This is a genomic window from Streptomyces caniscabiei (assembly GCF_014930365.1).
Lineage (GTDB): Bacteria > Actinomycetota > Actinomycetes > Streptomycetales > Streptomycetaceae > Streptomyces > Streptomyces caniscabiei.
In genome coordinates, this window is sequence record NZ_JABXWI010000018.1 from 57,672 (window position 1) to 114,152 (window position 56,481).

Sequence of the window (56,481 nt, forward strand, 5' to 3'; positions counted from 1 at the left end):
CGGACGTCAACAGGGGCTGGCGCGCTCCGGCCAACCGTGGGAAAGATTGACCACCAGGCAGGCCGTGGTCTTCTTCCTCGCCTTCACCACGGTCGTGGCCCTCATGGCCGGCCTTCTGTAGGAGAGGTGGACGTGGGGACTCTGTGGATCGCCGCCGCCGTGGCCGCCGTTGCCCTGGCCATGGTGTTCGCGTCCCTGTTCCCCAGTACGCGCAGGGGCAAGTGGGAGGCGGTTCTGCTCGTCCTGGCCTTGGCGGCCTACGCGGCCCTGCGGGGTCTGCCCGGGGACGAGAACGGGGAGCCCCGTATGGCTCTGCTGGTGTTCATCGCCGTGGCGATCAACTTCGCGCTCAACCACGCCGCCTTCGCCGGATGGTCCAGGCGCCAGGACGAGCTGATCCGCCTGGGCCGCCCCGTCGAGAAGCTGAAGGCCGGGCACTACGCCATCATCACCTTCTCCTTCGCGGTGAGCATGGCCGTCGTGATCCCCCTGCGGTAGGCCGCCTGGCTAGATTGGGTCTGTGAGTGACCACACCCACGGGCCCGGCGAGGGCCCGCCCACATCCGCCGCGATCCGGCGGCAGATCGAGCGGGACCAGCTCGACGAACTCATCGCCGCGAACGAGGAGATGCACGGCCCCCTCACCCAGGAGGAGATCGACGCCGCCGAGCGCGAGATGTTCGGCGGAGGCCGGGGCGACCGGGCGGTGACGTGAGCGGCACCTGGGTTCTCGACAGCGAGGCCCCCTCCCTGTACTGCGGGCAGACCGGACGATGACCACCCGGCTCGCCGCCGCCCGTAAGCGGGACGTCCGGGTGGTCACCAGCGCGGCGACGGCGCCCGCCTCTCCTGGGCTCTCTCCGGGCTCGTAGTGGAGCCGGTCACCAAGGAGACCGCCAGAGAGGCCGTCGCGCGGATGAAGGACAGCGGCAGGACCGGCGGGCACAAGTACGCCCTGGACGCGATCGTCGCCGCCACCGCCCGCGCGGCACAGCCCCCCGTGACCGTCCTGACCTCCGACCTCGACGATCTCAAGCCGCTCTGCGGCAAGCAGGTCGACGTCCGGCAGGTCTGACCCGGGCACCGGGCCTCTGCCCGCTCGTGGCGGGCGGGTCAGCGTCTCAGGTCCATGACCCCGACTCCGAGTCCGTCGTACACACCCGGTTCCACCGTGGCGATCAACGCCCCTGTCGGAAGGGTCTGGTTGGGTCTCGCGGCGTGGACGGCGGCCGAGGCGTCCTGGGCGATCCCCGCTCGCCCCAGCTCGGCGACCGTCAGGGCCATGGCGTAGTCGTCGTCGATCATGGACAGTACGTCCACCAGGACACCGACGTGGTCGACCATGCCCGCACGACGGCGTTCCGCTTCCAGAAGACACAGGACGGGCACCCACAGGCGCACGTCGTCGCTCGCCGCCGCGGCGTGGATGAGGCCGGAGACCTGCTTGTCGCCACCCAGCGCCACAAGGGTGGGTGCGTCGAGAACATAGTGCTCGGTCTGGCTCAAGGGGACGGCTCCGCCTCCGCGAGGGCGGCCCTGTGGGCAGCAGTGGCCTCCCGCATCTTGCGGCGCATCTCGGCGGACTCCTCCTCGGACACCTCGTGCCCGAAGCGTTCGGCGAGCACGGCCCGGGTGCGATCAGCCCGTTCCTTGATCTGCTCGGGAGTCAGTGTCTGAGCAGCTATGTCCTGCATGAGGGCACGAAGGCTCGTCCCCCGGGCCTCGGCCACGGCGGCGAGCTGGTCACGGACTTCGGCGGGCACGCGGATCATGACATCGGACATGGGGCGAGTATACGTGGCGTATACGCCCGTCGGCGGCGAGCCGGGCGCCGACCTCTCGCCCGGCTCGCCGCCGGAGGACTACGCCGCGTGCTCCACGAACCGCTGCGCCGTCTGCGTGAGCAGTTCGCGGCCGTCGCCCGACCACAGGTCGTCGTTGAAGAGTTCGACCTCGATGGGGCCCGTGTAGCCCGCCGCCTCGACGTAGGACTTCCACTCGCGCATGTCGATCGCGCCGTCGCCGATCTGGCCCCGGCCGGTCAGGACACCCTGCGGCAGCGGGGTGATCCAGTCGGCGAGCTGGAAGGTGTGGATGCGGCCGGTGGCGCCCGCGCGGGCGATCGCCGCCGGGGCCGTGTCGTCCCACCAGATGTGGTACGTGTCGACCGTCACGCCCACCTGGTCCGCCGGGAAGCGTTCCGCGATGTCCAGCGCCTGGGAGAGCGTCGACACCACGCAGCGGTCCGAGGCGAACATGGGGTGGAGGGGCTCGATCGCCAGACGGACGCCGTTCGAGGCCGCGTACGGGCCCAGCTCGGCGAGCGCGTCCGCGATGCGCTCCCGCGCGCCGTGCAGGTCCTTCGAGCCCGCCGGGAGGCCGCCCGAGACCAGGACGAGGGTGTCCGTGCCGAGCGTCGCCGCCTCGTCGATCGCCTTGCGGTTGTCGGCCAGCGCCGCCGCCCGCTCGGCCGGGTCGATCGCCGTGAAGAAGCCGCCCCGGCACAGGGTGGTGACCGTCAGGCCCGCGTCGCGAACCAGCTTGGCCGTCGCCTCCAGGCCGTACTCGGCCACCGGCTCACGCCACAGGCCCACCCCGGGGATGCCCAACTCGGTGCAGCCGTCGACCAGTTCGGGCATCGACAGCTGCTTGACCGTCATCTGGTTGATGGAGAAGCGCTCAAGTCCGCCGCCGGTGCTCACTGGTCCACTCCGTACAGGGAGAGCAGGTTCTTCATCCGGGCCTGGGCCAGCGCCGGGTCCGGGAACAGGCCCAGGCCGTCGGCGAGTTCGTAGGCCCGCGCGAAGTGCGGGAGGGAGCGGGCCGACTGGAGGCCGCCGACCATGGTGAAGTGCGACTGGTGGCCGGCCAGCCACGCCAGGAAGACCACGCCCGTCTTGTAGAAGCGGGTCGGGGTCTGGAAGAGGTGGCGGGACAGCTCGACGGTCGGGTCCAGGAGCTCCCGGAAGCCCTTCACGTCACCCGTGTCCAGGACGCGCACCGCCTGAGCCGCCAGCGGGCCCAGCGGGTCGAAGATGCCGAGCAGCGCGTGGCTGAAGCCCTTCTCGTCGCCCGCGATCAGCTCGGGGTAGTTGAAGTCGTCGCCGGTGTAGCAGCGGACGCCCTGCGGGAGCCGGCGACGGATGTCGATCTCGCGCTGGGCGTCCAGCAGGGAGACCTTGATGCCGTCGACCTTGTCGGGGTGGGCGGCGATCACGGCGAGGAAGGTCTCCGTGGCCGTGTCCAGGTCCGACGAGCCCCAGTAGCCCTCCAGCGCCGGGTCGAACATGGGGCCGAGCCAGTGCAGGACGACCGGCTCGGTGGCCTGGCGGAGCAGGTGGCCGTAGATCTCCAGGTAGTCCTCGGGGCCCGAGGCCGCCGCGGCCAGCGCCCGCGAGGCCATCAGGATCGCCTGGGCGCCCGACTCCTCGACGAGCGCCAGCTGCTCCTCGTACGCCTTGCGGATGTCCGCCAGGGAGGCCGACGCCGGGTCGGTGAGCTGGTCGGTGCCGACGCCGCAGGCGATCAGGCCGCCGACCGACTTCGCCTCGGCGGCGCTGCGGCGGATCAGCTCCGCCGCGCCCGCCCAGTCGAGGCCCATGCCGCGCTGCGCGGTGTCCATCGCCTCGGCGACGCCCAGGCCGTGCGACCACAGGTGGCGGCGGAAGGCGAGGGTGGCGTCCCAGTCGACGGCCGCGGGCGAGTCCGGGGACACGTCCGCGAAGGGGTCCGCGACGACGTGCGCCGCCGAGAAGACCGTACGGGAGGTGAGGGGGGTGCCCGGGGACACCGCCAGAGGTTCGGTACGCGGGGTGTAGGCCCGCAACTGCCCTTCTGGACCAGGGAGTTGGATCGTCACAGCTGGATCTCCGGTACGTCGAGACGGACGCCCTCGGCGGAGGACTTCAGGCCCAGTTCGGCGAGCTGGACGCCACGGGCGCCGGCCAGCAGGTCCCAGTGGTAGGGCGCGTCGGCGTAGACGTGCTTGAAGAACAGCTCCCACTGCGCCTTGAAGCCGTTGTCGAACTCGGCGTTGTCGGGCACCTCCTGCCACTGGTCGCGGAAGGAGTACGTGGCGGGGATGTCGGGGTTCCACACCGGCTTGGGCGTGGCGGAGCGGTGCTGGACGCGGCAGTTGCGCAGACCGGCTACCGCCGAGCCCTCGGTGCCGTCGACCTGGAACTCGACCAGCTCGTCGCGGTTGACGCGGACGGTCCAGGAGGAGTTGATCTGGGCGATCGCGCCGCCGTCCAGCTCGAAGATGCCGTACGCGGCGTCGTCGGCGGTGGCGTCGTAGGGCTTGTCCTGCTCGTCCCAGCGCTGCGGGACGTGCGTGGCGGTGAGGGCCTGGACGGACTTCACGCGGCCGAACAGCTCGTGCAGCACGTACTCCCAGTGCGGGAACATGTCAACGACGATGCCGCCGCCGTCCTCCGCGCGGTAGTTCCAGGAGGGGCGCTGGGCCTCCTGCCAGTCGCCCTCGAAGACCCAGTAGCCGAACTCGCCCCGGATGGAGAGGATCCGGCCGAAGAAGCCGCCGTCGATGAGGCGCTTGAGCTTCAGCAGGCCCGGCAGGAACAGCTTGTCCTGGACGACGCCGTGCTTGATGCCGGCGGCGTTCGCGAGCCGGGCCAGCTCCAGGGCGCCGTCGAGGCCGGTGGCGGTCGGCTTCTCGGTGTAGATGTGCTTGCCGGCGGCGATCGCCTTCTTGATCGCCTCCTCGCGGGCCGAGGTGACCTGGGCGTCGAAGTAGATCTCGACGGTCGGGTCCGCGAGGACCGCGTCGACGTCGGTGGAGACGTTCGCCGGGTCCAGGCCGTGCTGCTCGGCGAGCGCCTTGAGCGCGTGCTCGCGGCGGCCGACGAGGATCGGCTCCGGCCACAGCACGGTGCCGTCACCGAGGTCGAGACCGCCCTGCTCGCGGATGGCGAGGATCGAGCGGACGAGGTGCTGGCGGTAGCCCATGCGTCCCGTCACGCCGTTCATGGCGATCCGTACGGTTTTGCGTGTCACGGCCGGTTCCTTTCGTTGGTGTGCGTTCGTGTGTGCGTACGCGTCGGGCGCCGCGTACGCCCGACGAAAGGGTGAGCGTCACAGCAAGCGCTTTCTATTCGATAAGAAGCTAGCCTCTGAGCAGCGGTCTATACAAGACCGCGAGGGGGTCGAGTTGTTCGAGGGGGCGAACGGTGATCGCGGTCGTATGGTTCCCCGACAGCCCGAACTGGACGCGCACCCGGAGGACGAGAAAACGATGACTGTGACCCTGGCGGACGTGGCGGCCCGTGCGCAGGTGTCGCCGGCGACCGTCTCCCGGGTGCTCAACGGGAACTATCCGGTGGCCGCGTCCACGCGCGAACGGGTGTTGAAGGCCGTCGACGAGCTGGACTACGTCCTCAACGGCCCCGCGAGCGCGCTCGCCGCCGCCACCTCCGACCTGGTCGGCATCCTGGTGAACGACATCGCCGACCCCTTCTTCGGGATCATGGCCGCGGCGATCCAGTCCGAGATCGGCGGGCCCGGCGGGCGCGCGGGCGGGGAGCGGCTGGGTGTGGTGTGCAACACAGGCGGCTCCCCGGAGCGCGAGCTGACGTATCTCACGCTGCTCCAGCGGCAGCGGGCCGCCGCCGTGGTGCTGACCGGTGGGGCCATCGAGGATCCGGCGCATCTGGCCGCCGTCGGCAACAAGCTGCGGAAGCTGGCGGAGGCCGGGACGCGCGTGGTGCTGTGCGGGCGACCGCCCACGCCGGAGGCCATCGCGATCACGTTCGACAACCGGGGCGGCGGCCAGCTGCTCACCGAGCATCTGATCGGACTGGGTCACCGGCGGCTCGGGTACATCGCCGGGCCGGAGGAGCGGACGACGACCCGCCACCGGCTGGAGGGGCACCGGGCGGCGCTGGCGGCGGCCGGGATCGAGGACGATCCCCGGTGGACCGTGTACGGCCGCTACGACCGGCTCTCCGGGTACGAGGCGACGCTGGAGCTGTTGCGCCGGGACCCCTCGCTGACGGCCGTGGTCGCCGCCAACGACACGGTGGCGCTGGGCGCGTGCGCGGCGCTGCGGGACTCCGGGCTGCGGATCCCGGACGACGTGTCCGTGGCCGGCTTCGACGACCTGCCCTTCAGCATCGACGCGGTGCCGGCGTTGACGACGGTGCGGTTGCCGCTGTCGGACGCGGGGGCACGGGCCGGGCGGATCGCCATGGGCCGCGAGGAGCCGCCGCCGGGTGGGATCGCCACGGTGCGGGGGGAGTTGATGGTGCGGGGGTCCAGTGGGGTGCCTCGGAGGGACTGAGGGGGCGTCGGGGGGCGGGGGTGCGCCTCGGTGGGGGCGCGTGTGGGGTGGGGGGTTCGGGAGCGGGCGCGGGCTCGGTGGGGGCATTCGCGCAGTTCCCCGCGCCCCTGGAAAAGCAGGCCGCCGCACCACACGGTCGTGAGCGGGTGCGGGCTCGGTGGGGGTTTTCGCGCAGTTCCCCGCGCCCCTGGAAAAGCAGGCCGCCGCACCACACGGTCGTGAGCGAGGGCCGGTTTCTTGGGGGTTCTCGCGGCCCTGGGGGTCGGCGCGGTCGTGGTAGGTTCGCTCTCTTCTCCGGCGTGGCCGGACGGAGTCCCGTCAGGTGTGTCATCGTGACCGACCTCTCGGCCCATCTCCCGCAGCAGCGGCTCCAGGACGCGCTCGACACCTTGGACGCCGTCTTCGCGCCTCTCGCCAAGTCCTCGGTGCCCGTGGGCGGTTGCACCCACTGCTTCACCGAAGCCGAGCTCCACGTTCTTGCCGGTCCCGTGCGCGAGGTGCCGGACGAGTTGGTGTACTCCGTCGCGCACAAGGTGCCCGACCACTGGGATGACTTCCCCGCTCTGTACCGCCGGTTGACGCCCCGGATCGTCCGCCTCCTCGTCGCCGACCGGCTCGACCACGGCATGGTCGCCTCCCGGATGCTCAGCGCCAGGTGGCGCGACTGGCCCATGGTGGAGCGTCGGGCCTTGGAGGAGGTCTGGTACCCCTGGTGGCGGTCGGTCCTGCACGCCCACCCGGGCGTCGGACACGCCGCCGACGTACTGGAGACGCTCGCGGCCACGACGGGAACCCTCGGCCCCTGGCTCTCCATCTGGGCCCGGACCCGCACCGAGGCGGCGGACCTGCACCTCGGCGACGCACTCGACCGCTGGCTCGTCGAGGACGGGCTCGCCGACCTCCGCCTCGGCTTCTACGGCGAGACGCACGCCACGCCGGAACTGCTGCCGTGGCTGCTGTCGCTGGAGGAGGACCGCGTCGGGGCCGCCCGGCTGAGGGAGATCGAGCGGATCGCGTACGGCGGCTGAGCTCGGGCTTTCACGGACCGTGACGCTTCGACGCGCGAGCGTCACCGGTGCGCCGTACGTTGGGCGGGCAAGGCAGTACACCACCCACCAAGGAGTAACCATGGCCGCCAAGGACAAGGGCAGCATGGACAAGATCAAGGGCAAGGCCAAGGAGATGACCGGGAAGGTCACCGGCGACCGCACGCAGCAGGCCGAGGGCAAGATGCAGCAGGCACGCGGCGAGGCGAAGAAGATGAAGGGCAAGGCGCAGGAGCGCGTGCAGGAGCGTACGCAGCCGCAGCGGCCGGCGACGCGGCGCGCGGGCATCTGACGCCGACACGCGAGCATGCGGCGCCCGAGCGAGGGCGAGCGTGCGACGCCGCCGACGCGCGTGCTGAGCGCGTGACGCCGACGCGTGAGCGCGGCTGACGGCCGGGGCTGTGGCCCGCGGGCTTCGGCTCGTGGTCTGCCCCCGGTGGTCTCGCGGCAGTGCGGAGTGGAAGGGGGCTCTCCCGTGCGGGGAGCCCCCTTCGCCCGGTCCGGGCCGGCGGTGAGTAGACCGCGGTGCACGGGTACCCGGCGCGCATGGAGAGCCAGGTGGCAGGGCCGGTGTTGCCGGAGAGCAGGGGGAAGGTCTCCGCTGCCGTCATACGGTTCCTGCGGGGCGCGGGCGCGCCGCCCGAGAGCCGGGTGATCGCCGGGACGGACCCGTTCGGCGACGACCTCCAGCTCGCTCTCTACCTCTGCTACGAACTGCACTACCGGGGCTTCGCCGACGTCGACGCCGACCTCGAATGGGATCCGGAGCTGCTGCGGTGCCGGGCGGCCCTGGAGTGGCCGTTCCTCGAAAGCCTGCGTGACCGGGCGACGCGGCACGTGCGGGCCCAGGAGGCGTTGGACGACCTGCTCGTGGAGCCCGCGGGCGGCGACGAGGGCGGGGTGGGCGACTTCCTCCAGAACGAGGGCGAACTGTGGCAGGTGCGCGAGTACGCGGCCCAGCGCTCCCTCTACCACCTGAAGGAGGCCGACCCGCACGCCTGGGTGCTGCCCCGGCTGTGGGGGCGGGCCAAGGCGGGCATGGCCGCCGTCGAGTTCGACGAGTTCGGCGGGGGCCGGGCCGAGCGGGTGCACGCGCGCCTCTTCGCCGACCTCATGACCGACCTGGGACTCGACCCGGCGTACGGCCGGTACGTGGACGCCGCCGGTCCCGAGGCGCTCGCCCTGGTGAACCTGATGTCCCTCTTCGGTCTGCACCGGGCGCTGCGCGGCGCCCTGGTCGGACACTTCGCGACGGTCGAGATCACCTCCTCCCCCGGCTCCCGCCGGCTCGCCCGCGCCATGCGGCGCACCGGGGCCGGGGCCGCCGCCGAGCACTTCTACGACGAGCACGTCGAGGCCGACGCCGTGCACGAGCAGGTCGTACGACGGGAGGTCGTCGCCGGACTGCTGGAGGAGGAACCGGAGCTGGACGCCGACGTCGCCTTCGGCGTCGACGCCACCAACCACCTGGAGGACGCCCTCGCCGACCGACTCCTCGGCGCGTGGCGAGCGGGCCGGTCGTCACTCCGTACGCCGGTGTGAGGGGGCGGGCCGCCAGCCGGGGCGGCACCGGTCGAGGCAGCCGCTGATCCGGGGGCGGCAGGCCGTGGCACCGGGACCGCACCGGGACCGCATCGGACCGCGGCATCGTCGACGAGACCGGAGAGCTGGTGATCACCGTGTCGGACCCGCCCGTCGAACGTCGTCGTGTCGCTCTGCAGCGGCCCGGGCCGTTGTTGGTCGAGGGGCCCGTCGAGGTGGTCCTGGAGGACGGGACGACCGTGTCCTCGGACCGCTTCTGCGTGGCGCTGTGCACCTGTCGCCGCAGCCGTATCTACCCCTGGTGCGACACCAGCCACCGGCGCCGTGAACGCGGCTCCGACAACCACCGCCGCAGTCAGCCGCCGCCCGACTGAAACTGAAGGGACCGCCGAGTCATGCAGCCACAGCAGCCCGCGCAGAAGTCGTACTGGATCGAGAGCGCGCCGCAGGAGGGCGCGTACCCGGCGCTGGACGGGGAGCTGGTCGTCGACGTGGCGGTGGTCGGGGCGGGGATCGCCGGGATCAGCACGGCGTGGGAGCTGGCGCGGCGGGGGCGGCGGGTGGCCCTGCTGGAGGCGGACCGTGTGGCCGCCGGCGTCACCGGGCACACGACCGCCAAGGTGACCGCGCAGCACACGCTGATCTACGACCGGCTGCGGCGGACCCGGGGCGCCGAGGCCGCCGCGCTGTACGCGCGCTCACAGACCGAGGCGATCCGGCACGCCGCCGAGGTGGTGGAGGAACTGGGGATCGCCTGCGACTGGGAGGACGCGGCGTCCTACACCTACGCCGAGGACGAGAGCGGTGTCGCGGAGCTGCGGGCCGAGGCGGAGGCGGCGCGCGAGGCCGGGCTGCCCGCCGAGTTCGTGACGGAGACGGGGCTGCCGTTCCCGGTCGCGGGGGCGGTGCGCGTGGCGGAGCAGGCGCAGTTCCACCCCCGCAGGTATCTGCTCGCCCTGGTGGACGACCTGGTGCGGCAGGGCGCGGCGGTGCACGAGGGGACGCGGGTGGTGCGGCTGAAGGAGGGGACGCCGTGCCGGCTGACGACCGAGGCGGGGTTCGCGGTGACCGCCCGGGACGTCGTGATCGCCACGCACTACCCCGTCTTCGACCGGGCGTTGCTCTTCACCCGGCTCTCCGCGCGCCGCGAACTCGTCCTCGCCGCGCCGATCCCGGCCGACGCCGACCCGCACGGCATGTACATCACGCAGGAGCAGCGCACCCGCTCGGTGCGGACCGCCCCGTACGACGAGGGCCGGCGGCTGCTGATCGTCACCGGGGAGCACTTCACCCCGGGCACCGCCGAGGTCGACGAACGGTTCGGGCTGCTGGCGGACTGGGCCACCGAACGTTTCGGTCCCCTCGACTTCACCCACCGCTGGGCCACCCAGGACAACGACTCCACCGACTCCGTCCCCCTCGTCGGGCCCTTCCACGCGGGCAGCCGGCACAGCTGGGTGGCGACCGGGTTCGGCGGCTGGGGCATGAGCGGCGGCATCATGGCCGGTCGGCTGCTGGCCGAGCAGATCACCGGGCACAAGTCGCCGTGGAGCGATCTGTACGACCCGCGCCGGGTGCTCAGCGCGATGCGGGAGGCGCCGAGTTTCCTCAAGCACCAGGCACAGGTGGCGCGGCACTTCGTCGGCGACCGGATCGGCGCGGCCGGGGGCGGTTCCGTGGAGGCCATCGCCCCCGGGGACGGCGCGGTCGTCCGGGTCGGCGGCCATCTGTGCGCGGTCCACCGCGACGAGGCCGGCTCGCTCCACGCCGTCTCCGCCCGCTGCACCCACATGGGCTGCCTGGTCGGCTTCAACCGCGCCGAACGCGCCTGGGAGTGCCCCTGCCACGGCTCCCGCTTCGACACCGAGGGCCGCATCGTCCAAGGCCCGGCGACGAAGCCGTTGGAGCGGCGGGACCTCTGAGGTGCCGGGGCCTTCGGGGCGGCGGGGCACGGGTGGACCTGGCACGGGTGGACCTGACCGGCCGGGACCTGACCGGCCGGGACCGGCGGTCGGGGCCGTGGGCGGGGTGCCCCGCCGGCCCGGCCGACGTGTACGGTCCGAAGGCATGAAACTCGCGTTCTCCACCCTCGGTGTCCCCGGTCTCCCCATCGCCGACGTCGTACGGCTCGCCGCGACCCACGGCTATCACGGCGTCGAACTCCGCGCCCATCCCGAGGAGCCGGTGCATCCGGGCATCGGGGCCGACGAACGGGCCGAGGTGGCGGCCGAGTTCAAGGCGGCGGGCGTGGAGATCCTCGGTCTCGCCGGGTACGCGCGGGTCGCCGCGCCGGGCGAGGACGGCCCCGTGCTGGACGAGATCCGCGCCCTGCTCGACCTGGCCCGGGACCTGGGCGCCCCCTTCGTCCGGGTGTTCCCCGGCGCCGACCCGGCCGGCGGCCAGAGCGCGGACGAGGCCGACGCGATCGCCGCCCGCCGCCTCGGCACGGCGGCGGAGGACGCGGCCGACCGGGGCGTGCGCGTCCTGCTGGAGACGCACGACTCGCACCGCACCGGCGCCGACGCGATCCGGGTGCTCGGTCCGGTCGGCCACGGCAGCGTCGGCTCGCTCTGGGACGTGATGCACACCTGGCTCGGCGGCGAACAGCCCGCCGAGTCCTACGCCGCCCTCTCCCCCTTCCTCGGCTACGTCCAGGTCAAGGACATCGCCTCCGCCGAGGACACCACCCCGCTGGCACTCGGCGCGGGGGTCCTCCCGCTCGGCGAGTGCGTCGAGCTCCTCTCCCGCAAGGACTGGGACGGGTGGCTGTGCTGGGAGTACGAGAAGCGGTGGTACGAGGGCGCCGCGCCGCTGCCGGAGCTGCTGGCGGCGGGTCGGGAGCACCTCGGACGGCTCCTCAACGACGCGGCGTGACGTCGGCGGCCTCGCGCACCTCTCGGCACCCCCGTAAAGACTGCCCGTAATGCAGTGGCCTGAGCTTGAAAACTCAAGCTCAGGCCTTGTGCGCCACGGATTTTGACCACGAATCAGTATCGAGTCACCCAAAGTCGATCACCCGCCGAACAGATACCGACAGTAACTCTTGGAAAACGGAGCGCTGCGGTACGCGCTTGCACCAGACTTGCCTCCCGCACCAGCCCATGCACAACTGGCCATGTATCGGGGGGATTTGGCATATGCAAGGCACGGTCGACGGTTTCAGCTACGGTGCGGTCACTCCGGTGGCCGCCTATGTCATGGCCTGCCTGGGCGCCGCGCTCGGACTGCGCTGCGTGGTCAGGTCGGTCTACAACGAGCGCTCCTGGAAGCCCGGTTGGCTGGCCCTGGGAGCCGCCTGCATCGGCTGCGGCATCTGGACGATGCACTTCATCGCGATGGTCGGCTTCCGGGTGGAGGAGAGCCCCATCCACTACGACGTCGGGCTGACGGTGCTCAGCCTCGTCGTCGCCATCACCGTCGTCGGCATCGGGGTCTTCGCCGTGGGCTACCGCGGTGTCAGCACGGCCACCCTCTGCGCGGCGGGATCCGTGACGGGCCTCGGGGTGGCCGCCATGCACTATCTGGGCATGGCCGCCATCCAGTTGAACGGCTACATCCAGTACGACATCACCGTCGTCGCCCTCTCCGTCGTCATCGCCATCGTCGCCGCGACCGCCGCGCTCTGGGCGGCCGTGTCGATCCGGGGGTTCGTCACCAGTCTCGGGGCCAGCCTGGTGATGGGGGTCGCCGTGTCCGGCATGCACTACACCGGCATGGCCGCCGTGGGGGTGCACCTGCACGGCACGACCGGCGGGACGATCACCGGCGAGTCGCCCACGACGATCCTGCTGCCCATGCTCATCGGCCCGGTCATCTTCCTGCTCCTCGCGGGCGTGGTCGTGATGTTCGACCCGATGCTCGTCCTGGGCGAGGGCGACTGGGACCGCACGGCCGGCCGGAAGCCGGAGCGGCAGCGGCCGGAACCCCGGCAGCCCTGGCGGGCCGACCGCCCCGACGTCCCGCTCCAGCACCCCGACGACTCCTCCCCGGGGTCCCTCTTCGAACCCCAGACCCGCGCCCCCGGCCGGCAGCAGGGCGGGGGGCGGCGCGTCCAGGAATGGTGAGGTGAGGTGACGGTCGGCCGGAAGGGGCCTAACTCCCTGGCGCGGTACGGGTGGTGCCGGTGCGGGGGGTGCCGGTACGGGCGGTGGCGGTACGGGTGGTGAGGTCCTCGTCCGTGATGGCGCGGACCACCCGGCACGGTGCGCCGAGCGCGACGGACATCGGGGGGATGCCGCGGCTGACGACGCTTCCGGCGCCGATGACCGAGCCGTAGCCGATACGGACCCCGGGCAGGACGACCGCGTTACTGCCGATCCACACCTTGTCCTCGATCACGATCGGCTCGGAGAACCTGCCGAAGTCCGCGCGGCGCGAGGGGTGCACGGGATGGCCCGTCGTCGTCAGCGTCACGCTGGGTGCGATCATGACGCCGTCGCCTATGCGGATGTCCACGTCGTCGACGAACGTCAGGTTCACGTTGCCGAAGAAGTCGTCACCTATGTGGACGTTGCTGCCGAAGCCCGCGTGGAACGGCGGCAGCAGCACCGTGCGTGCACCGACCGACCCGAAGATCTCGACGAGCAGCGCGCGACGCCGCTCCGCCTCGCCCGGTGGGGTCCTGTTGTACTCGAAGATCTGGTCCGTGCGCCGCCGGGGCGCCTGGAAGGCCGCCTCGGACTCGGTGTAGACGAGCCCCTCGGCGATCCGGGCCAGCACCTCTTCCTCATGAGAACCCGACACTGCGGAACACTCCTTCCTCGTACCACTCGTAGTGCTGCCACCGGCGTGGTGCGGCTGTCGGCGTGGTGCCGCTAGCGGCGCGGCTCGGGCAGGAGGCGGGGGGATATCCGTTCCTCCACCGCCGTGGCACCCTCGCGCCGGACCACGTACGCCCCCTTGCCCGGGACTTCGGCGACCGCCTCCACCAGGCGCGTGCCCCGGTAGACGAGCCCGACCCCGTCGTCGGTGCAGTGGGTCTCCGGGAGCGTGCCGTCGGCGACGAGGCTGTGGACGAGGGGGCGGCGGCCCTCGTCACTGTCGTAGTGGACGCCGTTGCCGTACGGGAGGTACGCCAGCGCGTCCGTCACCGGGCGGAGCGTCGGGCCGAAGGAGTCCGTCGTCCCGCCCCGGAACCAGCAGATGGAGCCCGCGCTGACGCCGCTCAGCACGACACCGGCCCGCCAGGCGCGGCGCAGTACGCGGTCGAGGCCGTGGACGCGCCAGACCGCGAGCAGGTTGGCGACCGAGCCGCCCATGACCCACACGACGTCCTGGGCGAGGACGGCCGACTCGATGTCCTCGATGTTGGGCATCGGGAAGAGCGCGAGCGGGGTCAGATCGAAGCCCGCGACGCGCGCGGCCTCGCTCATGCGCGCCGTCATGTGCTCGGAGTCGCCGACGGCCGTCCCGATGTACATGACCTTCGGCCGCCGCCCGTGCACCCCCGACAGTTCCACGGCGTGGTGCACGAGCGAATGGAAGGTCACCCGGGTGCGGTCACCGATGCGGTGGCCTCCCGAGGTCGCGACGATGGTGGGCTCCGGAGCGGTCATGTACCGGAGGGTAGCGGGAGCGCCTCGAACGCCTCGTGGAAGGCCGGGAACGTCTTGCGCACGCACCCCGGGTCGTCGAAGGTGATGCCCGGGGTGCGCAGGCCGGTCACGGCGAAGGACATGACGATGCGGTGGTCGCCGTGGGTCCTGATCTCCGCGCCACGCGGGGTGCCGGGACGGATCTCGATCCAGTCGGCGCCGGTCGTCACGTCCACCCCCAGGCGGCTGAGGTTCTCCGCGCAGGCCTCCAGGCGGTCGCACTCCTTCACCCGGGTGTTGGCGACGTCCTCGATCCGCACCGGGCCCGAGGCGAAGGGGGCGATCGCGGCGAGGGTCGGCATGGTGTCGGAGATGTCCCGCATGTTGACGGTGACACCGCGCAGTTCGCCGGTGCCCGTCACCGTGGTGCGGTCGTCGCCCACCTCCACCCGCGCGCCCATCCGCCGCAGCACCTCGACGAAGCCGAGGTCGCCCTGGAGCGCGCCCGCGCCGAGACCGGGGACGGTCACCTCGCCGCCGGTGAGGGCTGCGGCCGCGAAGAAGTAGCTCGCGGTGGAGGCGTCGGGTTCGATCGGGTAGGTGGTGGCCCGGTAGCCGCCGGGCGGGACGACGTACGTGTCCCCCTCGCGGCCGACCTCCACGCCGAACGCGCGCATCATCGCGAGCGTGATCTCCACGTACGGCACGGAGACCAGGTCGGTGACGGTGATGCGCAGGCCGGTGCAGGTGAGCGGGCCGAGCAGGAGCAGGGCGGTCAGGTACTGGGAGGACTGGCCGGCGTCCAGTACGACCTCGCCGCCGTCTACGCCGTCGGCGGTGACCGTGAGGGGGTGGTGGCCCTCCGCCTCCTCGTGCCGCAGGTCCACGCCGAGGTCGCGCAGGGCGCGGGTGAGCGGCAGGAGGGGGCGGCGGCGCATCTGGGGGGAGGCGTCGAAGCGGTACGTGCCGTGGCCGGCGGCGGCGAGGGTCGGCAGGAAGCGGGCGGTGGTGGCGCCGTCCCTGCAGTACACGTCGGCCTCCGGGACGGCGGGGCCCTGGGGGCGGCCGTCGACCTGCCAGGTGTCCGGGGTGCGGCCGACGCGGTAGCCGAGGCGGGCGAGGCCCTCCGCGAAGCCTTCCGTGTCGTCGGACCTGAGGGGGCGCACGAGGGTGGTGACTCCGTCGGCGGCGGCGGCGAGGAAGAGGGCGCGGGCGGTGAGGGACTTGGAACCGGGGATGTCGACGGTCGGCATGCGGGTCATGGTGAACGGTGGGGTGGGGTGGGTGCGGATGTGTCCGGGTCGTGGGACGGGGCGGGGGGCGCCTAAAAGCCCGGGGGTTCGGGTGCGTCGGCGGCTGCGGGTCCGGTGGGGCTTCTCGCGCAGTTCCCCGCGCCCCTGAAAAGCATCAGGCCCCGCGCGCCTGAAAGGCCGACGGGGTGATGTGGGGGCGCCTAAAAGCCCGGGGGGCTCGGGTGCGTCGGCGGCTGCGGGTCCGGTGGGGGTTGCTCGCGCAGTTCCCCGCGCCCCTGAAAGACCAGGCCCCTGCGGGCCTGGAAGACCACGGCCCTGCGGGCCTGAAAAGCACGGGGCGCAGCCCCTGTTTTTCAGGGGCGCGGGGAACTGCGCGAGCGACCCCCACCCACCCGCGCCCGCCGACGAACCCGCCACCCCCGAGTTCCCAGGCGCCCCACCCACCCCACCCGTGCCGAATTTCAGAAACCCGCCCCTCCCCGGGAACCCGAATCCACCCCACCCCGTCCAACCCCCATGCCGCCGGATGAGTCTCCGCAGTGCGGTGTCGGCCTCGCTGCTGGCTGCGAACGCTGACCAACCCTCTCCGCCGCCTGCGGCCGGCCGCACGCCGTCACCGGCGCGCCCCCCTCCACAGCGCCGGTGACGGCCCCTCAGCACCCCTCCGCACGCGTCGCGTTCCCTTGACCGGAAGAAACTTCCCGGATAATCGTGACACCTTGGAAGTTTCCTTCAGTCCTCCGGAAGGAGCGACGCACGTGCCCTCCAGACGTACCGTTCTCGCCGCCACCGCAGGCGTCACCTCCGCCCTGGCCCTCGGCACCGACGCCCAGGCAGGCCCCCTCCCCCACGAAACCCGCGACGGCAAGCTCCGCGCCCTCGTCTCGCGCATGAGCCTCGAAGAGAAGGTCGGCCAGCTCTTCGTCATGCGGGTCTACGGGCACTCGGCGACCGCCCCGGACCAGGCCGACATCGATGCCAACCTCCAGGAGCTGGGCGTACGCACGGCCGCCGAGCTGCTGGAGAAGTACCGGGTCGGCGGGATCATCTACTTCTCCTGGGCGCACAACACCCGCGACCCGCACCAGATCGCCGCCCTGTCCAACGGCATCCAGCGCGCCTCCCTCGCCCTCCCCCGGGGCCTGCCCGTCCTGATCTCCACCGACCAGGAACACGGCATCGTGGCCCGCGTCGGCGAACCCGCCACGCTGCTGCCGGGCGCGATGGCCCTCGGCGCCGGCGGCTCCCGCGCGGACGCCCGCGAGGCCGGGCGCGTCGGTGGAGCCGAGCTGCGGGCGATCGGGATCCGGCAGGACTACGCCCCCGTCGCCGACGTGAACGTCAACCCGGCCAACCCGGTCATCGGCGTACGCTCCTTCGGCGCCGACCCGGAGGCGGTCGCCGGGCTGGTCGCCGCGCAGGTGAAGGGGTACCAGGGGGCGGGGGTCGCGGCGACGGCCAAGCACTTCCCGGGCCACGGGGACACGGCCGTCGACAGCCACTACGGCTTCCCGGTCATCGGGCACACCCGCGAACAGTGGACGGCCCTGGACGCCCCGCCGTTCCGCGCCGCGATCCGGGCCGGCATCGACTCGATCATGACCGCGCACATCATGGTCCCGGCCCTGGACCCCTCCGGCGACCCGGCCACCCTCTCCCGCCCGATCCTCACCGGGATCCTGCGCGAACAGCTCGGCTACGACGGGGTCGTGGTCACCGACTCGCTCGGCATGCAGGGCGTGCGGGAGAAGTACGGGGACGACCAGGTGCCGGTGCTGGCGCTGAAGGCGGGCGTGGACCAGCTCCTCAACCCGCCGTCGATCGACGTGGCGTGGAACGCGGTCCTCGCCTCCGTACGCGCCGGCGACCTGACCGAGGCGCGGCTCGACGAGTCGGTCCTGCGCATCCTGCGGCTCAAGGCGAAGCTCGGGCTGTTCGAGCGGCCGTACGTGAGCGACGCCGGTGTCGACCGGGTCGTGGGGATCCGGCGGCATCTGGAGACCGCCGACCGGATCGCCGAACGGACCACCACCCTCCTGGTCAACGAGGGTGCGCTGCTGCCGCTGTCCCGGCGTACACACCGGAACGTGCTGGTGGTCGGCGCCGACCCGGCCTCCCCGTCGGGCACCACGGGACCGCCGACGGCCGTCCTCGCCGCCGAACTCACCGCCCTGGGCTTCACGGCGACCCGCCTGTCGACCGGTACGGCCCCCACCGAGGCCCTCGTCGACCGGGCCGTGGCGGCGGCCGGAGGCAAGGACGCCGTGGTGGTGGCGACGTACAACGTGACGGCGGACAGCACCCAGCGGACCCTGGTCGCGCGGCTGCTGGCCACCGGGGTGCCGGTGGTGGCCGTCGCGATCCGCAACCCGTACGACGTGGCCCAACTCCCGCAGGTGAAGGGCTACTTGGCGGCGTACTCCTGGACGGATGTCGAGGTGCGGGCGGCGGCGCGGGTGCTGGCCGGGCGGGTGGCGCCGCGCGGGAGGCTGCCGGTGCCGGTGCAGCGGGCCGACGACCCGGCGAAGGTGCTGTTTCCGGTGGGGCACGGCCTGACGTACGGGCCCTGACACACGCCACCGGTGTACGGCACTGGTGTACGGCACTGGTGTACGGCCCTGACCTGCGGACCCCGGTGTAAGACCGCTGGCGTACGGGGTCTACGCCGCACTCCTCGCCCACCACCCCCAACAGGCGCAAAGCACACGGTATGTCTGGCGTGGCCCCCGGCGCGGGGTCACGCTGGACGGGGGTTCGTCGGGGGGTTGTCATGCGACGGGTGTGTCTCGTTCGACAGGTGTGCACAGGGGTGCTCGCCACCGTCGTCCTGCTCGCCCTCGCGGCGCTCTGCGGATGTCAGGCCTGGCCGGGCGGGGACGGCCAGGAATCGGAGGAGCGGGCGGCCGCGACCACGACCGGCACCCCGACCCGGCCGGCCGGGTACGGGACGGTGTTCCTCGGGGTCGACGAGTGCAGTTCGTTCGGCACGACGAGTTTCACCGAGGTGCCCTGTGCGAGCGAGCGGGCCGCCGCCCGGGTCGTGGCGCGGCACGACGGCCGGGCCGGCCAGGGGCCGCTGTGTCCGCCGACCACCGACTTCGTCCTCCACATCAGCGAGTCCACCGACGAGCAGGACGGCTACGACGAGGACGGCGACGGTTCCGTGCCGCAGGGCTACGCCTGTATGCGGGGGCTCCAGCCGCCGCACCCGGGCGACCCCGGTGGCGGTGGCGGCCCCCGCACCATCGTCGGCGACTGCGTCTACAGCGCCGGCCGGGGCGAGGTCCGTGAGACCGCCTGCGACGGCGGCGGCAGGCACGCTCCCGACTACGAGGTGACGACGGCCGTCGACAGCGAGGCACAGTGTCCGGCCGGAACCGATCTGTACGTGCGGCTGGGCGGCAGCCGGCCGGTGGGGTGCGCGTTGCCGGTGTGACAGACGCCGAACCCGGGGCCGCTGTTCGGCGGGCCCGGGGCTCGGCTGCTGTGCTGCTGTACTGCTGTGCTGCTGTGCTGCTGTGCTGCTGTACTGCTCAGGCGTCCTACGGCCGCAGCGCGGGCTCCCGCTCGACGTCACGCTTGTCGAGCTTGGAGTCGAACTTCGCCAGCGGCTTGGCCTTGCTCGGGTCCTGCTGAACGGCGGCCGGGGCAACCCCCGCCCACTTCAGGATCCGGGCCGTGGCCAGGTCCTTCTGCGCCTCGACGAGACCGGCGACGTTGGCACCGTGGTTAGCGCCGGGGGCCGTGAACACGTACGAGTCGCGGGCCTTCTTGCCCAGGTGGAACGGCTCGGCGCCCCACGGGTCGTTCTGCCCGTAGACGAAGAGCATCTGCTTGGCGTTGTTCCGCACCCAGGTGTCGACGTCGCGCATGGCGTACGGCTGGAACTTCATCTTGATGTCCCGGGGCACGAAGTTCCGGGGCGGCTGGTAGCCGTAGCGGATGTACTTCTTCTCGATGTGCGGGAACTTGATCGTGGGCGCGCCCAGCTGCGTACCGGCCTGGTAGAAGTACGGCGTGTACGGCGTGAGGCCCTGGTCGGTGTAGAAGGAGAAGCCGGAGATCGTGTCGATGGACGTCCAGATCTCGTCGTCCGTGGCCTTCTTGGCGTCCTTCGGGATGACGTCGCTGTCGCAGTCGGCGAGCAGGCTGTACTGCCAGAAGCCCCACACGTAGTCGAGGACGACGGCCTCGTACGCCTTGTCGAGGCTGCCGATCGTGTCGAACGTGTAGCCCTCGGCGGCGGCGACCTCCGCGTACTTCTTCTCCAGCGGCGCGCGGCGGACGAGCGCCTCGCGCTGCACCGCGTTCAGCCGGTCGCGGCACTCCTTGGTGCCGACCTTGGCGAAGAACCGGTCGTACGCCGAGTCCTCCTTGTTGACGACGTCGTTGGGGGCGACGTACGCGACGACGCCGTCCATGTCCTTCGGGTAGAAGCGCTCGTAGTAGGTGGCCGTCATGCCGCCCTTGGAGCCGCCGGTGGAGATCCACTTCTTGCCGTAGATCTTCTTCAGCGCCTTGAAGATCCGGTGCTGGTCGCCGGCCGCCTGCCAGATGTCGAGCTTGGACCAGTCGGCCGGGTCGGGCCGGGACGGGCTGAAGAAGCGGTACTCCATGGAGACCTGGTTGCCGTCCACGATCTGCGTGGGCTCACGGCGGCCGGGGTTGGTGGAGACGTTGTAGCCGCCGGTGTAGAAGACCGTCGGGCGGGCCGTGTCCTTGTGCAGCACCGTGATCCGCTGCTGGAACGTGCCCTTGGACGGGTGACGGTGGTCCACGGGCTGGGTGAAGCCCAGGACGAAGAAGCGGTAACCGGGGTACGGCTTCTCCTCGATGAGGCTCACGCCCGGTATCGCGAGCAGTCGGTCCTTGATGTCGGCGGTGCCCGACGACGACCCGGCGGCGTTGGCCGCCCCCGCCGTGCTCAGTGTGCCGATGAGCACCACGAGCGACAGCACCCACCTGAGTGCTTTGCGCATGCGTTTCTCCCCTATGCAGCGGCTGTGCGCCGGAAGCTATCGGAGCGGCCGCCGGGGCACCAGGGAAGAAAGGGGCCAACTGGACTGCTTTCAGCCGCAGATGGGAGCGATAGGGAAAACCCTGTGCGGCGCGGGAAGGTTCAGCGGAGGATCCAGCCCGAGTCGAAGGTCTCGCCGCCGGCGCGGGCCTTGATCCGCACGGCACGGCGGCCGGCGTGGACCGTCACGGGACCGGTGGGGCTCGCCTCGTTGCGGACCCAGCGCCCGCCCCTGGCCCGGATGCGGATCGCGCCCTTGCGGGCCTGCTTCCCGGGCACGAGGACGACGCACACATAGCGGCCGCCCTTGCGGTAGACCCGTACGGTCCCGGTGTCGAAGGTCAGCGTGCGCACCTTGCGGCCGGGACAGGACGTGGCGGCGGCCTCCGCGCTCGCCACCGGCCCCGCCAGGGTCAGCAGACCGGCGATCGCCAGCACGGCCAGTACGAGCGCCGTCGGCCGACGCGTTCCCCGCCTGATCACCCGCTCCCCCTCCCGTCCCACGACCGTACTGATGTACGGACGCACGACCCCCGCCGGAAGGTTGCACGCGCGGGACGGAACGTCCCAGAAGGTCCCCTATGGTCCCCTACGGCCGGTCCGCTGCCGCCGGTTGCTACGGTCGCAGCGCCGGCTCTCCCACGAAGGTGCGCCAGAGGGCGGCGTACCGGCCGTCGAGGGCCAGGAGTTCGTCGTGGGTGCCGTCCTCGGCGACCCGGCCGTGGTCCATCACGACGACACGGTCCGCGCGGGCGGCCGTGGTGAGGCGGTGGGCCACCACCAGGGTGGTGCGGCGGCCGGCGAGCCGGTCGGTGGCGTGGTTGACCTGGGCCTCGGTGGCCAGGTCCAGGGCCGCCGTCGCCTCGTCGAGGAGCAGGATGTCGGGGTCGACCAGCTCCGCGCGGGCCAGCGCGATCAGCTGGCGCTGTCCGGCGGAGAGGTTGCGGCCGCGTTCGGCGACCTCGTGGAGGTAGCCGCCGTCGAGCGTGGCGATCATGTCGTGGGCACCGACGGCCCGCGCGGCGGCCTCCACCTCGGCGTCGGTGGCCTCGGGGCGGCCGTAGGCGATGGCGTCCCGGATCGTGCCCTGGAACAGGTACGCCTCCTGCGGGACGACACCGAGCCGGTGCCGGTACGAGGTGAGGTCGAGGTCACGCAGGTCGGTGCCGTCGACGGTGACCCGGCCGCCCGTGGGGTCGTAGAAGCGGGCGACCAGCTTGACCAGCGTCGACTTGCCGGCGCCGGTCTCACCGACGAAGGCGACGGTCTGCCCGGCGGGGATGGACAGCGCGATGCCGCTGAGGGCCTCCTCGGCCTCCTTGTCCCCGTCGGCGGAGGAGTAGGCGAAGTCCACGTCCTCGAAGGCGATGTCGCCGCGCAGGGAGCCCACCTCCCGCGGCTCGGCGGCGGACTTCGTCGACGTCGGCTCCTGGAGGAGTTCCTGGATGCGGCCGAGGGAGACGGTGGCCTGCTGGTAGCCGTCGAAGACCTGGGAGAGCTGCTGGACGGGGGCGAAGAAGAGGTCGATGTAGAGGAGGTAGGCGACCAGGGCGCCGGTGGTGAGGGTGCCCGCGTCGACACGCTGGGCGCCGACGATCAGGACGGCCGCGGCCGCGGCCGAGGACAGGAACTGCACGAACGGGAAGTAGATCGAGATCAGCCACTGGCCGTGCACACGGGCCCGGCGGTAGCTGTCGCTGCCGGCCGCGAAGCGCTCGCCGCCCGTGCGCTCGCCCCGGAAGGCCTGCACGATCCGCAGCCCGGCCACCGACTCCTGGAGGTCGGCGTTGACCACGGACACCCGCTCGCGGGCCAGCTCGTACGCCTTCACGCTCGCCCGGCGGAAGAAGACCGTGCAGACGATCAGCGGCGGGAGCGTGGCGAAGACGACGAGGGCGAGCTCCACGTCGATCACGAGCAGGGCGCCCATGATGCCGAAGAAGGTGACGACGGAGACGAACGCGGTGACCAGTCCGGTCTGCAGGAAGGTCGAGAGCGCGTCGACGTCGGTCGTCATCCGTGTCATGATCCGGCCGGTCAACTCCCGCTCGTAGTAGTCGAGTCCGAGGCGCTGGAGCTGGGCGAAGATCTTCAGGCGCAGGGAGTAGAGGACGCGTTCGCCGGTACGGCCGGTCATCCGCATCTCGCCGATCTGCGCCGCCCACTGGGCGCCGACCGCGAGCAGCCCGAGCAGGGACGCGGCCCAGACCGCGCCGAGGGCCGCCTGGGAGACCCCGTCGTCGATGCCGTGCCGGATCAGCACCGGCAGCAGCAGGCCCATGCCCGCGTCGACGGCGACCAGGGCCAGGCTGAACAGCAGGGGCAGGCCGAAGCCGCGCAGCAGCCGCTTCAGGCCGTACGACTCCTCCGGCGCGACCGCGCGGGCCTCGTCGACGCCGGGGGTGTCGGTCGCCGGGGGCAGCGCCTCGACCTGGGCGAGGAGTTCGGGGGTGGCGGGGGTGCCGTCGAAGGCGGTGTCGCGGGGCTCACGGTCGCCGGTCCACAGCCGGGGCGTGATGCCGCGCTCGGCGTCGAACTCGGCGTCCAGCTCGTCCCGTATCGAGTCGCGGGCGGCGGTGTCCTCGGCCTTGGCGAGCGAGGTCGGCGGGAGGTGACCGGGCGAGACACCGCCCAGTTCGTCCGGATCGGTGAGCAGCCGGCGGTAGAGGGCGGAGCGGCGCTCCAGCTCCTCGTGGGTGCCGAGGTCGGCGAGGCGGCCCTCGTCGAGGACGGCGATGCGGTCGGCGAGGCCCAGGGTGGAGCGGCGGTGGGCGATGAGGAGGGTGGTGCGGCCCTCCATGACGTGGGACAGCGCCTCGTGGATCTCGTGCTCCACACGGGCGTCCACCGCCGAGGTCGCGTCGTCGAGGACGAGCAGGCGCGGGTCGGTGAGGAGGGCGCGGGCGAGGGCGATCCGCTGGCGCTGGCCGCCGGAGAGGGTGAGGCCGTGCTCGCCGACCTTGGTGGCGTAGCCGTCGGGCAGCTCGGCGATGAAACGGTCCGCCTGGGCGGCGCGGGCGGCGGTCTCGATCTGTTCGTCGGTCGCGTCCGGGCTGCCGTAGGCGATGTTGGCGCGGACCGTGTCGGAGAAGAGGAAGGAGTCCTCGGGGACCAGGCCGATCGCGGCGCGCAGCGAGTCGAGGGTGAGTTCCCGGACGTCGTGGCCGCCGATGAGGACGGCGCCGCGCGTCACGTCGTAGAAGCGGGGCAGCAGCAGCGAGACGGTCGACTTGCCGGAGCCGGAGGAGCCGACGACGGCGAGGGTCTCGCCGGGCCGGATCTCGAAGCTGAGGCCGTCGAGGACGGGGCGCCCCTGCTCGTACCCGAAGGACACGTCGTCGAACTCGACGGTCGCGGGCGCGTCGGCGGGGAGGGTCTTCGTGCCGTCGGCGAGCGTGGGCTCGGTGTCGATCAGCTCCAGGACGCGTTCGGTGCCGGCGCGGGCCTGCTGCCCGACGGTGAGGACCATCGCCAGCATGCGGACCGGGCCGACCAGCTGGGCGAGGTAGGTGGAGAACGCGACGAACGTGCCGAGCGTGATGTGGCCCCGGACGGCCAGCCAGCCGCCGAGCGCCAGCATCGCGACCTGGCCGAGGGCGGGGACGGCCTGGAGGGCGGGGGTGTAGCGGGAGTTGAACCGGATGGTCCGCAGCCGCCCTGCGAAGAGCCGCCGCCCTATCTCCCGGAGCTTGCCGGTCTCCTGATCCTCCTGCCCGAACCCCTTCACCACGCGTACGCCGCTGACGGCGCCGTCGACCACGCCCGCGACGGCGGCGGCCTGGGCCTGGGCGTACCAGGTGGAGGGGTGCAGCTTGGTGCGGCTGCGCTGGGCGATCCACCACAGGGCGGGGGCGACGGCGATCGCGACCAGGGTGAGCGGGAGGGACAGCCACGCCATGATCACGAGGGAGATCAGGAACAGCAGGATGTTGCCGATGGTCATCGGCAGCATGAAGAGCAGGCCCTGGATCAGCTGGAGGTCGCTGGTGGCGCGGCCGACGACCTGGCCGGTGGACAGCTCGTCCTGGCGGCGGCCGTCGAGGCGGGTGATCGTGCCGTACATCTCCGTCCGCAGGTCGTGCTGGACGTCGAGGGCGAGGCGGCCGCCGTAGTAGCGGCGGATGTAGGTGGACACGTACACGAGGAGGGCGGCGCCGATCAGGGCCGCCGCCCAGGGGGCCATGGCCCTGGTGTTGTCCCCGATCACGTCATCGATGATCACCTTGGTGATCAGGGGGACCAACGCCATCACGGCCATGCCGGCCAGGGACGCGCCGAGGGCGAGGATCACGTCCTTGGGGTACCGCCAGGCGTATCCGGCCAGTCTGCGCGCCCACCCTCGGTCGCCCCCCTGCTGCGCTACCACGCCGGTGCCCTCCGTTCGTCCTGGTCTCCGCAGGGACCAACACGGCGGGAGAGGGATTTCATCCCGCCGCAATCTTTGGGGGGCGCCTTGTGGGTGGGGGGTGCGTGTTTCGTGGGCGAGTGCGGGCCCGGTGGGGCCTCTCGCGCAGTTCCCCGCGCCCCTGAAAGACCAGGCCCCTGCGGGCCTGAAAGACCACGGCCCTGCGGGCCTGGAAAGCCGCGGGGCCGCGGGCCTGAAAAGCACGGGGCGCAGCCCCTGCTTTTCAGGGGCGCGGGGAACTGCGCGAGCAACCACGAACCACCCGCACCCGCCGACGAAACACGCACCCCCGAGCCATGAGGCGCCCCCCCTACGCCGTCGCCTCCTCCCGTTCCGGGTCCGCCGTCTCCGGGGCGGCGGCGGCCACCTCCACGTCGTCCCCGCTGAACAGGCACACCGCAGCGCACCCCGCAGCGATCAGCGCGGCGATGTACCAGTTCGCGCCGGGGACGTCCCAGCTCAGGGCCAGGTCGAAGAGGAGGCCGGCCAGCAGGGAGCCGATCATGTTGCCGGCGCTGCGGAAGAAGTGCATCGCGCCCATCGCCTTGGCGAGGCGGTCCGCCGGGACCTTGCGGGCGACCCAGATGTCGAAGGAGGGGACGAAGAGGATCTCGCCCAGCACCACGGTGAGGCAGCCCACGACCACCCAGGGCGCGGTGCGGCCCGCGCCGAACGCCGTGAACGCCACCGTCATGCCCGTGAGCCCCAGCGCCATCACCGCCCCGGGACGCAGGTGCTTGATCAGGAACTTGAACAGGGGGTACTGGAGGACGAGCACCGTCAGACCGGTGATCCAGAAGGGGGCCGACGGGGCCCATCCGGACGCGTACTCCTCCATGTGCAGCGGGATGCCGACCATGAAGCCGATGGAGAGGAACCAGAAGACGGCGGAGAGCAGGAAGTAGCGGGTCGCCCCGCGGACCTCGATGCCCTTGAAGACCGCCGTGCTCACCAGCGGCACCCGGTCCACCGGCTTGTCCACGGTCCCGAAGCCGTCCCTCGGGATGAACGCCGAGGACGCCAGGCAGAAGCCGATGAAGATGGCGAAGACGACGGAGAACAGGGTGCGCAGGTCGACGTCCGCGAGCAGTCCGCCGACCAGCGCGCCGCCGAAGAGGCCCACCTGCGCCGACATCTGGAAGGTCGAGAAGGCCTTCGGGCGCTCGTCGTCGGGGTACGAGACCAGGATGTTCTTCAGGCCGGGGAAGGCCGTGCCGGAGCCGAGGCCGATGAAGAAGGCCAGGACGGAGTAGACGAGGACGCCGTCGCCGAAGCCCATCAGGAACAGGGCCACCGCCTCCGTCGCGGTGCCCGCGAACACCGCGCCCCGGATGCCGATCCGGGCCGCGACCCCCTCGTAGAAGAAGGTCGCGCCGAGGCGGCCCACGTAGGTCATGCACATCACGACCCCGGCCCAGAAGCCGCTGTCGGTGCCGCCGAGGGAGGCGACGAGTACGGGGAACCAGATGAAGTTCCCGATGTGGGCGAGGAAGATGCCGGCGTTCACGCCGATCAGCGCCCGCCTGCGTTCGATGGTCACGCGGCTGTTCCCTTCAGGTCGGTGGTGGCGGTACGGGCGCGGAGATCCGCGATCTCGCGGGCCAGCGCCGGGCGGTCGATCTCCGTGCCCCGGACGACCGTGCGGACGGGCAGGGCCGACAGCGGGCGGTCGGGGGCGGCGGGGTGGAGGAGGTTGTACGTGGCGGGGGCGCCGGCCCGCAGGGGGTGCGCGCCCGACGGGTCGCCGCTGAGTTCCGCGAAGTAGCGGCGGCCGCCGACCGTGGCCTGGTGGCGCAGCATCCCGTCCAGCGCGGGGTCGTCGCCGCGCAGCAGGTCCAGCTCGCTCAGCAGGGAGTAGCCGTGGTACGCGCCGGTGTTGCCGGAGTCGGTGCCGACCAGGAGGTCGCCCCGGCGCAGTGCCGCGAGGGCGTTGCGGCGCATGTCGGCGAGGGCGGCGGTGCGGGTCTCCTGGACGCCGTACTCGATGCCGTACGGCTTCTCGATGCCCTTGACGAAGTCGAGGTTGCGGATGTCCTGCGTCTCGGCGAAGCCCTCGCGGGAGTACTCGGCCAGGAACTCCTCGCCGGTCATGATCATGGGGCGGAGGCCGGCGAGGGTGGAGACGAAGCGCGCCCCCTCGAACTCCTTGAAGTCGGCCGCGTCGAGGGTGCGGTCGCGCACGGTGTGGGCGAAGAGGCGGAAGCCGCACTCGTAGGCCCAGCGGGTCTCCTGGAGGGTGTTGCAGTCGATGACGGCCGTGACACCGCGTTCCCGCGCCATGCGGGCGGTGAAGCGCAGGACCTTCTCCGACAGGCGGGAGAAGCGGACCGGGCTGCCGGGCTGTTCGGTGCCGTCGGTGAACATCACCTTCAGGAAGGTGCCGCCGCGTTCGGCGTTGGCGCGCAGGGCGTGGTCGAGGTCGGACTCGACGGCCAGCATGTGGACCGGGGCCGGGAACTCGACGCCGTGGCCGGTGCGGCCCGCCGCGTCGGTCGTCGCCGTCACCGCGTAGCCGCAGTGGATGATCTCCGGGTAGGGCCACGGGGAGGCCTCGCGGCCGGCCGCCCAGGCGTCGGCGACCAGCGGGAAGCCGAACATGTCCACGACGTGGGTGACCCCGTGGTACAGGTACTGGAGGGCCACGATCCGGGGGTCCTCGACCGTGTCGTCCCAGTTCGCGGGGAGCGAGACATGGGCGTGGGTCTCGGTGTAGCCGGGCCACAGCTCGGGCTCGTCGCCCCGGCGGGGGCCGGTGGGGGTGAAGGCGGTGAAGTGGCCGTCCCGTGTCGTGACGTCGTAGCGCGCCTCGGGGTCGAGGGCCGGGACGGCCACCCCGTGCAGGGTGGCCGTCCCCGTGCGGCCGTCGGCGGCCTCGCTCATCGGGCCACCTCGACCTTGAGGCGCAGCTCGATGGCGTCCAGGGCCTCCTCGTTGCGCTTGTTGACCTCGTCGCGGTCGGCGCCGGTGAAGATGATGTGGCCGATCCAGTCGAAGTTGCTCTTGGAGAGGCGGCTGACCTCGACGCCGGGCTTCTTGTAGGCGAGGGCGCTGTGGAAGCCGGGCAGGTCCGTCAGGCCGTCGAAGCCGATGGACTCGACCGTGCCGGCGACCGGGGAGCCGAACCAGTGGCCGCCCGCGATGGTCTCGCCGGGGAAGGGCAGTTCGGGGCGCTCGCCGAGGGCCTGGCGGATGACCTCCAGATAGGCGTCGACGCCGGAGCTGATCTGCATCAGGCTCGGCACGATGCCGCCGATGAGCCGGCCGTTGACCTCGCAGAGCACCGGGCCGTCGGGGCCGAGCAGGAACTCGGTGTGGATGAAGCCGAAGTCGACGCCCAGCTCGTTCAGGACCTTGGTGGTCATCTCGAACAGCTCGTCCTGGAGCGGGTGTCCGGTGAAGTAGGTGGCGCCCATCTCGATGAAGTGCGGGAAGCCGCTCAGCGGGCGGTCGGTCAGGCCGAGGTTGACGATCTCGCCCTTGCCGAGCACGCACGACTCCACCGAGATCAGCTCACCGGTGACGAACTCCTCGATCAGGATGTCCGGGATGCGGACGACGCCGCGCCCGTAGTCGACGACCTCGGCCAGTTCGGCCAGGTAGGCGGTCAGGTCGTCCTCGTCCTTCAGGTGCAGGACGTGCAGGCTGGCGGTGCCGTCGGACGGCTTCACCACGCAGGGGAAGCCGATCTCGCGGACGGCCGCCTCGACCTTCGCCGGGTCCAAGACGTGCGCGAAGCGCGGCTGCCGGATGCCCGTGCCGTCGAGGGTGAGGCGGGTGAGGTGCTTGTGGCGGGCGTTGCGGGCGCCGTCGACGCTCATGCCGGGCAGGCCGAGCGCCTCGGCGACGGCGGCGGTGTGGACGGTGTGGTACTCGCTGTACGTGGTGACGCCGTGCACCGGGCGCTCGGCGTGGACCTCGCGCGCCAGAGCGGTCAGCTCCTCGATGGAGAAGGCCTCTTCGCTCTTGATGACGTGGCAGTTGGGGTGCGCGTAGGCGGCTTCGGTGAGCGGGGAGACGGCGAGGTAGAAGTCCGGGTCGACCGAGACGAGGGTGACGTCGTGGCCGAGGTCCAAGGCGTTGGCGATACCGGCCATGCCGTTCGGGTTGCACTCGATCATGAGAATGTGCATGTCAGGGCTCCTTGAAGAGGCTTGTGGGGGCGATCAGTTCGGGGGCGCGGTCAGCGGGCGGCGCGGGCAGCTCGGTCAGCGGGCGGCGCGGTCCAGTGCGTCCAGTACGGCGGGCAGGTCCAGGCCCAGCGCGGCCATGACCTCCTCGTGGTCGCCGCCCTGGGAGGGCCAGCTCCGGTCCGCGCTCACGGACGTCACCCGGCAGGTCGGCAGCAGCAGCGCGAGCGCCTCGGCGACTCCGCCCTGACCCCGGTGCTCCTCGACGACCACGAACCGGGAGTGACGGCGGGCGAGTTCGGCGGCGGCTTGCGCCAGGTGCTCGTGGTCCAGATAGGTGAGGTGCGCGTGCGAGGTGCCGGGCGCGGCCCGCCGGGCGGCGAGGGCGAGGCGGGTGCCCTCCTCACCGACCGAGACGAGGCAGCCGGCACCGGGGTCACCCGCACTGAACTCCCAGTTCACGAGCGGGAGTTCGGTGCCGTTGCCGTTCACCGGCAGGGACTCGTACTTCGCGTTGCGTCCCGTACGGATGTAGTGCGGGCGTCCGGAGCGGACCGCCTCCCGGACCACGGCGCGCATCTCGGCGTCGCCGTACGGCGCCGCGATGGTCACGCCCGGCACGCTGCGCAGGATCGCCAGGTCCTCCAGGCAGTGGTGGGTGGTCCCGAACCAGGCGCCGGAGACACCGGCGTAGGGCGCGACGACCGTGACACCGGCGGCCAGATAGCCGAGCGTCAGCTTCAGGCTCTCGGCGGCGCGCAGGGCGGCGAACGGGGCGAAGGTGCTGACGAACGGCTTGTGGCCGCCGGCCGCGAGCCCCGCCGCCATGTCGACCATCGCGCCCTCGGCGATCCCGAGGTTGAAGAAGCGCTCCGGGTGGGCGGCCTGGAAGGGGTGTCCCTTGCCGCCCAGGTCCGCCTCCAGGCAGACGATCGTGTCGTCGGAGGCGGCGAGCCGGGTCAGCTCGTCCCGGTAGGCGTCGCGGCCGGAGAGGGTCACCGGTCGCGGGTCGGTGTCGGGCGTCGGCCGCTCGGGCGCGGCGGTTGCCGTCGGGCTCATCGGATCGCTCGCTTCCACTTGGCGGCGCGCGCCTGGTCGATGGTCACGTAGTGGCAGGCGGCCTTGCCCTCGACGGCCCGTACGCCCTTGCCCTTGACGGTGTCGGCGACGACGGCGAGGGGGCGGCGGGCGGCCGTGCGGTCCTCGGCCAGCAGGGCGGTGAGGGCGCCCAGGTCGTGGCCGTCCACCTCCGTGACGTCGAACCCGAAGGCGGTGAACCGGTCGGCGAGCCGGGGCAGCGGGGAGATGTCGGCGACCATGCCGTCGTTCTGGCCGCCGTTGCGGTCGACGACGAGGACGAAGTTGCCGAGCTCCTGGGCCGCGGCGACCTGGCAGGTCTCCCAGACCAGGCCCTCCTGCAGCTCGCCGTCGCCGGCGACCGCGATGCCGAGCCCGTGCCGCCCCCGCAGCCGCTCCGAGAGCGCCCAGCCGGCGGCGTACGGGACGCCGTGGCCGAGGCTGCCGGTGGGGAAGCGGACGCCGGGCACCTTGGGGCCGGGGTGGCCGGTGTAGGGGTGGCCCGCGAGGCCGTACAGCGGGGCCGGGTTCTCCGGCAGGGCCCCGCTGACGTGCAGGGCCGCGTAGAGCCCGGCGGCCGCGTGGCCCTTGCTGAGGACGACCTCGGTGCCGTCGCCGGCGGAGGCCCGGTGCAGGGCGGCGATCAGGATGTCGAGGACGGAGAGGCTGCCGCCGAGGTGGCAGCCACGCGCGCTCGCCGCCATGTCGACCACCAGCCGCCGGGCGCGGACGGCCCGCTCGGCGAGGACGGCCACCGTGTCCGGTGGGGCAGCCGAGACCGGGGCCGCCGGGTCGGCCGGGTCGGCCGGATCCGTCAGCTCGGCCGGATCCGTCAGCTCGGCCGGGGTCGCCGGGGCGGCCAAGTCCGCCAGGACCGCCGGAGCAGCCGGGGCAGCCAGGACCGCCGGGTCGGCCAGGACCGCCGGAGCAGCCGGGTCGGCCGGGTCGGCCGGGTCGGCCGGATCCGTCAGCTCGGCCGGGGCCACCGGCTCGGCCGGGGCCGCCGGCTCGGCCGGATCCGTCAGCTCGGCCGGGGCCGCCAGGTCGGCCAAGTCCGCCAGGACCGCCGGAGCAGCCGGGTCGGCCAAGTCCGCCGGAGCAGCCAGGACCGCCGAATCGGCCAGGGCCGCCGGAGCCGCCGGGGCCGTCAGGGCCGTCAGGGCCGTCGGCTCGGCCGGGGGCGCCGGGGCGACCGGCTCGGCCAGGGGCGTCGGCTCGGCCAGGGGCGTCGGCTCGGTCGGGTCGTCGTCCCCGGCCCGGAGCGTGTCGAGTACGGCCGTGGTCATCGCGGGCTCCCCTCGGGCTGGGCGGGTGGGGCGGACAGGTCGAACCACCGCTGGACGGCGTCGGCCAGCAGGCTGCGGGCCGTGCGGTACTCCATGGGGTCGATGCGTTCCTCGTCGGTGTGGTCCAGTGAGGAGTCGCCGGGCCCGTACGCCACCATCGGGACGTCGTGCCAGGTGGTGGCCAGCGTGTTCATGTCGGACGTGCCCTTCTTCACCACGAAGCGGGGCCTGATCCCGGCCTGCGCGAAGGCCCGGGTGAAGACCTTCACCAGTGCGCCGGCGCGGCCCTGGGCGTGCCCCGGCGTGGCCCGCAGCACGTCGACGCGCACATCGTCGGCGGCGTGGCCCAGCGCGGCGGCCGTGAGCGCCGCCACGTCCACCTCGGGCGGCACCCGGAAGTTGAGGATCCCGATGGCGGTGGAGCGCTCGCGCCCGCTCTCCACGCGGACGTCGATGACCGCGCTGAGCGCGTCCGGCGCCTCGGCGAGCACCGACTCCCGGATCCGGCCGAGGACGCCGATCAGGTGGTCCGGCGCGGACACGGCGTCCATCCCGGCGGAGTGGCCGCTGGCCACGGACGCCGTGATCCGGAGCTTGAACAGCCCGAAGTAGCCGAGGGTCAGGGTCCCCGAGCCGCTGGGCTCGCCGATGACGACGGCGTCGGCCGGGTACCGGTCGCGGACGTGGAAGGCGCCCTTGGAGGAGGAGATCTCCTCCTCGACCGCGCCGACCACACGCAGCTGCGCGTCCTCGGGGATGTCCGCGTGGGCGAGCACCTCCAGGAAGTTCGCCAGGCTGCCCTTGGCGTCGACGCTGCCGCGCGCCCACAGTTCGCCGTCGCGCCACTCGGCCGGCCAGTGGTGCGGGACCGTGTCGAGGTGGCCGAGGAGCAGCAGCCGCCGGGGGCCGTCGCCGCGGGTGGCGACGAGGTTGCCGACCTCGTCCACGTGCGCGTCGATACCGCGCTCCCGGCACCACTCGGCCAGGTAGGCGGCGAGTTCGGCCTCGTCCCGCGACACCGACGGCACACAGGCGACCCGGGTGAGCAGCGCGAGGTCGGCCGCCGGTTCCTTGGTACGCCAGAACCGGGTCCAGCCGGACGGCACGGCCATCGTGTGCGGGCCGGTGATGGCGATGTCGGCGCCGCTGTCCCGCATGGCGATCTCGGCGGCCCGCACCTTCTGCCGCATCCTGCCGCCCGCGTACTTCGCTCCCTCGCCCGGATAGGCGTCGTACAGCGTGGAGTCGGGGACGGCCGGGTCGGTCAGCAGTCCGGCGGTGCCGGTGACCAGCCGCAGATGGTCGGCGCCGAGCGCGCCGGTCAGCACGGCGGCGAGCACGTCGGCGTCCACGTTCAGCGGGGCGCCGCCCGCCGGGTCGGCGACCGGCGGCGACAGACAGACGACGTCGTACGCCTCCAGCAGCGCGGTCAGGCCGTCGACGTCGACGTCCGTCGGCACACCGGCCCGGTGGTCGCGCACGACCAGGGTGCGGCCCTCGCCGGAGACCGCCTTCAGCGGCCGGTTGGCCCTGCCGCTCACCAGCCCGCCGCGCGCGGCGACGGAGGTGAACACGGTGAGCCCGAGCGCGCGCAGCTCCCGCTCCACTGCGGGCAGCGTCACCCGCTCGTAGGCGTCGACCAGGTGCGTCATCTCCTCCGGCGGGCAGTACCGGACGACGTCCCCGTTGGCCAGCCGCAGATGCGGCATCGGGCGGTCGATCGCCGTGTAGTGCCGCTCGATCCCGGTGGCCCCACCGGCCACGAGCAGCACCCGGGCACCTCGGGCCACCAGGTCGGCCAGCTCCTTGTGAAGGGTGCCGCGATCGAGGGTGGCGCTGCCGGCCTTGACGACGTAGAGGGGCCGGGCGGAGGCGGACACGGCACGCGCCTCGGGGACGGTGGCCGGGGCCGGGGCGGTTCGTGCTGTCGTCGTCACCGGTCGTTCCAGCTGGGTCGTCATGGGGACACCGCCGTTGTCGGCAGGCCGGAGGTCTCGTCGAGGCCGTGCATCAGGTTCATCGCCTGGACGGCCTGGCCCGCCGCGCCCTTGATCAGGTTGTCCAGGGCGGCGACGGCGACGACCTGGCCGCCCTGGACGGCGATGGCGACCTCGGCGACGTTGGAGCCGACGACCGCCTTCAGCATCGGGAAGTCCTGCGGGGCCTTCGGCGCCGGGCGGACCCGCACGAACGGCTTGCCGACGTACGCCTTGGCGTAGGCCCGCTTGACGTCCAACGAGGTGACGCCGTCGCGCAGTTCGGCGTACGCGGTGACGAGGATGCCCCGGGCGACGTCCAGGCTGTGCGTGGAGAACCGCAGGTCCACGGCCGCGCCGGTGAAGTCGGCGATGGCCTGCCGGACCTCGGGCGCGTGCCGGTGCCCGTACAGCTTGTGCACCCGGAAGTTGCCGGTGCGCTCGGCGGGCGGCTCGTTGCCACCCCGGCCGCCGCCGGTCGAGCCGGTCTTGGCGTCGACGACGACCCGGTCGGTGGCGAGCGGCTCGGCGCCGGCGAAGAGCGGGTACAGCGCGTAGATCGTGGTGACGGCCATGCAGCCGGGCAGGTTCACGAACCGCCCCTCCGGCACGTCGCCGCTCAACTCCGGTACGTAGTAGGCGAAGTCCTCCAGCGGCGGGTGCTCGGCCGTCTTCGGGTAGTGCGCCCGCACCTCGTCCTCGGCCCGCAGCCGGAAGTCGCCGCCCAGGTTCAGCACCCGCTTGGCGTGCGCCGCGATCAGCGGCAGCCGCTCGGGCAGCGCCCCGGTGGGCAGACAGCCGAAGGCCACGTCGACGGGGTCGGTGTCCGCCAGCTCGGCCAGCGGCCGGAACTTCAGTCCGCCCGCCTTCGGATGGTTGCGCAGCCACGGGTGCACGCTGCCGATGGCGGCACCGGCCGCCCGCTCGGCGGACAGGAAGGCCAGCTCGACGTGCGGGTGTTCGAGGAGCAGCCGGATGACCTCGCCCCCGGTGTACCCGCTGGCCCCGACGACGGCGACACGGATCTTCTGGTTCGGGTTCCCGATGTCAGCCAAGGCGGGCCGCCTTCTCGTACGGCCGCACGTAGTCGCGCTCCTGGACCAGCTTGCGGATGGCGTCGGGGCGGCGGGCGACCTTGCGGAAGGCGTCGGCGTAGCGCTGGATCCGCTCGTACTCGACCGGGGAGCGCAGCTCGCGGCAGAGGACGAGGGTGGAGTCGAGCATGCCGAGGGTGACGGGGAAGTCCGCGGGGCGGTGGTCGCGCACAGCGCCCGGGTTGAGGCTGAAGGGGTAGCCGTTGCCGAACCCGTCCCGGTGCTGGAAGGGCAGGTGGCACGGGATCGGCGTGTTCTGCCACTCCCGCGCCGGCACCCCCTCGGCGACCAGCAGCTCGTGCACGGCCTCCTTGACGGCGTGCACCGGCAGGTCGTCGAGACCGACGGCCTCGGGGTGCAGGGTGAGCCGGTACATGTTGTACGCGTGGACGTGCCCGTCCGGCACGTGCGGCGGCGTGAACAGTCCCGTCTCGCGCAGGGCGTCCCCGAGCAGCGCCGCGTTGCGGGCGCGGATCTCGTCGTAGTACGGCAGCCGCTTGAGCTGGCTGCTGCCGAAGGCGGCGGCGACCCAGGACATGCCGTAGTCGATGCCGTGCTCGGCGAGATAGGAGACGGCCCGCTCGTACGCCTCCTCGGTCGCGAAGAAGGCGATACCGCCCTCCCCGCCCAGCGGGAAGTTCTTGTCGGCCATCAGGCTCTGCCCCGCCGCGTCCCCGAACGATCCCGCGACCCGGTCGCCGATCTTCGCGGAGTGGGCGTGGGAGGCGTCCTCGACGAGGGCGATGCCGTGCCGGTCGGCGAGGGCGCGCAGCGCGGGCACGTCGGCGGGCAGCCCGTGGACGTGTACGGGCATCAGGGCCCGGGTCCGCTCGGTGATCGCGGCAGCCGCGGCGGCCGGGTCCATGCAGTAGGTGACCGGGTCGATGTCGACGAAGACGGGGACGGCGTGGGCCGCGACGACCGCCTGCGCGGTGGCGATGAAGGTGAACGCCGGGACGATGACCTCGTCACCGGGCCGCACCCCGGCGCCGACCAGCGCCATGTGCAGGCTGGAGGTGCCACTGGCGGTGGGCAGCGCGAACCCGGCGCCCACGTACGCCCGGTAGGCCTCGGCGAAGTCGGCGACGACCTTCTCGGGCGCCTGCCGCTGGGCGAGCATCAGGTTGAACACGTCCTCCTTGGTGATGACCGGGAAGAGCGTGCGGCGGAGCGCCTTGGGGATGATCTCGGCGCCGCCCAGGGCGGCGAGTTCGGCGTCGAGATCCGCCGGGTTCGGCAGCGGCAGCGGAGAGTTGGGAAAATCGGTGATCATGACTGGTTCGCTCCGGAGGTCGCGACGGGGCGGGTCTGGGCCGCCTGGGTCAGGGCCATCCGCACACAGGCGGCGACCAGCGGACTGAGCCGGTAGTTGAACTGCACGCCGGGGACGAGGTCGGCGTCGGCCTCCTCCTGCGTCCACATCGTGCGCAGGTCGTAGGCGCCGAAGATCTTCAGCCGCTCGGCGCGGGCCCAGAGCTTCGGGTCGTCCGTGAGCACGGCGGCGGCCGGGCCGAAGCCGAGGCCGGTGAGGTCGACGACCAGGGCCGGCGCGGTGGCCCCCGCGGCCAACTCGCCGAGCCGGTCGACGTTGGCCGGGTCCAGCGCGAGGTAGTCGTACGCGGCGGGCTCGTCGTACGAGGTCACGCGTACGCCCAGCCAGGCCAGGAACGCGGCGGTCTCCGCGTCCGGCTCCGCGAGGGCGACGCTGTCCCCGTGACCGATCCCCTGACCGGCCAGCGCGGCGTGTATCGCCCCCGTCCGGCTGTTGAGCAGCACGGCTTTGCTCCGCCGCGTCTTCTTCGTCAACAGCCTTTCCAGACCGGGCAGTTCCCGGTCGCTCTTCTCGATACTCATCACCACGCCCGAGGTCAGAACCCGGGTGAGCACGGTGGCGGTGTCGAACAGTTCCATAGGACGTAGGCCTCTCTGATCCGATTACGTGAAGAGGGGGTGGGGAGTAGGGGGCGCCTGTTGACTCGGGGGTTCGGGTGCGTCGGCGGGTGCGGATGGTTCGTGGTTGCTCGCGCAGTTCCCCGCGCCCCTAGAACCCCAGGCCCCTCGGCCCTGAAAGGCGCCGGTCGGGCGGGGTGAAAAGCACGGGGCGCAGCCCCTGCTTTTCAGGGGCGCGGGGAACTGCGCGAGAACCCCCACCGGACCCGCGGCCGACCACCGACCGCGGGGGTCGAAGGGGCGCAGCCCCTGGGATGGGACGGGTAGGGGCGGCGGGGGCGAGAAAATGGCGCCCTAGACGGCGGCGGCACCCACCGGCTCAGCCACCCGCTCAGCCACATACGCCGCGTACAACCCCGCGACATCCACCCCATGCTCGACGGACGACTTGGCGAACTCCGGATTCGCGTTGACCTCCAGAACCAGCAACTCCCCCGCCGCCCGGTCCTCCACCAGATCAACCCCGTAGAACCCGGGCCCCAGCACATCCACCACGCGCCGGCACAACGCGTCGATCTCGGCGGTCACGTCGACCCGCCGCACCCGCGCCCCCAGATGCGTGTTCGTCCGCCAGTCGTCGGACACCCGCTGGATCGCCACCACGGGCGTCCGCCCCACCACCACGACCCGCAGATCGTGGCCCGGCTTGTCGACGTACTCCTGGACGACCACGGGAAACAGCTTCCCGCCCGCGTCCGCGGACTCCCGCCCCCCGGCCCACGCCTCGACGCACTCGGCGTTGGCCATCCGGGTGACGCCCCGCCCCCACGAGCCGCTCACCGGCTTCACGACTGCCGGCATCCCCAACTCGTCGACGGCGGCCCGCACCTGGTCGTAGCTGAAGGCATGCCGGGTTACCGGATGCGGAATGCCGTGGCGGGCGAACAGCAGCGACTGCAACCCCTTGTCGTTGCAGGCCTCGATGACGGAGGACCGGTTGAGGGTGGTCACCCCGGCGTACTCCAGCCGCCGGGAGACGCTGATCGCGTCCCGGTGGGACAGGTTGCGGATCACGGCGAGAGCGGGCGGGCCGCCGGTGCGGCCCGCCACCACCTCCGCCAGATCCTCCATCAGCAACGGCCGGGCCGTCAGTCCCTCGGCCCGCAACGCCCCGAGGAGCAGTTTCTCCTCGGGCCGCAGCATCGTCACCGAGAGCAGGACCTGATCGGCGGTCGTCACTCGCCCCAGTCCTCTTCCACCTCGGGGGCGAGGTCGAGCCGTACGCCTGCGGCGGCGGACTTCTCGACCACCTCGTGCTCCTGGCCGCAGGCCGTGCACTCGGTGATCTCCCCCTTTTCCCAGTCCTCCTGGACCTCGAAATCGGTGTCGCACACCAAGCACTTCGGTGCGGCAATGGCGGTGGTCATTTCCTTGATACTCCCTCGTTCGTTCAATGTGAAACCGCATGCCGGAACCCATGAACCGGCAGCCGGAATTCACCGGACATCGAATGGACCGCGAAGGGGACCTCGATCCGGCCGGACGGCTCTCCCGCCAACCGCTTTCTTTGCTGACTCACACAGCGGCCAGCACACTTGACGGTCCGTCAACAGCGCACCGGGGCCCCGGCGTCACGCGAACGCTGCGTGAGCGGCGGATGAGCACTGTGCGATCGCCACGCACGCTCTACGCGCGATTTGCGTGCGCTTTACGCGCGTTGACCGGGATCGGTGACGTCGGCTCAGGGCCAGCCGGGGTCGCCGGGCGCGTTGGACGCCTGGGCGCTCGCCACCGTGGTGCGTTCGGCCGTGTCGGCGGCGACGGAAAGGGTCAGTACCGCGGCGGCGACAAACGCGAGTGCCCCGGCCATTCTGCGCATGTACTTCATTTCTCATACCCCCCTGAAGAATTTCCGGACTCTCGGCTGTTCGCCGGTGTCCACACGAAGAGCATGCCGTGGTCGGCCGGTTGCCGGAAGCGATTGAAGGGGTCATGATCGTGCACTGCAGGATTCTGAAGGGGGATGGCATGTGCGGTGAGTCGGACATACCCGGGGGCGACGGCTCCCCCGCGGAGGTCTGCGGTGCGGGCATCGAGTTCTATCGCACCGCCCTGCTGGCGGGAAGGGCCTCGCGCGCGGACGCGCCGGGCTGTGTGAGCGCGTTCGGGCTCGTGGCCCCGGCGGTGGACGACCCGGAGGCCCTGGTGCCGATACCGCCCTCGGTGGCGACGGCGGCGCTGACGCACCCGATGGAGCGGCTGATCCTTGAACAGCAGCAGGCCCTGGCCGCCGTACGGGCGTCGATGTCGCAGGCGCAGAGCGTCTACCGCACCGCCCGCCGCAAGGAGAGCGAGTCCTCGCAGCGTCTCACGCCCGCGCCGGCGATCACCGCCGCGCTGGACGAGGCGATCCGGGGCACGCGCATCGAGTTGCTGACCGCGCACCCGGGCGGCAGGCGCCCCGAGGAGGTCCTGGTCAAGGCCCTGCCGCGGACCCTGGAGGCACACCGCAAGGGCGTCAAGCAGCGCACGCTCTACCAGCACACCGTCCGCGCCCACGGCCCCACCCTCGACTACATCAAGCAGGTCACCGACCTGGGCGTCGAAGTGCGCACGGTGGACGAGGTGTTCGACCGGATGATCATCTGCGACCGGTCCGTCGCGTTCATCCCCGACATGGGCAAGGACCACGGCACCCACGCCCTCAAGGTCACCGACCCGGGCGTCGTGCACTTCCTGGTCTCCGCCTTCGAGTACGCCTGGGAGCGGGCGAGGCCGGTCGTCTACGAGCACGACCAGCAACGCCCCGCGCTGCTGACCGACGAGACCCGGCTGCATGTGCTGCGCCTCATGGTCGACGGCTACACCGACGCCGCCATCGCCAGCCGGCTGGGCATCAGCCCCCGCACCGTCGCCAGCCATCTCAAGAAGGTCGGCGACCTGCTCGGCAGCAACAGCCGTGCGCAGCTCGCCTATCTCACGGCCAAGAGCGGGCTACTGGAGGACGGCGCGACGGCCGACTGCGGCTGTGACAGGCAGAGTTGACGGGCGGGATCGGCCGGGCGTGGTTCAGGCGACCCGGACCCTGAGGGAGTAGAGGCGGGTCGTCTGGACGGCGTTCTGGTTGTCGTCGCTGACCAGCAGCACCTCCAGCCGGCCCCCGGTCCGCGCGGCCCCGGTGACGGTCATCCCCTCGATGTTGTCGAGCAGGGGGTTGGGCTGGGGCTGCTTGGCCGTGGCACCCAGGGAGGGGCAGTTCACGAGGTCGGCGAGGAGGGTCTTGCGGACGAGCCGGACGCCGTCGCCGTGACCGGTGCCGTCGCCGTGACCGGTGCCGTCGCCCGCGCGGTCGCCTTCCTGTCCCGTGAGGACGGCGACGCCCGCGGTGTCGGTCGCGCGGCGCGTGTCGGCGGCGTAGAGGCGGACCGTGTTGCCGACGCCGGCGGTGAATCCGCGCTCCAGGACGAGCAGCCGTCCGCCCGGCAGACCGGCCACCTCGACGACACCGAGGCCGGGGTCCGCGCGGTAGCCGTACTGGGCGGAGAGCCCGAAGTCCCCTGTGCCGCCGTGCCGTTGCCAGGTCTGGAGGCGAACCACCCCGGCGCCGTCCCCGGCGAGCGCGCCCTCCATCGAGGCGAGCAGGGTGCGTCCGCCGGGCAGGAGGGCGAGGCCCTCGAAGGTCTGGTTGGCGACCGCCCGGCCGGCCGGGGCGACCCTCAGCGCGTCGGGCACGGGCAGGCTGCCCAGGAACCGGCCCCGCCGGTCGTGACGCCGCAGGGACGGCTCGGTCTCGGAGGCGACGATCCGCGTGCCGTCGCGGTCGACGGCGAGCGCCTCGGCGTCGAGCGCGGCACCGGTCTCCGTGGTGAGCGGGAGGACGCCCCGCGGCGCGAGGGTACGGCGGTCGAGGGTGAAGAGGGCGGACCGGTCGGAGACCGCGAGGAGCGAGCCGTCACGGTCGACGGCGAGGCCGGAGAGGTTCCCGACGAAGGTGCCCGCGTACGTCGTCTTGTCGAGGACGTCGGAGTAGCGCTCGATCGCCACGGCCGACGAACAGGCGTTCCCGCGCGGCGCGTCGGCGTGGACGGGCCCGGCGGCGGCGAGGGTGACGGCTGCCGCCGCCAGGCCTGCGGTGAGGGTCGCGACGAGGCTTCTGAGAGGCATGGCGTCACGGTAGGACGACGCCGGTGATACGGAGATGGCCTCGCCGTGAATGTCCGGATGACATCGGGAGCGGGGACCTCATGGCTCGGGAGTGGGGGGTTGTCGGCGGGTGCGGGTCCGGTGGGGGCTGGTCGCGCAGTTCCCCGCGCCCCTGAAAAAGCGGGGCTGCGCCCCCTGCTTTTTCGGCCCGAAAGGCCGGAGGCCTTCCAGGGGCGCGGGGAACTGCGCGAGAAGCCCCACGCACCCGCACCCGCCAAACGAACCCGCACCCGCACCCGCCAAGCGAGCGCGCACCCCAGAGCTACTGCGCGGCCCCCGCCTCCGGAACCGGAACCGTCGCCTCCTGCGGCCGGTCGGTGGGCTCGTACCGCTGCACGCCCGCCGTGCCCGAGGACGCCTTCGGGACGGGCACGAGGTCCTTGTGGATGACCTTGGCGACGGCCTGGATGGTGTTCACGCCGTACTGCATGTCGGGGTTGCCGTGGGTGAGGACGGTGATCGTGTAGTCCCGTCCGCCGCCGTTGAACGTGCCGACGCTGTGCACCCGCCAGCCGTGCGTGGCGCGGGACAGCCACCCGTTCTTGACGTGCACCTTCACGGTGGAGGGCGCTCCGGCCGGGGTGCCCCAGCGCTGCCCGGAGACGACCTTGTTCATCAGCTTGAGGACGTACGCGCGCGCGTTGTCGCTCAGGACGGTGTTCTTCGCGGTGAGCAGCGCGAGCAGGCGCTGCTCGTCCCGGACGGTGATCTGGGTGAGGCCCCAGTAGTTGTTCGCGCCCGGCTTGGTCTGCGTCATCTTGGCGGCCGTGAGGAACGCCTGGATCTTCTTGACGCCGAGCTGCTTCCACAGGGCGCTGGTGGAGTTGTTGTCCGACTTGGTGATCATGGCGGTGGCGAGCTTGGTCTCACGGTCCGTGAGGTACCTGTTCGTCTTCTTGGCGTCGAACAGCAGCGCGGCGAGCACGGTCACCTTCACGACGCTGGCCGAGTCGAAGGCGGTGTCCCCGCGCAGCGTGCAGGTGGTGCCGGTGGCGCGCTCGTACAGGCCGACCGCCACCGTCCCCTTCCGCTTCGCCAACGCCGTCGTGATGTCCTTCTGCAGCTTCTCGGCCAGTCCGGCCTGCTTCGACGTACAGCTGACCTGCGGTGCGGCGACCGCGGCCGGCGCGAAGGCCGCGGCGGCCGACGTGAGGACCATCCCGGCCCCGATCCCCGCAGCGACCACACGCGTCCGTCTGGACGCCGGCGACACCCGGGATACCCCCGATATCCGGTGAGTCATCAAACCTGTCCCATCCCTCGAACGACTGGAACCCGCCTCTGACGGATTCACCACAGTCGACTCGTAGGGACGATCGATAGTTGTACGGGAGTTCCCTTCTGTCGGTCCCTTCTGTCGGTCCCTTCTGCCGGTTCCCTTCGCCAGTTCCCTTCGTCCCGGGAGGGGGTAGTGAGGACGCAGAAGCCCTCCGGGCCGACGGAGAAGGAGTCCGGGATTGACCACCACACAGCCCTCCCCCGCGCATCTGTGCGGTCAGCTCTACGCGACGCTGCACACCCTGCGGGCCATCGGAAAACGCGACCGGCAGCTGGCGAACGACAGCTTCCTGGACCGGGCCAAGCGGCATCCCGGTCCGCAGTTGCGTGAGCACCTCAAGAAGGCGGGCGAGCACCTGCTCGCCGCGCGCACCCGGGGTCCCAAGCACGGGCAGGCCGCCGACGAGGTGTTCCGCGCGATAGCGGATTTCGTCCCGCCGAACGGCAGGTTCCCCGACTATCTGGACACGAAGTCACAGGCCGATTTCGCCTCCGGCTTCCACTCCCAGTTCGGCAAGTACGCCCTCACCCACGACGCCCTGTTCAGGTGACCGGCGGCCTGTAGCCTCGCCCCATGACCACCACCCTGCAGACGATCCATGACGTGCCCGTGCTGGTGTGTGACGCCGACGGTGGGGTGATCGGAGGTGAGCGCGACGCCCTGGACCTCATCGGGGACGCCGGGTATCAGGGCGCCGCGTGGGTCGCCGTTCCCGTCGAGCGGTTCGACGAGCGGTTCTTCGAGCTGAGCACACGCGTCGCGGGCGACATCATCCAGAAGTTCGTGCAGTACCGCGTCGGCCTCGCCGTCGTCGGCGACATCTCCCGGCACACGGCGACCAGTTCGTCCCTGCGCGACTTCGTCCGGGAGTGCAACCGCAACCGGCAGACGTGGTTCCTGAACGATGCTGACGAGCTGCGGGAGCGGCTCAAGGGCTGAGCCGCCGCACTGCGGGAGCGGCTCAAGGACCGAACCGCTCCCGCACCCGCCTCACACCAGCTCGGGGTGGCGTTCCGCCCGCCGCTCCGGCTGCGGCGGCGACGCGGCCCCCGGCGTCCAGCGTCGGTCGACGCGGACGTAGCCGTATACGACCGAGCCCATCACCAGCAGGAGAAGCGGCCCGTACACCCAGGGGTGTCGGGCCATTTCCATCGGAAGAAAGCGATAGGCCAGCAGCAGCCCGGCGAAGACCGTCGTGCCATGGAGGACCAGCGCGATTCCCGCCCGGTCCCAGCCCCGGTCGAACGTCCGCAACGCCGCCTCGATCGTGACCGTGAAGACGACACCGGCGATGAGATCCACGCCGTAGTGATACCCGAATCCCAGTGTCGCGGTGAGTGTGGCGATCAGCCAGAACGTTCCCGCGAACCGCAGAGCGCGCGGGCCGCGACGGGAATGGATGAATATCGCCGTCGCCCACGCCGTGTGGAGGCTCGGCATGCAATTGCGGGGGGTGATCTCGTCGTACACCATCGGGTGCGGAGTGGTGAGCGACGGTGGGGTGTCGGGCCAGATATTGGCGAGCGCCCAGTGCTCACCGCCCGTGCCGAACGCGCCCGTGCCGTAGGCGAAGACCGGACCGACGACGGGGAAGATCATGTAGATGCTCGGCCCGAGGAGGCCGATCACCAGGAAGGTGCGCACCAGGTGGTGGCGCGGGAAGCGGCGTTCGGCCGCCACGTGCCGCAGCTGGTAGAGCGTCACGACGACCGCCGCCACCGCGAGCTGGATGTAGACCCAGTCGAGCAGATGCGTGCCGACGGGCCCGGTGGCCCTGACCATCCGGCCCACCAGCCACGAGGGGTTGCCCAGGGCGTGGTCGGCGGTCGCGAGGTACGGGTCGAGCACCGTGGGCCGGGTCTTGGACGTGATCAGCAGCCAGGCGTCGCCCGTCTTGCGGCCGGCCACCAGCAGCAGGCCGAGCCCGACGCCCTTCAGCAGGAGCGCCCGTTCACGGCCGGTGCGCCGGGTGACGGCGATGACCGCGCAGCCCAGGATGACCCACAGCGCGCCGTTGCCGAACATCATTCTGGCGTCGACGAGCCATCGGACGAGAAAGAAGACGAGGTCGATCCCGACGGCGACGGCTGCCGCGACGGCCCGTTCCCGCCAGGTGAGCACCACCATCGTCAAGGCCATGCTGGCATAGAGCAAAGGCCCCGATTTGGGGGCGAATATCACCTCGCTCGCCTGGTTGGTGATCGGCCCCGGCAGCCCGTATCCCCGCGCGACGATCTCCAGCGCGAGAATGAATCCGACGGCCGCGACACTCATCCCGGCCCACAGAATCACCCTCGGTCGGCGCCACGTGGCGGACGCGAACGCGCTTCGTATTCGCGGGAGCGCCCGCGAGAGTATGGATATCAATTATCCGGCCGCCGTCTTCTTCGATCGGCCGGATCTCTTCTTGGTGAGCAACATGGCTTTCCGGTGTGGGTACGGACGGGCGGCCCAGCGGGCGCGGACGGACTGGCGGACGGGCGGGGCGGACGGGCGAACAGCGGGACGGACAAACGGACGGGCAGACAGACGGATGAGCCGCCGGTGCGGGTCGCGCCGGGCGCGATCGCTGTAAGGAAGACGGCTCATCACCCGTCGAGGTTGCTCTGCACCCGACAACTACGCAAGACCGCCCACCGCCCCAGCACGCCCGAATCCCCACGTCAATGAGGGTCTCCCCTTGAATCGCGGCAGGCGAAGGGGAGTTGAAGCGCAAAGGTTGCGCCGTTGGCCGAATCGTCATCAGATCGCCTCCCAGCCGTAACACCTGGACTGACCCGTCCATGCCAATCTCTCGTTTACCCACACAGTCAACCCGCGTAGAACGAGACTCCCCGAAGCAATTCCTCGTCCTGCGCGGCCCTCTGGGAAGGGACACCCCTCATGCCTGCTGCGCGGATACGCAGTTGGAAGTCGGTCGCTCTCGCGACGTCGGCCGTGCTCGTCGGTATCGTCCTCCCGGCGGCCACCGCCACCCCCGCCTCGGCGACGACCACCGCCTACGACGCGACGTACTACAAGAACGCGGTCGGCAAGACCGGTACGGCCCTGAAGTCCTCCCTCCACACGATCATCAGCGCCAACGTCTCGAAGATCTCGTACTCCGCGGTCTGGGACGCGCTGAAGGTCACCGACCAGGACCCGAACAACAGCAGCAACGTGCTCCTGCTGTACAGCGGTGTCTCCCGCAGCAAGTCCCTCAACGGCGGTGACGTCGGCGACTGGAACCGCGAGCACACCTGGGCCAAGTCGCACGGCGACTTCGGCGAGGCCATCGGGCCGGGCACCGACCTGCACCACCTGCGCGCCTGCGACGTGGTGATCAACAGCACCCGTGGGAACCTCGACTTCGACAACGGCGGCAGCACCGTCACCAACGGCGGCGGCAGCACCGTCGACTCCGACTCCTTCGCGCCGCGCGCCGCGGACCGGGGCGACGTGGCCCGCATCATCCTCTACATGGCCGTCCGCTACGAGGGCGACGACGGCTGGCCCAACCTGGAGCCCAACGAGAAGGTCGGCAACGGCTCCAACCCCTACATGGGCAAGCTCTCCGTCCTGAAGGCCTGGAACGAGGCGGACCCGCCGAGCGCCTTCGAGGAGCGCCGCAACCAGGTCATCTACGACACCTACCAGCACAACCGCAACCCGTTCATCGACCACCCGGAGTGGGTCGAGGCGATCTGGTAGCCGCCCGCCGAGCACGGCGAACCCCCGGCCCCGTACAACCCCCACGTACGGGCCGGGGGTTCACCCTGTGTCCCGCCGCAGCCGCCCGCCCTGACAGGGTCACTCAGTTACCGACCCATGACATTCGCACGTACAACCGATGAAGGCCCCGTCGAGTCGGACTACACGGACGCGGCTCCTCCGCCACGCCGGACCACACCGACCCGAAAGGCACGTGCATGTCACGAGCACGACACAGCATCCGCGCGACACGGCTGAGCGCCTCCGTGGCGGCGGTGGCGCTGCTGACCGGGGGCCTGACGGCCCTGTCGCTCGGCCCGGCCTCGGCGGCCCCCGCGAAGGTGGGCGTGGCGGACGACTTCAACGGCGACGGGTACGCCGACCTGGTCGTGGGCGCCCCGAACGCCACGATCTCGGCGAAGGCCAAGGCGGGCTACGTGACCGTCCTGTACGGCTCGAAGAGCGGCGTCTCGCCCACGAACAAGAAGCTGATCAGCCGCTCGACGACCGGGGTCCCCGGCTCCGCCACCGCGAACCAGCGCTTCGGCTCGACGTTCACCAAGGGCGACCTGGACCGCGACGGCTACGGCGACCTGGTGATCGCGGGCGGTACGGCGGGTTCGGTGATCGTCTGGGGCTCGGCGTCCGGGCTGACAGGCGGCACGAGCATCGCCGCCTACGGGGCGGCCCCGCAGGCGGGCGACTTCGACGGCGACGGCAAGACCGACCTCGCGCTGTTCTCCGCGCAGTCCGTCGGCGGCGACGACCCCGAGGGCGCGCCGGCGGCCCTGTGGAAGGGCCCGGTCTCCCGCGCGGGCAAGCCCGCCGCCGTCCTCCCCCTCCTCGACAAGTCGCTGTGGTGGGGCTGGTACGAGGACGACGCGTCCTGCGCGACCGGCGGCGGCTGCGAGAACGGTCCGTCCTCCATCACCGGCCCGGTGGTCTCCGGCCAGGTCGGCGACGTCAACGGCGACGGCCGGGACGACCTCGTCCAGTGGCACTACACGGGCGACGGCACCTACGGCAACCGCCTCCTCCTGGGCGGCGCCTCGGGCTTCACCCGGGGCTGGGTGCCCGGGGACGACGTGAGCCGCGACCCGGCGGGCACGGGCATCGGCGACGTGAACGGTGACGGCTACGACGACGTGGTCGTGGGCGCCGAGGGCTGGTCCGACCAGGTCCGCGTGGCCTACGGCTCGCCCACCGGCACGTCCGAGGAGAACGTCCAGACCTTCGACCAGAGCCTGCCCGGCTTCCCCGGCGCGCAGGAGGAGGGCGACCTCGTCGGCTCGGCGGTCTCGGTCGCCGACGTCACCGGCGACGGTTACGCCGACATCGCCCTCGGCATCGCGTACGAGGACGTCGACGGCATCGTGAACACCGGCTCGGTCGCCCTCGTCCCCGGCACCGCCTCCGGTGTCACGGGCGCCGGCACCAAGGTCTTCCACCAGAACACCGCCGGGGTCCCCGGTGTCGCCGAGGCGGAGGACAAGTTCGGCACCACCACGGCGCTGCTGGACCTCAACGGCAACGGTCACGCCGACCTCGCCGTGGGCGCGCCCGCCGAGAACAGCGACAACGGCGCCGTCTGGGTCCTGCCCGGCACCGCCACCGGCCCGACCACCACCTCGGCCCTGGCCTTCGGCCCCGGGGACGTGGCGGGACCGGCCACGGACGCGATGTTCGGCGCGGCTCTGCGCTGACACCGGTCGCGGCGCGCGCACCCGGCGGTACCGGGACGCGCGCCGCACCACATCAATGTCGTTGAGCGGCCGGTCAGGCCGTGTGCCGAAGGATCTCCTCCGCCAGGCGGGCGTCCAGCGCGGACGGCAGGGTGTGTCCCAGCCCCTCGATCATGACCAGTTCGGCCCCCGGAACGGCGGCGGCGGTCGCCTCCGCGTGAGCCGGCGGGAACATCGGGTCCTCCGTGCCGTGCAGGACGAGCGTCGGCGCGGTGACGGAGGCCAGGGCCGCCGTGTCGTCCCCGCCGGCCGCCCCGGCGAGGGTGTGGTGGAAGCCGGCCGCCAGATCACGCGCCCGCTCGAACACCCGGCGCTCCATGGCCCGGTACTCCTCCTCGTCGAACGGCAGCACCTGGCCGTGCAGCACCCGCCACAGCGGCAGCCGCAGGGCGAGGTGCGCTTCGAGGCCCGCCTCCGGATCGGGGAGGGAGGCGGCGAGCACGGCGAGCAACTCGGCTTCGGGCGGCGGCAGTTGACCGGGCGCCGGGGGCTTCCCCGCCATGGCCCGGGTCACCACCGCCGCCATGTCCGTACCGAGCGGCTGGGACGACAGGCTCGTCAGGGTCAGCACCCGTTCCGGATCGGTGACGGCGATCCGCTGGGCGATGATCCCGCCCAGCGAGGCCCCCACGAGATGCGCCTTCCGCACGCCGAACGCGTCGAGCACGGCGAGCGCGTCCGAGGCCAGGTCGGCGACGGTGTACGGCCGCACGGCGAAGTCGACGACGGAGGACCGCCCGGTGTCACGGTGGTCGTACCGGATCACCCGCCGCCCGCCCCCGACCAGCCGCCGAACGATCCCGTCGTTCCACTGCACCCCCTGCGCCTGCGCGCCCATGACCAGCAGCACGACCGGATGCTCCGGCCCGCCGAACTCCTCGGCCCACAGCTCGATGCCGTCCACGGGAACGATCCGCTCACGGCCGACCAGGACGTCGTGCGTCTCTCTATTTTCCTGCATGGTCGTTCAAGATAATGACCGGCGGCGGATCGCGCACGCTCTTTTCGCGGTGGACGCCCCGCCCTCGCGCCCGGCACCCTGATCACATGGCCGGAGTCAAGGGGCAGGTGCAGCAACGGGGCGTGGAACGCCGTCGCGCGATGGTGGACGCGGCGATCACGCTCTTCTCCCGGCAGGGCGTACGGGGCACGGGCGTCGCCGCGATCGCCGAACAGGCCGGCGTCACCCCGTCCGCGCTCATCCACCACTTCGGCAGCAAGGACGGCCTGGTCCAGGCGGTCCTGGAGGAGGCCGACCGCCGCGCCCTGGCCCGCCTGTCGGCCACCCCGGCCGCGGAGCCGACCCTCGCCGAGGCCTTCGACTGGTTCGTACGGGACGCGGAGCACACGGCCGCCGGCGAGCGCGAACTGACCGCCCTGCACACGACCTTGACGGCGGAGAACCTGACGCCCGGCACCGCCCTGCACACCTGGTTCCGCGACCGGGGCCGCGCCCTCCGCGCCCACCTGACGGCCCTCTTCACCCGCGCGACCTCGGACGGCTCGGCCCGCCCGGACGTGGACCCGGCGACGCTGGCCACGGAAGTGGCCGCCTTCCTGGAAGGAGCCCACCTCCTCTGGCTCCTGGACCCCGAACAGGTGGATCTGCCCGCCGTACACCGCGGCTACTTCGAGGGGTTGACGGCCCGCCTCCGCCCCTGACCGCCTTCCCGAAACCGTCAGACCTCGATCGTCACGCCACCGCTCGGAAAATCGAGGGAACCGGCATCGGTCTCTTGGATCCGGGGCCCGGCTTCCCATGGCCGAAACCCCAGAAGGGGCCGTGGCGTGCCCCCACCCCATGAATCCCAAGGGGCGAAGAAGACCGGGTTCTTGACGATCGGGCCGTACGGGCCGACCACGACCGGTTCTCCGATCGACGTCCTGATGACGTGCAGCAGTTGGCGCACCTGATCGACATCAGCCCCGTCGGCGCGACTCCAACTGCCGAGCCAAGAGGCAGGTGGAAGCGAATCGGCCGCCCTGAGGCAGACCCAGGTTCTCGCGGAGACCTCCGCGTCCCCCCGTAGGACGTACGCCGTGAAGCGCACAGACGAGTCCAGCCGAACGGCCCACGCCTCCACTGGCTTCCTCCGATCACGAGCCCGACGGCCGCGGCCCTTCTCGTGCGCCCCGCGTCAGAGGTGTGTCGGCGCGAACATCCGCAGCACCGCCGGCAGGACGACCACCGAAGGGCCCGGTGTGGCAAGGGACTTGGTGAGGTCGGTCGTGAGGGTTTCGGGGGTGGTGCGGGTGGCCGGGACGCCGAACGACTCCGCCAGCGCCACGAAGTCCGGCCGCTTCAACTCCGTGCCGGTCGTCTCGCCGAACGTGTCCGTCATGTACTCGCGCAGGATGCCGTACCCGCCGTCGTCGACGATCAGCCAGGTGACGTTCAGGTCGTACTGCCGGGCCGTGGCCAGTTCGGCGATCGAGTAGAGCGCGCCGCCGTCGCCGGAGACGGCCAGCACCGGCTGGGTCGGGTCGGCCGCCGCCGCGCCGAGGGCCGCCGGGAACGCGTAGCCGAGGCCGCCGGAACCCTGCGCGGAGTGCATGGTGTTGGGGCCCTTGGGGTCGAACGCCGACCAGGCCCAGTAGGACAGGATCGTCATGTCCCAGAAGGAGGGGGCGCGGGACGGCAGGGCCCGCCGGACGGACGCCAACAGGTCCTGTTCCAGGGTGAGTTCCTGGGCGTCGATGCGCGCGCGGACACGGTCGAGCACCGCACGGACCCGGTCGGGGGCGGACGCGTCCTCCCGTGCGCCCTCGATCGTCTCCAGCAGGGCCTGGAGCGCGAGGCGCGCGTCCGCGTGGATGCCCAGCGCGGGGTGGTTGGACTCCAGCTTCCCGAGGTCCGCCTCGATCTGGATCACCCGGCCCCGGGGCCTGAACGTGTGGTAGTTCGAGGACAGTTCGCCCAGTCCCGAACCGACCACCAACAACACGTCCGCGTCCTCCAGGAAGTCCGTCGTGTGCCGGTCCTCCACCCAGGACTGGAGCGACAGCGGATGCGTCCACGGGAAGGCGCCCTTCCCCCCGTACGTCGTCACGACCGGCGCCGACAGCCGCTCCGCCAGCGTCCGCAGCTTGCCGGAGGCGTCCGCCCGGACGACCCCGCCACCCGCGATGATCGCCGGGCGGGAGGCGGACGACAGCAAGTGGGCGGCCACGGCGGTCAGTTCGGGGCGCGGCGGCAACTCCTCGGGGAAGGCGTCGCCGCCCGTCACCACCGGGATCGACGTCTCGGCAAGCAGCACGTCCTGCGGGATCTCCACCCACACCGGGCCGTGCGGGGCGGTCAGCGCCGACTTCCAGGCCGCCTCGATCGCGGACGGGATCTGGGACTGCGTACGGACGGTGTGGACCGACTTCACGACGCCCCGGAACGAGGCGGCCTGGTCCGGGAGTTCATGGAGGTAGCCGTGCCGGCCGCCGCCCAGGCCCGCCGTCGGGATCTGGCTGCTGATGGCGAGGACGGGGGCGGAGGCGGAGGCGGCCTCCTGGAGCGCGGCCAGCGACGTCAGCGCGCCGGGCCCGGTCGACAGCAGCAGCGGCGCCGCCTCCCCCGTGATCCGCCCGTACGCGTCCGCCGCGAACCCGGCGTTGTTCTCCACCCGCAGCCCGATGTAGCGCAGATCCGACCGCCGCAGCGCGTCGAACACGCCGAGCGCGTGCTGGCCGGGCAGTCCGAAGACCGTCGTCGCGCCGAGCCCGGCCAGCGTCTCCACGACCAGGTCCCCGCCGATGCGGCCGGGGGGAGGGTTCAGCGCGGCCTCCGTCTGGGCGGCCGTCGGGCGGAGTACCAGGTCGTGGTCGTGGGTCACTGGCCCTCGTTCTCCTTACGCGCCTCGGCGATCTGGCGGGACATGATCGTGGTGAGTTCGTACGCCGTGTGCGAGGCGGCCACCGCGGTGATCTCGGCGTGATCGTACGCGGGCGCCACCTCGACGACGTCGGCGGAGACCAGGTTGCAGGAGGCGAGGCCGCGCAGGATCTCCAGCAACTCGCGGGAGGTCATGCCGCCGGCCTCGGGCGTCCCGGTGCCGGGCGCGTGGGCCGGGTCGAGGCAGTCGATGTCGATGGAGATGTACAGGGGGCGGCCCCCGATCCGCTGGCGCAGCTGGTCGGCGATCTCGTCGACGCCGCGCCGCATCACGTCCGCCGACGTGACGATCCCGAAGCCCATCTTCTCGTCGTCGGTGAGGTCCTGCTTGCCGTACAGCGGCCCGCGCGTGCCCACGTGGGAGAGGGCGGACGTGTCCAGGATCCCCTCCTCGACCGCCCGCCGGAACGGGGTGCCGTGCGTGTACTCGGCGCCGAAGTACGTGTCCCAGGTGTCGAGGTGCGCGTCGAAGTGGAGCAGCGCGACCGGGCCGTGCTTCTTGGCGACCGACCGCAGCAGCGGCAGCGCGATGGTGTGGTCGCCGCCGAGGGTCATCAGCCGGGCCCCGGTGCCGAGCAGCTCGTCCGCCGCCGCCTCCACCGTCTCCACCGCCTCGTTGATGTCGAACGGGTTGGCGGCGATGTCACCGGCGTCCGCGACCTGGGCGAGGGCGAACGGGGAGGCGTCCTGGGCCGGGTTGTAGGGACGGAGCAGCCGGGACGCCTCGCGGATCGCGTTGCCGCCGAAGCGGGCGCCCGGCCGGTAGGAGACGCCCGAGTCGAACGGCACCCCCACGACCGCGACGTCCGCCCGGCCCACCTCGTCCAGGCGCGGCAGCCGGGCGTAGGTCGCGGGCCCGGCGTAGCGCGGGATCCGGGAGGAGTCGACGGGGCCGCGGGGCAGGTCGACGGGGCCGCGGGGCGTCTCGTTGCCGCTCATGATGCTGTGCCTTCTTTCCTGCGGGGTGCCGGGTGGCCTGAGACCGACCGGAGACGGTGACGGTGACAGTGACGGGCATCGACCCTAGGTCGCCGCCGCACGACTGCGAAGTGTACGTTTCATCCATTCGAGCGTGATGAAATGGAGGAAGTGCATATGGCGTCGGATCCGGCCGCACCCCCCGCCGCCACCGCACCCCCCGCCCCCTCCGTCCCGCCCACCCCGCCCGTGCCCCTGTCGGCGCTGCTGGCCCATGGCGACCTGGGTCTGCGGCAGATCGCCGGCCCGGTGGACGCGGGGACGGAGATCCACTCGGCGCACGCCTCGGAGATGCCGGACCCGTACCCGTACCTGCTCGGCGGCGAGCTGCTGCTGACGGCCGGCGTCCACATCCCGGAAGCGGCTGGCCAGGACACCTTCGACGCGTACGTCGCGCGCGTCGTCGCGGCGGGCGGCGCGGCCCTCGGCTTCGGCGTCGCCCCCGTCCACGACAGCGTCCCGGAGGCCCTGGTCGCCGCCTGCGACACCCGCGGCCTGCCCCTGATCGAGGTCCCGCCCGGCACCACCTTCTCCGGCGTCGCCCGCGCGGTCTGGCAGCTGACGGCCCGGGCCAGGCACGCGGAACTCCGCCGGGTGACGGAGGCCCAGCAGAGCCTGGCGGCGGCCGCGTCCCGTCCGGACCCGGTCCGCGCGGTCCTGCGGCAACTGGCCCGGCGCGTCTCGGGCCGAGCGGTCCTGTACGGCCCGGACGGCACGGAACTGGCGTCGTACGGACATGAGTACGGCGAACCGGTCCAGCATGGCCTGGCGGCACTGGTGACCGTGGTCCGCCCCAGCCCCCTCAGGGGCGCGGGGAACGGCGCGACCAGCCACAACGCACCCGCACCCGCCCACGCGCCCCAACCCCCCAACCCCTCCCCGCGCACCCCACCCCCCACCTCCGCCACCGACGCAGTCGACGGCACCCGCCTCACCGCCTACACCCTCACCTCCCAAGGCAACGGCTTCACCCTCGGCGTGGCCACCCCCCACCGCACCCCCGGCGACCACACCATCGCCTCGGTCGCCGTCGTCCTGCTCTCCCTCCTCACCGGTGAACGCCAGAGCGGCACCGGCGCGGCCCGCGCCTCGGCGCTGGTACGGCTCCTGCTCGGCGCCGAGCCGCAGGAGGTCGCGCCCCTCCTGGGCCCGGGCACCCACTGGCACGTCGTCCACGCCCGCCCCGCCGACGGCACCCCTCGGCCGGAGGCCCTCGCCGCGGCGGCCCTCGGCGCGGCCCTGGGCTCCGCGCTGGCCGACGTCCACGGCGATGTCGTCCGCGTCCTCGTCCCCGCCGACCGTGAGATCCGCGAGCAGCCTGGCTGGACCTGCGGGGTGAGCGCCCCCGCCGAGCCGCACGCGTGGCCGGCGGCCGACGTCCAGGCCGCCCGCGCGCTGGCCCGCGCCCGCGCCACCCGGACGACGCTGGTCCGGCACGGAGCCCGTACGACGCTGGCGCACCTCGTGCCGACGGAGGACGCGACCGCCCACGCCGAGGCCCTGCTGGCCCCGGTCACCGCCGCGCCCGGTGCCGCCGCACTCACCGAGACCCTGCGCACCTGGCTCTCCCTGCACGGCAGTTGGGACCGCACGGCCGTCGCCCTGTCCGTCCACCGCAACACGGTCCGCCAACGCGTCGCCCGCTGCGCCACGTTGCTGGACACCGACCTCGACGACCCGGACGTCCGCATGGAGCTGTGGTTCGCACTACGGCGGACCTGACCGGCGAACCCCTTGGGGTGCGCACTCCCGGCCCCCTCCCGCGGGACCTAGCCTGGGCGGCATGCGCAGATACGTGCTCACCGGCACCCCCGGGGCCGGCAAGACGACCATCCTGCGGGGCCTCGCCGCGCTCGGTCACACGGTGATCGAGGAGGCGGCCACCGATGTCATCGCCCGTGCGCAGGCGCGCGGCGAGGACGAGCCGTGGGCCCGGGACTGGTTCGTCGACGAGATCGTGGAGCTGCAGAAGCGGCGGCAGTTGGCCGCCCCGGTCGCCGACGGCGTCCAGGTGTACGACCGTTCGCCGCTGTGCACGCTGGCGCTCGCCACCTACCAGGGGCGCCCGCCGTCCCCGGCGCTGACCGCCGAGGTCGAACGGGTCACCGGCCAGGCCGTGTACCAGCGGCAGGTGTTCTTCGTCCGCAACCTGGGTTTCTGCGAGCCCACCGCCGCACGCCGCATCAGTTTCCGGCAGTCGCTGGAGTTCGAGCGGATCCACGAGGACACCTACCGCGCGTTCGGCCACGAACTCGTCGAGGTGCCCGCCGGTGACCTCGCGGGGCGGATCGCCGCGATCGACGCGGTCGTCTCCGCGCGGCGGGCGGAGTGACGCAGGTCGCAGCGGGCGGGACGCTCGCGACTCGGGCAGTTGTCTGCCTCACAATGGACGCATGCCGATACCCGGGACCCCCAGCCGCGCCGAGCTCGTCGAACACCTTGTACGGACGCGTATCGCGGGCGACGTCGCCACGCCGCGCGAGAACAACCTCTCCCACTACCGCGAACTGGCCAACGGCAACCGCCACTACTGGCTCGGCCTGGAACTCGGGGACCGCTGGAGCGACGAGCAGGACGTGCTGGCCGTGATGGCGGAGCGCGTCGGGGTGAACGACGACCCGGGTCACCGCTACGGCCAGGACACCATCGACCCGGACCTGACGGTCGACGCGCTGGAGCGCATGGCGGCCCGGCTGCGCAAGGCGGCGGAGGGCGGCCAGCGCGTCCTGTTCGCCACCGGCCACCCCGGCGGCCTGCTCCAGGTGCACCACGAGACCGCGCGGGCGCTGCGCGCGGCCGGCTGCGAGATCGTCGTCATCCCCGACGGCCTGCAGACGGAGGAGGGGTACGTCATGCAGTTCGCGGACGTCGCCGTCCTCGAACACGGCGCCACCCTGTGGCACACCCACTCCCCCGAGCCGATGCGCGCCATCCTGCGGGGCCTGGAGGGCGCCGGCCGCCCGCTGCCCGACCTGGTCGTCGCCGACCACGGCTGGGCGGGCTGCGCCGGCCAGCTCGGCATCGACTCCGTCGGGTACGCCGACTCCAACGACCCGGCCCTCTTCCTCGGCGAGTCCGAGGGCACCCTCCAGGTCGTGGTGCCCCTGGACGACCACGTGGTCAGCCCGCGCCACTACGACCCGATGTCGGCGTACCTGCTGGACCAGGCGGGGCTCAGCGGGGAGTGACCCCGGGCTCCGCCGACTCCGCCGACTCTTTCGGCCGCTCCCTCGGGACGCGGACGACACCCTCCTGGATCACGGAGATCGCGAGGCGGCCGTCCCGGGTGTAGATCCGGCCCTGGCCGAGGCCCCGGCCGGCCGCCGCCGACGGTGACTCCTGGTCGTACAGGAGCCATTCGTCGGCACGGAAGGGCCGGTGGAACCACATGGCGTGGTCGAGGGAGGCCCCGACGACGTCCCCGACGGCCCAGCCGCCGCGGCCGTGCGCGAGCAGCACGGAGTCGAGGAGCGTCATGTCGGAGACGTACGTGGCGAGGACGACGTGCAGCAGCGGGTCGTCGGCGGCACCGTCGAGCTTGCCGTCGGCGCGGAACCAGACCTGGGAGTGGGGTTCGCGGGGCTCGCCGTAGCGGCCGTAGGGCGGATCCTCGACGTAGCGCAGGTCGACAGCGGCCCGGGACTCCAGCATCTTCTCCACCACGGCCGGGTCGAGGCCGTACGCCGGGAGGCGTTCCTCGGCGGTGGGGAGGGTCTCCGGGTCGGGCGCGGCGGGCATCGGGGCCTGGTGGTCGAGGCCGTCCTCGTAGCGCTGGAAGGACGCGGAGAGGGCGAAGATCGGCTGGCCGTGCTGGACGGCGACGACGCGGCGCGCGGTGAAGGAGCGGCCGTCATTCATGCGCTCCACGGTGTAGACGATGGGCGCGCCGGCGTCGCCGATGCGCAGGAAGTACGCGTGGAGGGAGTGCGGGAGGCGGTCTGCGGGGACCGTGCGCCCGGCGGCGACGAGCGCCTGGGCCGCGACCTGCCCGCCGAAGACCCGGGGGACGATGGCGGGCCGGGACTGGCCGCGGAAGATGTTCTCCTCGATCTGCTCCAGGTCGAGCAGATCGAGGAGAGACTGAAGTGCGGGCTGACTCATGGGGTCAGTTGTACTGTGCAGGGGTTTCCGGTGTCTTACGGGCCCGTGCCCTACAGCCCCATG

At 72.1% G+C, this 56,481-nt stretch carries 54 protein-coding genes (2 of these 54 running past the window's edge); 23 read left to right on the forward strand and 31 right to left on the reverse strand.

Features of this window, described 5'->3' with window-relative positions; all coding sequences use genetic code 11:
- From HW837_RS38220 to HW837_RS49150, 4 genes are all read left to right on the forward strand, one after another.
- Positions 1–121, forward strand: partial view of a hypothetical protein gene (locus tag HW837_RS38220; protein WP_177262017.1) — the 3' portion only. It extends 26 nt beyond the left edge of the window; only the last 121 of its 147 coding nucleotides appear in the window; the start codon falls outside the window, past its left edge; the stop codon is at positions 119–121.
- A gap of 11 nt (positions 122–132) precedes the next feature.
- Entirely contained in the window at positions 133–498 is a 366-nt protein-coding gene (locus HW837_RS38225; RefSeq protein WP_093791021.1) for a hypothetical protein, read from the forward strand.
- 22 nt (positions 499–520) lie between these two features.
- Positions 521–715 carry a hypothetical protein gene (locus HW837_RS38230; protein ID WP_045557660.1) on the forward strand — a complete coding sequence of 65 codons (195 nt, stop codon included), beginning with the start codon at positions 521–523 and terminating at the stop codon, positions 713–715.
- 156 nt (positions 716–871) lie between these two features.
- Positions 872–1,075, forward strand: a complete 204-nt coding sequence (locus tag HW837_RS49150) for a hypothetical protein (RefSeq protein ID WP_234442511.1) — start codon at positions 872–874, stop codon at positions 1,073–1,075.
- Positions 1,076–1,113: 38 nt separating this feature from the next.
- On the opposite strand, the gene HW837_RS38240 is transcribed toward HW837_RS49150, so the two are convergent.
- From HW837_RS38240 to HW837_RS38260, 5 genes are all read right to left on the reverse strand, one after another.
- Positions 1,114–1,506 (reverse strand): PIN domain-containing protein, encoded by a 393-nt coding sequence (locus HW837_RS38240; protein ID WP_045557661.1) that lies wholly within the window; start codon positions 1,504–1,506, stop codon positions 1,114–1,116.
- A complete protein-coding gene (locus HW837_RS38245) occupies positions 1,503–1,784 on the reverse strand; it encodes an Arc family DNA-binding protein (protein ID WP_045557662.1) in 282 nt (93 codons plus the stop codon). Before HW837_RS38245 ends, HW837_RS38240 begins: the two co-directional genes overlap by 4 nt.
- 78 nt (positions 1,785–1,862) lie before the next feature.
- Positions 1,863–2,660 (reverse strand): sugar phosphate isomerase/epimerase family protein, encoded by a 798-nt coding sequence (locus tag HW837_RS38250; protein WP_196789939.1) that lies wholly within the window; start codon positions 2,658–2,660, stop codon positions 1,863–1,865.
- 38 nt (positions 2,661–2,698) lie between these two features.
- Positions 2,699–3,859 carry a dihydrodipicolinate synthase family protein gene (locus HW837_RS38255; RefSeq protein WP_045557664.1) on the reverse strand — a complete coding sequence of 387 codons (1,161 nt, stop codon included), beginning with the start codon at positions 3,857–3,859 and terminating at the stop codon, positions 2,699–2,701.
- A complete protein-coding gene (locus tag HW837_RS38260; protein WP_045557665.1) occupies positions 3,856–5,013 on the reverse strand; it encodes a Gfo/Idh/MocA family protein in 1,158 nt (385 codons plus the stop codon). Before HW837_RS38260 ends, HW837_RS38255 begins: the two co-directional genes overlap by 4 nt.
- Before the next feature lie 238 nt (positions 5,014–5,251).
- On the opposite strand from HW837_RS38260, the gene HW837_RS38265 reads away from it, so the two are divergent.
- The 8 genes from HW837_RS38265 to HW837_RS38300 all read left to right on the forward strand — a co-directional run bounded on the left by HW837_RS38265 (position 5,252) and on the right by HW837_RS38300 (position 12,947).
- Entirely contained in the window at positions 5,252–6,295 is a 1,044-nt protein-coding gene (locus HW837_RS38265) for a LacI family DNA-binding transcriptional regulator (RefSeq protein ID WP_045557784.1), read from the forward strand.
- A gap of 332 nt (positions 6,296–6,627) precedes the next feature.
- Positions 6,628–7,323, forward strand: a complete 696-nt coding sequence (locus HW837_RS38270) for a hypothetical protein (RefSeq protein WP_045557666.1) — start codon at positions 6,628–6,630, stop codon at positions 7,321–7,323.
- Positions 7,324–7,423: 100 nt separating this feature from the next.
- On the forward strand, positions 7,424–7,633 hold the full coding sequence (locus tag HW837_RS38275) for a CsbD family protein (protein ID WP_045557667.1): 210 nt from the start codon (positions 7,424–7,426) through the stop codon (positions 7,631–7,633).
- Positions 7,634–7,887: 254 nt separating this feature from the next.
- Entirely contained in the window at positions 7,888–8,883 is a 996-nt protein-coding gene (locus HW837_RS38280; RefSeq protein WP_193381066.1) for an iron-containing redox enzyme family protein, read from the forward strand.
- A 137-nt stretch (positions 8,884–9,020) separates the two neighbouring features.
- Entirely contained in the window at positions 9,021–9,257 is a 237-nt protein-coding gene (locus HW837_RS38285) for a CDGSH iron-sulfur domain-containing protein (protein ID WP_078853439.1), read from the forward strand.
- Between the two features lie 21 nt (positions 9,258–9,278).
- Entirely contained in the window at positions 9,279–10,805 is a 1,527-nt protein-coding gene (locus tag HW837_RS38290; protein ID WP_193381065.1) for an FAD-dependent oxidoreductase, read from the forward strand.
- 145 nt (positions 10,806–10,950) lie between these two features.
- On the forward strand, positions 10,951–11,757 hold the full coding sequence (locus tag HW837_RS38295) for a sugar phosphate isomerase/epimerase family protein (protein ID WP_045557670.1): 807 nt from the start codon (positions 10,951–10,953) through the stop codon (positions 11,755–11,757).
- A gap of 263 nt (positions 11,758–12,020) precedes the next feature.
- Positions 12,021–12,947, forward strand: coding sequence for an MHYT domain-containing protein (locus HW837_RS38300; RefSeq protein WP_045557671.1), 927 nt, complete (start codon positions 12,021–12,023; stop codon positions 12,945–12,947).
- Positions 12,948–12,975: 28 nt separating this feature from the next.
- Here HW837_RS38300 and HW837_RS38305 read toward each other — a convergent pair whose 3' ends face one another.
- The 3 genes from HW837_RS38305 to aroA form a co-directional block, all read right to left on the reverse strand.
- Positions 12,976–13,626, reverse strand: coding sequence for a sugar O-acetyltransferase (locus HW837_RS38305; protein ID WP_193381064.1), 651 nt, complete (start codon positions 13,624–13,626; stop codon positions 12,976–12,978).
- A gap of 71 nt (positions 13,627–13,697) precedes the next feature.
- Positions 13,698–14,438 (reverse strand): Type 1 glutamine amidotransferase-like domain-containing protein, encoded by a 741-nt coding sequence (locus HW837_RS38310; RefSeq protein ID WP_045557673.1) that lies wholly within the window; start codon positions 14,436–14,438, stop codon positions 13,698–13,700.
- Complete coding sequence (gene aroA / locus HW837_RS38315) at positions 14,435–15,670, reverse strand: 3-phosphoshikimate 1-carboxyvinyltransferase (RefSeq protein ID WP_045557786.1); 1,236 nt, start codon at positions 15,668–15,670, stop codon at positions 14,435–14,437. Before aroA ends, HW837_RS38310 begins: the two co-directional genes overlap by 4 nt.
- A gap of 758 nt (positions 15,671–16,428) precedes the next feature.
- Here aroA and HW837_RS38320 point away from each other — a divergent pair.
- Positions 16,429–18,240, forward strand: coding sequence for a glycoside hydrolase family 3 protein (locus HW837_RS38320; RefSeq protein WP_193382437.1), 1,812 nt, complete (start codon positions 16,429–16,431; stop codon positions 18,238–18,240).
- A 200-nt stretch (positions 18,241–18,440) separates the two neighbouring features.
- Positions 18,441–19,106: a hypothetical protein gene (locus HW837_RS38325; protein WP_045557675.1), complete on the forward strand. Its 666-nt coding sequence runs from the start codon at positions 18,441–18,443 to the stop codon at positions 19,104–19,106.
- 106 nt (positions 19,107–19,212) lie between these two features.
- Here the strand turns inward: HW837_RS38325 and HW837_RS38330 are convergent, their stop codons facing one another.
- The 15 genes from HW837_RS38330 to HW837_RS49765 form a co-directional block, all read right to left on the reverse strand.
- Positions 19,213–20,649 carry a S28 family serine protease gene (locus tag HW837_RS38330; protein ID WP_193381061.1) on the reverse strand — a complete coding sequence of 479 codons (1,437 nt, stop codon included), beginning with the start codon at positions 20,647–20,649 and terminating at the stop codon, positions 19,213–19,215.
- Between the two features lie 140 nt (positions 20,650–20,789).
- Entirely contained in the window at positions 20,790–21,170 is a 381-nt protein-coding gene (locus tag HW837_RS38335) for a hypothetical protein (RefSeq protein ID WP_086785195.1), read from the reverse strand.
- A 133-nt stretch (positions 21,171–21,303) separates the two neighbouring features.
- Positions 21,304–25,053, reverse strand: a complete 3,750-nt coding sequence (locus HW837_RS38340; protein WP_193382436.1) for an ABC transporter ATP-binding protein — start codon at positions 25,051–25,053, stop codon at positions 21,304–21,306.
- A 349-nt stretch (positions 25,054–25,402) separates the two neighbouring features.
- A complete protein-coding gene (locus HW837_RS38345) occupies positions 25,403–26,632 on the reverse strand; it encodes an MFS transporter (RefSeq protein ID WP_193382435.1) in 1,230 nt (409 codons plus the stop codon).
- Positions 26,629–27,972 carry an amidohydrolase family protein gene (locus HW837_RS38350; protein WP_193381059.1) on the reverse strand — a complete coding sequence of 448 codons (1,344 nt, stop codon included), beginning with the start codon at positions 27,970–27,972 and terminating at the stop codon, positions 26,629–26,631. Before HW837_RS38350 ends, HW837_RS38345 begins: the two co-directional genes overlap by 4 nt.
- Positions 27,969–29,222, reverse strand: a complete 1,254-nt coding sequence (locus HW837_RS38355; protein ID WP_193383564.1) for an ATP-grasp domain-containing protein — start codon at positions 29,220–29,222, stop codon at positions 27,969–27,971. The genes HW837_RS38350 and HW837_RS38355 overlap by 4 nt, the downstream gene beginning before the upstream one ends.
- A gap of 75 nt (positions 29,223–29,297) precedes the next feature.
- On the reverse strand, positions 29,298–30,278 hold the full coding sequence (locus HW837_RS38360; protein WP_196789929.1) for a transketolase family protein: 981 nt from the start codon (positions 30,276–30,278) through the stop codon (positions 29,298–29,300).
- A complete protein-coding gene (locus HW837_RS49155; RefSeq protein ID WP_237270561.1) occupies positions 30,275–31,582 on the reverse strand; it encodes a 1-deoxy-D-xylulose-5-phosphate synthase N-terminal domain-containing protein in 1,308 nt (435 codons plus the stop codon). The genes HW837_RS38360 and HW837_RS49155 overlap by 4 nt, the downstream gene beginning before the upstream one ends.
- Positions 31,579–33,543: a M20/M25/M40 family metallo-hydrolase gene (locus HW837_RS38370; protein ID WP_193381058.1), complete on the reverse strand. Its 1,965-nt coding sequence runs from the start codon at positions 33,541–33,543 to the stop codon at positions 31,579–31,581. Before HW837_RS38370 ends, HW837_RS49155 begins: the two co-directional genes overlap by 4 nt.
- Positions 33,540–34,613 (reverse strand): N-acetyl-gamma-glutamyl-phosphate reductase, encoded by a 1,074-nt coding sequence (gene argC / locus HW837_RS38375; RefSeq protein WP_052682858.1) that lies wholly within the window; start codon positions 34,611–34,613, stop codon positions 33,540–33,542. Before argC ends, HW837_RS38370 begins: the two co-directional genes overlap by 4 nt.
- Complete coding sequence (locus HW837_RS38380) at positions 34,606–35,925, reverse strand: DegT/DnrJ/EryC1/StrS family aminotransferase (protein ID WP_193381057.1); 1,320 nt, start codon at positions 35,923–35,925, stop codon at positions 34,606–34,608. Before HW837_RS38380 ends, argC begins: the two co-directional genes overlap by 8 nt.
- Positions 35,922–36,563: a PLP-dependent aminotransferase family protein gene (locus tag HW837_RS38385; RefSeq protein ID WP_093791000.1), complete on the reverse strand. Its 642-nt coding sequence runs from the start codon at positions 36,561–36,563 to the stop codon at positions 35,922–35,924. The genes HW837_RS38380 and HW837_RS38385 overlap by 4 nt, the downstream gene beginning before the upstream one ends.
- Positions 36,564–36,896: 333 nt before the next feature.
- The gene (locus HW837_RS38390) at positions 36,897–37,781 is read right to left on the reverse strand and encodes a RimK family alpha-L-glutamate ligase (protein ID WP_052682859.1); all 885 of its coding nucleotides are present in this window, start codon (positions 37,779–37,781) and stop codon (positions 36,897–36,899) included.
- The gene (locus HW837_RS38395; RefSeq protein ID WP_045557682.1) at positions 37,778–37,969 is read right to left on the reverse strand and encodes a lysine biosynthesis protein LysW; all 192 of its coding nucleotides are present in this window, start codon (positions 37,967–37,969) and stop codon (positions 37,778–37,780) included. Before HW837_RS38395 ends, HW837_RS38390 begins: the two co-directional genes overlap by 4 nt.
- A gap of 314 nt (positions 37,970–38,283) precedes the next feature.
- Positions 38,284–38,412 carry a hypothetical protein gene (locus HW837_RS49765; protein WP_256255130.1) on the reverse strand — a complete coding sequence of 43 codons (129 nt, stop codon included), beginning with the start codon at positions 38,410–38,412 and terminating at the stop codon, positions 38,284–38,286.
- A gap of 158 nt (positions 38,413–38,570) precedes the next feature.
- Here HW837_RS49765 and HW837_RS38400 point away from each other — a divergent pair, with 158 nt between their 5' ends.
- A complete protein-coding gene (locus HW837_RS38400; protein WP_045557683.1) occupies positions 38,571–39,587 on the forward strand; it encodes a LuxR C-terminal-related transcriptional regulator in 1,017 nt (338 codons plus the stop codon).
- A 24-nt stretch (positions 39,588–39,611) separates the two neighbouring features.
- Here HW837_RS38400 and HW837_RS38405 read toward each other — a convergent pair whose 3' ends face one another.
- On the reverse strand, positions 39,612–40,706 hold the full coding sequence (locus HW837_RS38405; RefSeq protein WP_193381056.1) for an esterase-like activity of phytase family protein: 1,095 nt from the start codon (positions 40,704–40,706) through the stop codon (positions 39,612–39,614).
- 301 nt (positions 40,707–41,007) lie between these two features.
- Positions 41,008–41,904, reverse strand: coding sequence for a serine hydrolase (locus HW837_RS38410; protein WP_177262021.1), 897 nt, complete (start codon positions 41,902–41,904; stop codon positions 41,008–41,010).
- A 298-nt stretch (positions 41,905–42,202) separates the two neighbouring features.
- Between HW837_RS38410 and HW837_RS38415 the strand changes: the two genes are divergently transcribed.
- Together HW837_RS38415 and HW837_RS38420 are read left to right on the forward strand one after the other, a co-directional pair.
- The gene (locus HW837_RS38415) at positions 42,203–42,574 is read left to right on the forward strand and encodes a type I-C CRISPR-associated protein Cas8c/Csd1 (protein ID WP_045557686.1); all 372 of its coding nucleotides are present in this window, start codon (positions 42,203–42,205) and stop codon (positions 42,572–42,574) included.
- 23 nt (positions 42,575–42,597) lie between these two features.
- Entirely contained in the window at positions 42,598–42,963 is a 366-nt protein-coding gene (locus tag HW837_RS38420) for a DUF4180 domain-containing protein (RefSeq protein ID WP_045557687.1), read from the forward strand.
- Between the two features lie 51 nt (positions 42,964–43,014).
- Here the strand turns inward: HW837_RS38420 and HW837_RS38425 are convergent, their stop codons facing one another.
- Positions 43,015–44,298, reverse strand: coding sequence for a phosphatase PAP2 family protein (locus HW837_RS38425; protein WP_078853430.1), 1,284 nt, complete (start codon positions 44,296–44,298; stop codon positions 43,015–43,017).
- A gap of 609 nt (positions 44,299–44,907) precedes the next feature.
- Here HW837_RS38425 and HW837_RS38430 point away from each other — a divergent pair.
- The gene (locus tag HW837_RS38430; RefSeq protein ID WP_045557688.1) at positions 44,908–45,714 is read left to right on the forward strand and encodes an endonuclease I family protein; all 807 of its coding nucleotides are present in this window, start codon (positions 44,908–44,910) and stop codon (positions 45,712–45,714) included.
- 218 nt (positions 45,715–45,932) lie between these two features.
- Complete coding sequence (locus tag HW837_RS38435) at positions 45,933–47,417, forward strand: FG-GAP-like repeat-containing protein (RefSeq protein ID WP_193381055.1); 1,485 nt, start codon at positions 45,933–45,935, stop codon at positions 47,415–47,417.
- A gap of 73 nt (positions 47,418–47,490) precedes the next feature.
- Here the strand turns inward: HW837_RS38435 and HW837_RS38440 are convergent, their stop codons facing one another.
- Positions 47,491–48,417 (reverse strand): alpha/beta fold hydrolase, encoded by a 927-nt coding sequence (locus HW837_RS38440; RefSeq protein ID WP_193381054.1) that lies wholly within the window; start codon positions 48,415–48,417, stop codon positions 47,491–47,493.
- Positions 48,418–48,503: 86 nt separating this feature from the next.
- Between HW837_RS38440 and HW837_RS38445 the strand changes: the two genes are divergently transcribed.
- On the forward strand, positions 48,504–49,118 hold the full coding sequence (locus HW837_RS38445) for a TetR/AcrR family transcriptional regulator (protein ID WP_193381053.1): 615 nt from the start codon (positions 48,504–48,506) through the stop codon (positions 49,116–49,118).
- Between the two features lie 476 nt (positions 49,119–49,594).
- Here HW837_RS38445 and HW837_RS38450 read toward each other — a convergent pair whose 3' ends face one another.
- Both HW837_RS38450 and speB read right to left on the reverse strand, forming a co-directional pair.
- Positions 49,595–51,280: a thiamine pyrophosphate-binding protein gene (locus HW837_RS38450; protein ID WP_045557692.1), complete on the reverse strand. Its 1,686-nt coding sequence runs from the start codon at positions 51,278–51,280 to the stop codon at positions 49,595–49,597.
- Positions 51,277–52,278 (reverse strand): agmatinase, encoded by a 1,002-nt coding sequence (speB, locus tag HW837_RS38455; protein WP_045557693.1) that lies wholly within the window; start codon positions 52,276–52,278, stop codon positions 51,277–51,279. Before speB ends, HW837_RS38450 begins: the two co-directional genes overlap by 4 nt.
- Positions 52,279–52,434: 156 nt before the next feature.
- Between speB and HW837_RS38460 the strand changes: the two genes are divergently transcribed.
- From HW837_RS38460 to HW837_RS38470, 3 genes are all read left to right on the forward strand, one after another.
- Positions 52,435–54,039, forward strand: a complete 1,605-nt coding sequence (locus HW837_RS38460; RefSeq protein WP_045557694.1) for a PucR family transcriptional regulator — start codon at positions 52,435–52,437, stop codon at positions 54,037–54,039.
- Positions 54,040–54,100: 61 nt separating this feature from the next.
- On the forward strand, positions 54,101–54,649 hold the full coding sequence (locus HW837_RS38465) for an ATP/GTP-binding protein (RefSeq protein ID WP_045557695.1): 549 nt from the start codon (positions 54,101–54,103) through the stop codon (positions 54,647–54,649).
- Positions 54,650–54,710: 61 nt separating this feature from the next.
- Positions 54,711–55,505, forward strand: coding sequence for a phosphatase (locus HW837_RS38470; protein ID WP_045557696.1), 795 nt, complete (start codon positions 54,711–54,713; stop codon positions 55,503–55,505).
- Here HW837_RS38470 and HW837_RS38475 read toward each other — a convergent pair.
- A complete protein-coding gene (locus HW837_RS38475) occupies positions 55,492–56,418 on the reverse strand; it encodes an acyl-CoA thioesterase (protein ID WP_045557697.1) in 927 nt (308 codons plus the stop codon). The two genes, HW837_RS38470 and HW837_RS38475, sit on opposite strands and share 14 nt — an antisense overlap.
- A gap of 50 nt (positions 56,419–56,468) precedes the next feature.
- Positions 56,469–56,481, reverse strand: partial view of an acyl-CoA dehydrogenase family protein gene (locus tag HW837_RS38480; RefSeq protein WP_045557796.1) — the final stretch only. Its footprint extends 1,145 nt past the window's final position; only the last 13 of its 1,158 coding nucleotides appear in the window; its start codon lies off the right edge, out of view; the stop codon is at positions 56,469–56,471.

What these genes read in the sequence shown, in the direction of transcription:
- HW837_RS38350 (WP_193381059.1), bottom strand. Translation starts at nt 27,972, where the DNA reads ATGAGCGAGGCCGCCGACGGCCGCACGGGGACGGCCACCCTGCACGGG.
- HW837_RS38475 (WP_045557697.1), bottom strand. Translation starts at nt 56,418, where the DNA reads ATGAGTCAGCCCGCACTTCAGTCTCTCCTCGATCTGCTCGACCTGGAG.
- HW837_RS38425 (WP_078853430.1), bottom strand. Translation starts at nt 44,298, where the DNA reads ATGAGTGTCGCGGCCGTCGGATTCATTCTCGCGCTGGAGATCGTCGCG.
- HW837_RS38290 (WP_193381065.1), top strand. Translation starts at nt 9,279, where the DNA reads ATGCAGCCACAGCAGCCCGCGCAGAAGTCGTACTGGATCGAGAGCGCG.
- HW837_RS38385 (WP_093791000.1), bottom strand. Translation starts at nt 36,563, where the DNA reads ATGGAACTGTTCGACACCGCCACCGTGCTCACCCGGGTTCTGACCTCG.
- HW837_RS38295 (WP_045557670.1), top strand. Translation starts at nt 10,951, where the DNA reads ATGAAACTCGCGTTCTCCACCCTCGGTGTCCCCGGTCTCCCCATCGCC.
- HW837_RS38410 (WP_177262021.1), bottom strand. Translation starts at nt 41,904, where the DNA reads ATGGTCCTCACGTCGGCCGCCGCGGCCTTCGCGCCGGCCGCGGTCGCC.
- HW837_RS38460 (WP_045557694.1), top strand. Translation starts at nt 52,435, where the DNA reads ATGGCGTCGGATCCGGCCGCACCCCCCGCCGCCACCGCACCCCCCGCC.
- HW837_RS38465 (WP_045557695.1), top strand. Translation starts at nt 54,101, where the DNA reads ATGCGCAGATACGTGCTCACCGGCACCCCCGGGGCCGGCAAGACGACC.
- HW837_RS38440 (WP_193381054.1), bottom strand. Translation starts at nt 48,417, where the DNA reads ATGCAGGAAAATAGAGAGACGCACGACGTCCTGGTCGGCCGTGAGCGG.
- HW837_RS38395 (WP_045557682.1), bottom strand. Translation starts at nt 37,969, where the DNA reads ATGACCACCGCCATTGCCGCACCGAAGTGCTTGGTGTGCGACACCGAT.
- HW837_RS38280 (WP_193381066.1), top strand. Translation starts at nt 7,888, where the DNA reads ATGGAGAGCCAGGTGGCAGGGCCGGTGTTGCCGGAGAGCAGGGGGAAG.
- HW837_RS38300 (WP_045557671.1), top strand. Translation starts at nt 12,021, where the DNA reads ATGCAAGGCACGGTCGACGGTTTCAGCTACGGTGCGGTCACTCCGGTG.
- HW837_RS38360 (WP_196789929.1), bottom strand. Translation starts at nt 30,278, where the DNA reads ATGAGCCCGACGGCAACCGCCGCGCCCGAGCGGCCGACGCCCGACACC.
- HW837_RS38420 (WP_045557687.1), top strand. Translation starts at nt 42,598, where the DNA reads ATGACCACCACCCTGCAGACGATCCATGACGTGCCCGTGCTGGTGTGT.
- HW837_RS38325 (WP_045557675.1), top strand. Translation starts at nt 18,441, where the DNA reads ATGCGACGGGTGTGTCTCGTTCGACAGGTGTGCACAGGGGTGCTCGCC.
- HW837_RS38435 (WP_193381055.1), top strand. Translation starts at nt 45,933, where the DNA reads ATGTCACGAGCACGACACAGCATCCGCGCGACACGGCTGAGCGCCTCC.
- HW837_RS49155 (WP_237270561.1), bottom strand. Translation starts at nt 31,582, where the DNA reads ATGACCACGGCCGTACTCGACACGCTCCGGGCCGGGGACGACGACCCG.
- HW837_RS38380 (WP_193381057.1), bottom strand. Translation starts at nt 35,925, where the DNA reads ATGATCACCGATTTTCCCAACTCTCCGCTGCCGCTGCCGAACCCGGCG.
- aroA (WP_045557786.1), bottom strand. Translation starts at nt 15,670, where the DNA reads ATGCCGACCGTCGACATCCCCGGTTCCAAGTCCCTCACCGCCCGCGCC.
- HW837_RS38470 (WP_045557696.1), top strand. Translation starts at nt 54,711, where the DNA reads ATGCCGATACCCGGGACCCCCAGCCGCGCCGAGCTCGTCGAACACCTT.
- HW837_RS38275 (WP_045557667.1), top strand. Translation starts at nt 7,424, where the DNA reads ATGGCCGCCAAGGACAAGGGCAGCATGGACAAGATCAAGGGCAAGGCC.
- HW837_RS38370 (WP_193381058.1), bottom strand. Translation starts at nt 33,543, where the DNA reads ATGACGACCCAGCTGGAACGACCGGTGACGACGACAGCACGAACCGCC.
- HW837_RS38330 (WP_193381061.1), bottom strand. Translation starts at nt 20,649, where the DNA reads ATGCGCAAAGCACTCAGGTGGGTGCTGTCGCTCGTGGTGCTCATCGGC.
- HW837_RS38245 (WP_045557662.1), bottom strand. Translation starts at nt 1,784, where the DNA reads ATGTCCGATGTCATGATCCGCGTGCCCGCCGAAGTCCGTGACCAGCTC.
- HW837_RS38430 (WP_045557688.1), top strand. Translation starts at nt 44,908, where the DNA reads ATGCCTGCTGCGCGGATACGCAGTTGGAAGTCGGTCGCTCTCGCGACG.
- HW837_RS38310 (WP_045557673.1), bottom strand. Translation starts at nt 14,438, where the DNA reads ATGACCGCTCCGGAGCCCACCATCGTCGCGACCTCGGGAGGCCACCGC.
- HW837_RS38445 (WP_193381053.1), top strand. Translation starts at nt 48,504, where the DNA reads ATGGCCGGAGTCAAGGGGCAGGTGCAGCAACGGGGCGTGGAACGCCGT.
- HW837_RS38265 (WP_045557784.1), top strand. Translation starts at nt 5,252, where the DNA reads ATGACTGTGACCCTGGCGGACGTGGCGGCCCGTGCGCAGGTGTCGCCG.
- speB (WP_045557693.1), bottom strand. Translation starts at nt 52,278, where the DNA reads ATGAGCGGCAACGAGACGCCCCGCGGCCCCGTCGACCTGCCCCGCGGC.
- HW837_RS38400 (WP_045557683.1), top strand. Translation starts at nt 38,571, where the DNA reads ATGTGCGGTGAGTCGGACATACCCGGGGGCGACGGCTCCCCCGCGGAG.
- HW837_RS38405 (WP_193381056.1), bottom strand. Translation starts at nt 40,706, where the DNA reads ATGCCTCTCAGAAGCCTCGTCGCGACCCTCACCGCAGGCCTGGCGGCG.
- HW837_RS38250 (WP_196789939.1), bottom strand. Translation starts at nt 2,660, where the DNA reads ATGACGGTCAAGCAGCTGTCGATGCCCGAACTGGTCGACGGCTGCACC.
- HW837_RS38355 (WP_193383564.1), bottom strand. Translation starts at nt 29,222, where the DNA reads ATGCACATTCTCATGATCGAGTGCAACCCGAACGGCATGGCCGGTATC.
- HW837_RS49765 (WP_256255130.1), bottom strand. Translation starts at nt 38,412, where the DNA reads ATGGCCGGGGCACTCGCGTTTGTCGCCGCCGCGGTACTGACCCTTTCC.